This is a genomic window from Gottfriedia sp. NPDC057948 (genome assembly GCF_042887255.1).
Taxonomy (GTDB): Bacteria; Bacillota; Bacilli; order Bacillales; family Bacillaceae_G; genus Gottfriedia.
Genome location: NZ_JBHVPN010000027.1, coordinates 1 through 46381 on the forward strand (window position 1 = coordinate 1; position 46381 = coordinate 46381).

The 46381-nt window shown below is 33.1% G+C and carries 37 protein-coding genes and 1 pseudogene; 33 read left to right on the top strand and 5 right to left on the bottom strand.

Annotation, left to right across the window (positions count from 1 at the left end):
• The first annotated feature begins 276 nt into the window (after positions 1–276).
• Positions 277–1299 (top strand): NADH:flavin oxidoreductase/NADH oxidase, encoded by a 1023-nt coding sequence (locus ACFVRR_RS22930; protein ID WP_387332975.1) that lies wholly within the window; start codon positions 277–279, stop codon positions 1297–1299.
• Positions 1300–1384: 85 nt separating this feature from the next.
• Here the strand turns inward: ACFVRR_RS22930 and ACFVRR_RS22935 are convergent, their stop codons facing one another.
• Entirely contained in the window at positions 1385–2182 is a 798-nt protein-coding gene (locus tag ACFVRR_RS22935; protein WP_335479416.1) for a formate/nitrite transporter family protein, read from the bottom strand.
• A 192-nt stretch (positions 2183–2374) separates the two neighbouring features.
• Between ACFVRR_RS22935 and ACFVRR_RS22940 the strand changes: the two genes are divergently transcribed.
• From ACFVRR_RS22940 to ACFVRR_RS22970, 7 genes are all read left to right on the top strand, one after another.
• Positions 2375–2602 carry a hypothetical protein gene (locus ACFVRR_RS22940; RefSeq protein WP_097977117.1) on the top strand — a complete coding sequence of 76 codons (228 nt, stop codon included), beginning with the start codon at positions 2375–2377 and terminating at the stop codon, positions 2600–2602.
• 594 nt (positions 2603–3196) lie between these two features.
• On the top strand, positions 3197–3757 hold the full coding sequence (locus ACFVRR_RS22945) for a GNAT family N-acetyltransferase (RefSeq protein WP_387332978.1): 561 nt from the start codon (positions 3197–3199) through the stop codon (positions 3755–3757).
• A 317-nt stretch (positions 3758–4074) separates the two neighbouring features.
• Positions 4075–4365 (top strand): SAV0927 family protein, encoded by a 291-nt coding sequence (locus tag ACFVRR_RS22950; protein WP_097977120.1) that lies wholly within the window; start codon positions 4075–4077, stop codon positions 4363–4365.
• Positions 4366–4693: 328 nt separating this feature from the next.
• Entirely contained in the window at positions 4694–5116 is a 423-nt protein-coding gene (locus ACFVRR_RS22955; protein ID WP_387332980.1) for a hypothetical protein, read from the top strand.
• A 962-nt stretch (positions 5117–6078) separates the two neighbouring features.
• Complete coding sequence (locus ACFVRR_RS22960; RefSeq protein WP_387332982.1) at positions 6079–10023, top strand: S8 family serine peptidase; 3945 nt, start codon at positions 6079–6081, stop codon at positions 10021–10023.
• A gap of 303 nt (positions 10024–10326) precedes the next feature.
• Positions 10327–10554, top strand: a complete 228-nt coding sequence (locus ACFVRR_RS22965) for a hypothetical protein (RefSeq protein ID WP_387332984.1) — start codon at positions 10327–10329, stop codon at positions 10552–10554.
• Positions 10551–10718 (top strand): hypothetical protein, encoded by a 168-nt coding sequence (locus tag ACFVRR_RS22970; protein WP_387332986.1) that lies wholly within the window; start codon positions 10551–10553, stop codon positions 10716–10718. The genes ACFVRR_RS22965 and ACFVRR_RS22970 overlap by 4 nt, the downstream gene beginning before the upstream one ends.
• Before the next feature lie 390 nt (positions 10719–11108).
• On the opposite strand, the gene ACFVRR_RS22975 is transcribed toward ACFVRR_RS22970, so the two are convergent.
• The gene (locus ACFVRR_RS22975; protein WP_387332988.1) at positions 11109–11948 is read right to left on the bottom strand and encodes a helix-turn-helix transcriptional regulator; all 840 of its coding nucleotides are present in this window, start codon (positions 11946–11948) and stop codon (positions 11109–11111) included.
• Positions 11949–12055: 107 nt separating this feature from the next.
• Here ACFVRR_RS22975 and fabF point away from each other — a divergent pair, with 107 nt between their 5' ends.
• The gene (gene fabF, locus ACFVRR_RS22980) at positions 12056–13288 is read left to right on the top strand and encodes a beta-ketoacyl-ACP synthase II (protein WP_387332990.1); all 1233 of its coding nucleotides are present in this window, start codon (positions 12056–12058) and stop codon (positions 13286–13288) included.
• Between the two features lie 93 nt (positions 13289–13381).
• Here the strand turns inward: fabF and ACFVRR_RS22985 are convergent, their stop codons facing one another.
• Positions 13382–14218 carry a TMEM164 family acyltransferase gene (locus ACFVRR_RS22985; protein ID WP_483867352.1) on the bottom strand — a complete coding sequence of 279 codons (837 nt, stop codon included), beginning with the start codon at positions 14216–14218 and terminating at the stop codon, positions 13382–13384.
• Between the two features lie 414 nt (positions 14219–14632).
• Between ACFVRR_RS22985 and ACFVRR_RS22990 the strand changes: the two genes are divergently transcribed.
• The 4 genes from ACFVRR_RS22990 to ACFVRR_RS23005 all read left to right on the top strand — a co-directional run bounded on the left by ACFVRR_RS22990 (position 14633) and on the right by ACFVRR_RS23005 (position 20355).
• Entirely contained in the window at positions 14633–15031 is a 399-nt protein-coding gene (locus tag ACFVRR_RS22990) for a DoxX family protein (protein WP_387332994.1), read from the top strand.
• A 331-nt stretch (positions 15032–15362) separates the two neighbouring features.
• The gene (gene fumC / locus ACFVRR_RS22995) at positions 15363–16739 is read left to right on the top strand and encodes a class II fumarate hydratase (protein WP_387332996.1); all 1377 of its coding nucleotides are present in this window, start codon (positions 15363–15365) and stop codon (positions 16737–16739) included.
• 632 nt (positions 16740–17371) lie between these two features.
• A complete protein-coding gene (locus ACFVRR_RS23000; RefSeq protein WP_387332998.1) occupies positions 17372–18727 on the top strand; it encodes a L,D-transpeptidase family protein in 1356 nt (451 codons plus the stop codon).
• Positions 18728–19026: 299 nt separating this feature from the next.
• The gene (locus tag ACFVRR_RS23005; RefSeq protein ID WP_387333000.1) at positions 19027–20355 is read left to right on the top strand and encodes a glycosyl hydrolase family 18 protein; all 1329 of its coding nucleotides are present in this window, start codon (positions 19027–19029) and stop codon (positions 20353–20355) included.
• 217 nt (positions 20356–20572) lie between these two features.
• Here the strand turns inward: ACFVRR_RS23005 and ACFVRR_RS23010 are convergent, their stop codons facing one another.
• Entirely contained in the window at positions 20573–20788 is a 216-nt protein-coding gene (locus tag ACFVRR_RS23010; RefSeq protein ID WP_387333002.1) for an HAD family hydrolase, read from the bottom strand.
• 215 nt (positions 20789–21003) lie between these two features.
• On the opposite strand from ACFVRR_RS23010, the gene ACFVRR_RS23015 reads away from it, so the two are divergent.
• The 15 genes and pseudogenes from ACFVRR_RS23015 to ACFVRR_RS23085 all read left to right on the top strand — a co-directional run bounded on the left by ACFVRR_RS23015 (position 21004) and on the right by ACFVRR_RS23085 (position 38389).
• Positions 21004–22518, top strand: a complete 1515-nt coding sequence (locus ACFVRR_RS23015) for a spore germination protein (RefSeq protein ID WP_387333004.1) — start codon at positions 21004–21006, stop codon at positions 22516–22518.
• Entirely contained in the window at positions 22505–23173 is a 669-nt protein-coding gene (locus tag ACFVRR_RS23020; protein ID WP_387333006.1) for a Ger(x)C family spore germination protein, read from the top strand. The genes ACFVRR_RS23015 and ACFVRR_RS23020 overlap by 14 nt, the downstream gene beginning before the upstream one ends.
• A 9-nt stretch (positions 23174–23182) precedes the next feature.
• Positions 23183–23617, top strand: coding sequence for a Ger(x)C family spore germination C-terminal domain-containing protein (locus tag ACFVRR_RS23025; RefSeq protein ID WP_387333035.1), 435 nt, complete (start codon positions 23183–23185; stop codon positions 23615–23617).
• Positions 23618–23637: 20 nt separating this feature from the next.
• Positions 23638–24741, top strand: coding sequence for a GerAB/ArcD/ProY family transporter (locus ACFVRR_RS23030; protein ID WP_387333008.1), 1104 nt, complete (start codon positions 23638–23640; stop codon positions 24739–24741).
• An 856-nt stretch (positions 24742–25597) separates the two neighbouring features.
• Positions 25598–25849: a hypothetical protein gene (locus tag ACFVRR_RS23035; RefSeq protein WP_387333010.1), complete on the top strand. Its 252-nt coding sequence runs from the start codon at positions 25598–25600 to the stop codon at positions 25847–25849.
• Positions 25850–26202: 353 nt separating this feature from the next.
• A complete protein-coding gene (locus ACFVRR_RS23040) occupies positions 26203–26544 on the top strand; it encodes a Rossmann-fold NAD(P)-binding domain-containing protein (protein ID WP_387333011.1) in 342 nt (113 codons plus the stop codon).
• Positions 26545–26547: 3 nt separating this feature from the next.
• Positions 26548–26907 carry an SDR family NAD(P)-dependent oxidoreductase gene (locus tag ACFVRR_RS23045; RefSeq protein ID WP_387333037.1) on the top strand — a complete coding sequence of 120 codons (360 nt, stop codon included), beginning with the start codon at positions 26548–26550 and terminating at the stop codon, positions 26905–26907.
• A gap of 348 nt (positions 26908–27255) precedes the next feature.
• On the top strand, positions 27256–27558 hold the full coding sequence (locus tag ACFVRR_RS23050; RefSeq protein WP_387333013.1) for an ArsR/SmtB family transcription factor: 303 nt from the start codon (positions 27256–27258) through the stop codon (positions 27556–27558).
• A gap of 75 nt (positions 27559–27633) precedes the next feature.
• The gene (locus ACFVRR_RS23055) at positions 27634–28734 is read left to right on the top strand and encodes an alkene reductase (protein ID WP_387333015.1); all 1101 of its coding nucleotides are present in this window, start codon (positions 27634–27636) and stop codon (positions 28732–28734) included.
• A 176-nt stretch (positions 28735–28910) separates the two neighbouring features.
• Positions 28911–29708 carry an enoyl-CoA hydratase/isomerase family protein gene (locus ACFVRR_RS23060; protein WP_387333017.1) on the top strand — a complete coding sequence of 266 codons (798 nt, stop codon included), beginning with the start codon at positions 28911–28913 and terminating at the stop codon, positions 29706–29708.
• 1111 nt (positions 29709–30819) lie between these two features.
• Positions 30820–31653: an MBL fold metallo-hydrolase gene (locus ACFVRR_RS23065; protein ID WP_335489748.1), complete on the top strand. Its 834-nt coding sequence runs from the start codon at positions 30820–30822 to the stop codon at positions 31651–31653.
• A gap of 1561 nt (positions 31654–33214) precedes the next feature.
• Positions 33215–34057 (top strand): annotated as a pseudogene (locus ACFVRR_RS23070) (reverse transcriptase domain-containing protein); the annotation flags it as partial.
• Between the two features lie 548 nt (positions 34058–34605).
• Entirely contained in the window at positions 34606–35850 is a 1245-nt protein-coding gene (gene ltrA, locus ACFVRR_RS23075) for a group II intron reverse transcriptase/maturase (protein WP_387333019.1), read from the top strand.
• 115 nt (positions 35851–35965) lie between these two features.
• Positions 35966–36886: a hypothetical protein gene (locus ACFVRR_RS23080; RefSeq protein WP_387333021.1), complete on the top strand. Its 921-nt coding sequence runs from the start codon at positions 35966–35968 to the stop codon at positions 36884–36886.
• A 390-nt stretch (positions 36887–37276) separates the two neighbouring features.
• Entirely contained in the window at positions 37277–38389 is a 1113-nt protein-coding gene (locus ACFVRR_RS23085; protein WP_387333023.1) for an NADH:flavin oxidoreductase, read from the top strand.
• Positions 38390–38806: 417 nt separating this feature from the next.
• On the opposite strand, the gene ACFVRR_RS23090 is transcribed toward ACFVRR_RS23085, so the two are convergent.
• A complete protein-coding gene (locus ACFVRR_RS23090) occupies positions 38807–39247 on the bottom strand; it encodes a PaaI family thioesterase (protein WP_335489741.1) in 441 nt (146 codons plus the stop codon).
• A gap of 182 nt (positions 39248–39429) precedes the next feature.
• Here ACFVRR_RS23090 and ACFVRR_RS23095 point away from each other — a divergent pair, with 182 nt between their 5' ends.
• The 5 genes from ACFVRR_RS23095 (at position 39430) to ACFVRR_RS23115 (ending at position 46037) form a co-directional block, all read left to right on the top strand.
• Positions 39430–40029 (top strand): TetR/AcrR family transcriptional regulator, encoded by a 600-nt coding sequence (locus ACFVRR_RS23095; RefSeq protein ID WP_387333025.1) that lies wholly within the window; start codon positions 39430–39432, stop codon positions 40027–40029.
• A 234-nt stretch (positions 40030–40263) separates the two neighbouring features.
• Entirely contained in the window at positions 40264–41349 is a 1086-nt protein-coding gene (locus tag ACFVRR_RS23100) for a GerAB/ArcD/ProY family transporter (RefSeq protein WP_387333027.1), read from the top strand.
• The gene (locus tag ACFVRR_RS23105) at positions 41346–42770 is read left to right on the top strand and encodes a spore germination protein (RefSeq protein ID WP_387333029.1); all 1425 of its coding nucleotides are present in this window, start codon (positions 41346–41348) and stop codon (positions 42768–42770) included. Before ACFVRR_RS23100 ends, ACFVRR_RS23105 begins: the two co-directional genes overlap by 4 nt.
• Complete coding sequence (locus ACFVRR_RS23110; RefSeq protein WP_387333031.1) at positions 42767–43906, top strand: Ger(x)C family spore germination protein; 1140 nt, start codon at positions 42767–42769, stop codon at positions 43904–43906. Before ACFVRR_RS23105 ends, ACFVRR_RS23110 begins: the two co-directional genes overlap by 4 nt.
• A gap of 913 nt (positions 43907–44819) precedes the next feature.
• The gene (locus tag ACFVRR_RS23115) at positions 44820–46037 is read left to right on the top strand and encodes an MFS transporter (RefSeq protein ID WP_387333033.1); all 1218 of its coding nucleotides are present in this window, start codon (positions 44820–44822) and stop codon (positions 46035–46037) included.
• Positions 46038–46381 lie beyond the last annotated feature (344 nt).

Sequence of the window (46381 nt, forward strand, 5' to 3'; positions counted from 1 at the left end):
CGACAGGGATATTAACGCAGGACAAAATCTTAAAGATGAAGCGATAAGACTTCTAACCATAGGGACTATGGGGATAGCCTAATCAATTAGAAGCCAATAGGCTTCTGTACTTAGGAATCTCCCACTTCAAACAACCCGTAAGGGTGTTAAGTGGTGAGTAGTTCAATACTTGGGTAAGATAAATAAGTGAGTTGAGCAATTAAATAGAACTTTTTAATTGATTGGGATAATATGGGATTGTAGCTTAAATAAAAAGTTTGTGAGAGGACGTTGACTATGTCTAATTTATTCAAACCATTCAAATACAAAGGATTAGAATTAAAAAATCGTGTTGTAATGCCACCTATGTGTCAATATTCAGTCCATTTAAAAGATGGAATTCCAACAGATTGGCATTTCGTTCACTATACTAGTCGTGCAATCGGAGGTACGGGTTTAATCATTATTGAAATGACAAATGTTGAAGATCGAGGCCGCATTTCAGATTATTGCCTAGGAATTTGGAGTGATGAACATATACCGGCATTTAAGCGTATTATCGATGAATGTCATAAATATGGTGCAAAAGTTGCGATTCAAATTGCTCATGCAGGACGTAAAGCTGAAGATGCTCCAATTCCAGTGTCGTCTTCACCAAACGCATTTAACGAGAAATCAAAAACTCCACATGAGTTAACAACTTTAGAAGTTAAAGAAATGGTTGAAAAGTTCAAAAATGGTGTAGAGCGTGCAGTTCTTGCAGGAGTTGATACGATTGAGCTTCATGGAGCACATGGCTATCTCATTCACCAATTTGCATCTGCTTATACGAATCAAAGAACAGACGAATATGGACAGGATAAATTTTTATTTGGAAAAGAAGTCATTAAAGCAGCTAAAAGTGTAATGCCAGCTGATATGCCACTTATTATGCGAATTTCTGCGTTAGAATACGTGGATGGAGGCTATGGACTAGATTATTCTGTCGAAATGGCTAAAGCATTCCGTGATGCAGGTGTCGATATCTTCCACATTTCATCTGGTGGAGAAGGTCCAATCGGTTCAGGAGGTAGACCTGGATCTCATCCTGGGTATCAAGTCAAATTGGCTGAACAAATAAAGAAAGAAGTAGAAATCCCTGTTATTGCAGTTGGGAAATTAGATGATGCAAATCTTGCAGAATCTGTACTTGGCAATCAAGAAGCGGATTTAATCGCTGTTGGTCGTGGGATGCTAAGCAATCCTTATTGGGCGAATGAAGCTTCTATCCTTCTTGATGGGAAACCTTTGACTCCAAAACCGTATGAGAGAGCATATTAGGAATAAATTAGTAGAAAAGTACGCTGTGTGAACAGCGTACTTTTTTATTGAGACTATAAAAAATTGGATAGTTTCTAACTAGACATTATTTGGAATTTACTTCATCAAAAAATGGTTTGTTCGCAAAATAGTACATAACTGCCATCATAAATTCTCCACCAATAAGATTTCCTATTGTTACAGGAATTAGATTTCGAATTATACCGGATATAGAAATAGTGGCAGGATGATCAATGACAAGTGCAATTGCAAAGGAGCACATATTGGCAATACTATGCTCGTAACCTGACATAAAGAAACAAAATACAAATAACATCATCGCAGTAATTTTTGTTAGATTTTCAGTTTCACCAAAGGACATTGGTATGAAAAAGGCAAGGCACACAAGCCAATTACACAAGATACCCCTTGCGAATAAATGAAAAATAGAATTATCTATTTTATGTTCGACAACTGATAATAGAAATGCACTTGAGTCAGGAGCTTCAAAAAGTCCAGTAGTATATATGATAAACGCAAAAAGACATGCCCCTAATACATTTCCAACATAACTATATACCAAAAGCTCAAAAACTTTAGGCCATTTCATCTTATCTCTCAATGCAGCATAAGTGTAATAAAATGTATTCCCAGTAAAGAGATCTCCACCACCATACCAAATCAACACAATTGCTGCACCAAATGTTAATGCGGCAATTGGATATGCAACAGGAGAATTAACTAAGAAAAATCCGTTCCCAGTCTTGAAAGCTACCATTACACCGAATCCAATAAACATACTAGCAAGCATACTTCTTAATATGTAGCGGAAATGGCTTTGTTCAAATATTTTTTGTTTCTTTAAAGCCAATTTTTCAACTTCTAAAAGCGGCTTAGTTTCCATGGTATCACCCCTTTTTAATTTGCCCACAAATAAGTATGAAATATACAAAATTGAATTTGCTAAAAAGGGAAGTGAACTCTTATTCGTTTGAATAAATTCTTTTAATTAAAGAATAAATTTACTCATTTTTACAAACGCTTTACTATGTGTAGAATTTAAATAAGTCGAGCATTTAAAAAGGTGGAGAGATTTATGATACATTGTGAATGGATCGATTTTGAGTACGAAAATGGTGATAACCTATCTGAAGAAGAATTTGAAGAAATGATGGGAGAGACCTTTCAGGCGATGATGGTTGATGAACATAATTTTCCTCAATTTATCTGGACGGCTAATCATGTTGTTATTGTTACAAAAAGAACGAGGCATCTAAATGACGTTGAGTTCAAAAAAATTCCTAGAAATCCAGCTTGTGAATAAGAAGAAGCAGATGGAAAAACCATCTGCTTTTTCATTTTGTTTAGAATCCTCGATAAGCATTTAAATAAACTTCCTCAAGTTCTCTAACAAGTGGTAACTTTGGATTTGCAGTCGTACATTGATTCTCGAAAGCTTTATCTGCTAATTAAGAAACCTTCTATAAGAACTCATTTTCATCGACACCTTGATCTTTGATACTCATCTTAATTCCAAGATCTTTACCCAATTCTACAATTGCATTTATTTAAACTATCAACACCTTCTACGGTTGTTGTTCGAATAATTTGGAGTGATATGATCCCCGCTATGTAGACATTTGAAATAACTTCATGGTCATATGGAGATATGAGTTTAATTGAGTCACCTTCTGAAGATGAGGTAAAACATGCATATAAAACCTGTCTGCTCAAATAAATAAATTTAATTAGATTCATAAAAAAGTACGCTAAATTGCGTGCTTTTTTATTTTTAAAGTATAATTTGATTATTAAGAATTTTTTGCTAGAAAGGTTCATTCCGATCTTTTAAAAAAAGGAGTATTATCTATTAGGAAAGTATTTAATAAAGAGAAAAGATTGTATTGGAGGGGTTATTTTGAAAGAAATTATAGTACGACCATATACACTTGAGGATGCAGAGGCTAAGTTGCAATTACATGTAGAAAATAAAGAACATTTTGAAAAATGGTCTCCTACGTTAAGGAAAGAGGAATTTTACACTGTTGAAGGACAAATGAATAGTATTAAAGAATTTATGGAAAAAAGCGCAGAAGATAGTAGATATGATTTTGCGATCTTTGTTAAAGAAGACAATGATCTAACTTTAATAGGAGAAGTACAATTCATTTTTGTTACACGAGGACCAAAACAAAGTTGTATGGTTGGTTACCACATTGGGGAAAAATTTAATGGCAAAGGATATATGACGAAAGCTTTGAAACTTGTTCTGAAAATTGCATTTGAAGATTTGAAGTTCCACCGAGTTACTTCAGAAGTTAATCCAGAAAATTTAGGGTCTTTACGCGTCCTTGAAAAAGTTGGATTCGTGAAGGAAGGATATTATCGAAAAAACCTAAAAATTAGAGATCAGTGGTATGATCATGTTTGTTTAGCAATCTTAGAAGAAGAATTTGCAGAGAAGGTTGCACAATTCTAATTTCGTAAAATATATATTTTGTTTAATTTTAAGATAGACAGTTTTCTGTTTATCTTTTTTAATGGAAAATAATACCAATAGCTAAGGAAAAAGTCCAATTTTACATTAAATGAAAATTATATCCTATGCATTACGACATAATTTTTAATTTGTCATAAAATTTTAGCAATAAAATAAAGGAAAATTGGCATATTTTAGCTAATTAGTAAGAAAGGGAGTTCTTACTCTCTTTACTATTTAATAATCGATGCAACAATTCGATTATAGTGTAAGATGCTCAAAGTAAAAACTATGGTGAAAAAAAAGGAGTGGTAGGGATGAATTTCTACATTATATCGGAAGAGAAAGAAAACCAAAACATTCATTATTACTGTATCGCTGCAGGTAGCCATCGCTACGACTTTGCTGTTATCTTTTCGGAAAAATTTCTAGGCAAAGCAATGGTGGTCTCTATTCAAAGTGGTAGAATGGTATTACTTTGCAGAGAAGACATTGACCATCCAGAACACTGGGACCAAAAACTTGGAATTGCAGCTGAAGACATCAAAGAAATTGAATCTTTTTTTCATTCCATCTTGGACCAACGAATTTTTAGTGATCAATATTAAAAAGCGAGAGTCTCCATATTTTAGGAGACTCTTTTTAATTTGTATTTTTAATTACATGTTTGATTACCTATTTAAGTAAAGAGAGTAGCTATTATGCTACTGGCTTCTCTTTTATCATTTAAATATCAAATTTAAGCCAGTTTCTAATTCGTTTTGCAGCTTCCCCATCTGCAACTATTAGAATTAGTACTAGTCTATTCTAATATATTGTCAACTTTCACTGAAAATAAAACAAATGCAGTAACGAAGAGGTTTTTAAGTTTTAAGAAACAAAATGCATATAGAAGAATCATATTTTAATAGTAAAAAATTAAGGAGGATAGAAATAATGAAAAAGCATTTCAAGATAATTACTCTGATAATAATTTGGGCTTTGTATTTTATTTCGTTAAGGTTTACTGCTTTAACTACAGCAAGTGGGGATAAATTTGGAGGACTTATTATATTGTTAACAGGTTGGTTAGGTGTATTTGCGGGTATGATGTCTGCTGTTTGTTGGTATGCAAACCTGTTTTTTCTTTATATTTCAATTCAAACGTTAAGGGGAAAGAAAACTAGTATTAGTCATATATTTATGTTATTGCTGGCAATCAGAGCATTTTTTCCAATGGATTTGATGCTTGATGAGGGGGGAAATACATCCAAAGTTGCAGAACATAACCTTGGTTTTTATTTATGGTTCTCGGCAATAGTGTTATTATCTATTTTGGCATTTATTAATTGGAGAATGATTAGAAATAGTGATAATTGAATGCAAACATAAAGAAAACACAACTGTTTAAATAACAAGTTGTGTTTTTTGTTGTATCTATGTTTATGTAATTGTATTTAAGTTAATTAACTTCTTTGAGTAAAAGAATGTCTCTAAGCCTTTTTGTGGATTCTCTCTCGTATTCATTAGAAAAAGCTAAGAGAAAAAGATATAGTTTTGTAATTTGAAGAAAGCAAGAAGAAAAATACAATTTTCAAGGCATAGGAGAGAGGTTAATTGCCGTATTTAATCTTCAGAAAATAACGGGATAGGATAAAAATATATAGCCATAAATTTAATTTTCTCAAGTTATTTGGTGGACAGATCATATTTGGTTACATCGGAAATGCTACTTCTAAAATTGTGCCAGGCGGCCTTTCCATGACAAACATTGTGATGATAATGTACATACAACGATTAGCAAAGTGCTAACGCTATAAATGGCAATAGCAGTACTACTGAAATGAACCCTAACTCAGGAAATTCATATTTTACTAGCCACAATTATGGCAAAAATATGAATAAAGAAGATTCTCTATTAATCTAAAAAAATAATTAATTATATATTAATTTTGTTTTAAATAACTTACAATTAATAAGAGTTTGTTACAATTATTTCTCCTATTCTATTTATAGTGAGTAAAAACGCTTGTTTCGTTAATTACCTTACAGGTAAATAGACCTTGAAAATCCTCGGAAATTCATATTATCAAATCCAAAAGTTCTATTTTTGAGTAATTTAAAAGGTATTATTGAGTGTTTACTAGAAAATAATTCCAATAGAAAGGAGGGATTTGACAGTTTTGATTTGGAATAATGTAACTACTTATAAAAATTAATCCATTTGTTTTCATTCATTAATAAATTCAAATCTTTCAATCAAATGAATGGATTAATGTTTAAATGTTACATATGTGTGTCTAATTAATTTTCTTTGAATCTATAAAAAAAGGGGCTCTACAATGAAGAAAAAAAATTATTTAGCTTTACCTGTATCTACAATCCTTTTATTTTCAAGTATTTATTCTGGGACAGTTCAAGCTGCTTCAGTAACAGGCGCTAATAGTACAGTTGCTAATCAAGTAAACTCTGGTAAAAACCTTAGAAAAAGTCAAATAAAGGAAGTACCAAAAGCAAGTGGTAAAGTACTCCCTAAAAAGGCAGAATCTAAAATTGAAACAAAATTAAGAGATAAATTAAAAAATAAACAATCGGTAACGAAACATAATGAAGAAACAGGTGAATTAATCGTTAAATATAAGAAGAAAGTGACTACTGGTGAAATCACTACACTTCAGAAAAAGTATTCTTTAAAATCTTCAAAGAAATTAAAGAGTTTAAACGCTGAACTAGTAAAAATTCCAACAGGTGAAAGTACTACAGAATACATAACTAAACTAAAAAAGGATCCAAACGTTGAATCAGTACAACCGAACTACAAATATTATGCTTCTGACTTCGACAATACGCCTGACTATTTTGATCAAGGTAAAGGTAAATTATGGGGACTTAATAATACAGGACAAACGATCAATGATAGTATAGGAAAAGCGGATATTGATGTAAATGCACCTGAAAGCTGGAATCAATATGGTTCTAAACTATCGGAAGTATTAGTAGGTGTAATTGATACTGGTGTGGATATTAGTCACCCAGACCTAAAAGGAAAAATTTGGACAAACCCTGGTGAGACAGGGGATGGTAAAGAAAATGATGGGATCGATAATGATCACGATGGGTATGTTGACGATGTCCATGGCTGGGATTTTTATAACCATGATAACAGTGTTTATGATCCACTTGATGGGGATGAGCATGGTACTCATGTTTCAGGAACAATTGCTGCAGAGTTAACAAAAGATAAAAAAGGTATCGTTGGTGTCGCTCCAAACGTAAAAATAGTACCGTTAAAGTTCCTTGGTCCTTTTGGCGGAACAACTGCAGATGCTATTGAAGCAATCGAATATGCCAAGAATAAGGGAATTAAAATCACGAATAACAGCTGGAGTGGCGGAGAATACGATCCATTACTTGAAGAATCAATTCAAAATTCAAATAGCTTATTTGTAGCTGCTGCTGGTAATGATGGAATGGATAATGATGAAGAAGGGGCTTATCCTGCTAGTTACGAAAGTTCTAATATCTTATCAGTTGCCGCTGTTGATAACAAAGGTAACTTAGCGTCTTTCTCAAACTATGGCGCCGAATCTGTTGATGTTGCTGCTCCTGGAGTTGACATATTAAGTTCAGTTCCTAAATACCCAATCGATGAAATTTTAGCAAAATTGAATATTAAAGGTGGAGCTGGAGCATCGGCACAAATTTCTGGAGATAATTACAAGGCAATCTTTGATGGAATAGGCTACGAAAAAATTAAGGATTCAGAAAGACAAGATGCTTTTAACAAAGCTTTAAGCTATTTAGATATAAAGGATAGTAAGAAAATTTTACTTGTTCAAGATGATGAACATGATCTTGCTCAATTATTCAATGACGAAGAAATTTCAAAGATATTTAAAGACTATTCACCAATATATAATCAACTGTTGCCTAACGCGGATAAGGTAACAATAAGTTCTCAATCTTCTCTTTCAGATTACAAGAGCAGTACCGAATTATCCTCCTACGATGCTGTAGTTTGGTATACTGGTAATGGACTTGGAATTATTTCTGATGATGGTACAACTTTAACTAAAAATGATACCGACATGTTAAAAAATTACCTTTCCAGTGGTGGTAAATTATTATTATCAGGTGTAAACGCCTTATCTGGACAAGAGAAATCAACATTTGTTAAGGATACTTTAGGTTTAAATGTATACCCGGATATGGGACCAAGTTTGAATGTAAAAGGATTATCTGGAATCTATGAAAATACTAATTTAAATGTAAATAGATATGATTTTCCATACTATTTCGCTGATTTTCTTCAATCTAATAATGCAAAGACTGTCATAAATTCAGAATATGTTTCTGATTATTCACAAGCATATGATTATTATAGTGGAACATCTATGGCAACTCCACATACTACAGGTACTGCTGCTATTTTATTAGGCTTACAACCGAACATGTCACCAGAAATGCTTAAACTATATACAAGTGCAAAAGGAAAGAAATTAGATTCACTAAAAGGTTTTGTAGGCACTGGAAATATAGTTAGAGCATCAGATATTGATAAATTTGATGACAATGATACACCAGGTATTCCATTAGATAAAAGTGTCATAAATGGAAGTCTAGATTCTGTAAAAGACAAAAACGATGTTTATGCAATATCATTAAAAGAAGGCCAAGGCATCACATTCTCATTAAACGGACAAGCAGGAAGTGATTTTGACCTATATGTATATAATGAATCTGCGGCTAGTGTAAATAATAAAAATGGTATGGTTGCATATTCAGAGAACATAAATTCATCTAAAGAAAAGATAAAATTTATCGCTCCAAGAACTGGAATCTATTTTGTAAATGTCTACGATTACAGTGGTTCAGGAAACTATAAACTTTATTCTGGTAATTTCGGTGGAACGTATGAAGATGATTCTGACTCAGTGACTTTAGCTGGTGATTGGATGCCAGCATTTAATCCAGAATTCTCTGAAGGAATGGCAGGAGTCCTAAATTCTAGAGGTGAAGTTAATTTCTCATTTGTTGGTTCTAGCATTGAATGGCAAGGTTTTAAAGATCCAACACAAGGAATTGCCGATGTTTATATAGACGGCAATAAGATTGCATCTCAATCTCTTTATAATAGTACGTTGAAATCAAAACAAAGTTTATTAAAATACGATTTTACAACTTATGGCAATCACTCAATCAGAATTGTTTGGACTGGAAAAAGTGATCCAGTGGCAAGAAAATCTGCTACGGGGATCAACTTGGATAAATTTATTGTAAAAGATAATCCTATTTCATTAAAAACTTCATTTGATACAGCAAAGAAATATCCAGTTATTTCATGGAATGCTCCAAAATGGGCAGAATCATATAATATTTATCGCAAAGAGTCGTCACAAACTGATTATGTACAAACAAATAAAACACCTATTACTACAACAACTTTTACAGATACAACTGCAATGTCGCCTGGAAAAACGTACAACTATGTTGTGGTAATTAATACACTTGATAAAACTGAGACACCTTATTCAGCATCAGTTAATTACGTAAACGATGATGATATTAAAGGAAAAGTATATATAACTGGTACTGCTAAAGGGAGTCTTAATACTGACGCAAAAGACTTTAAAGATGTATGGGCTAAAAACTTAGAAGCAGGCAAAACATATGAAATTACGTTAACTGGCCCTACTAATGCAAATTTTGATCTTTCATTATATAACATTGGTACATCATCTATTTATGGTACGAAAGAATTGAAAAAGTCTGCTAGTACCACATCTACTGAAAAAATTGTCTTTAAACCAACAAAAACTGGAATGTACTATATCGTTCCTTCTGTTGTAAAAGGATCTGGCCAATATAGTATAAATATTGCAGTGCAAACAACGAAATCAGTAGAGAACAATGATTCCAATGTTAAATACACTGGAACTTGGAGTAAGTTAAATTATTCGAACGCTTCTGGCGGCACGATTAATCAAACAAAAGGATCTACTGGATCACTTCAATACAATTTTACTGGTACGGGTATAACTGTATATGCTTTAAAAGATAAGAATATGGGTAAAGCTGATGTTTATATTGATGGTAAAAAAATAAAGCAAATTGACCTTTACTCTTCAAGCCGCAAATATAAAGTGAATGTTTTTAATTTGCAAAATCTACAAAACAAAGCACACACTATTAAAATTGTTGCTACTGGTACAAAATCTAGTGCTGCAACAAATAAGTTAATAAATGTTGATTCATTTAAATTAACTCAGTTTTCTGTAGTTAAATAATATCCTTTAGCATTTGCAAAACAAAAAATCCTGATTGCTCTTTTGAGTAGATCGGGATTTTTTTTCGAATTTAGATTAGTTTAATTACCTCTACAAAGGGAAATAAAAAGGAGACAAATATTGTGAAATATTTTGAAATATAGACGTTTTTAGCTTTACATTTGGTAAAATTTAACAAAAATACATTGGTCATTCCATTGACCAGCCTAATTATTTTGGCATTATTAGTGAAGGAAATGTGGAGGATCTAGGATTTATGGAGAGGAAACCATTATATATTTGATATACGAGATGATAAGGATATTGGTTCAAGAAGTGGCTGGTACTTGTATTAAAATAAAGAGTAAGATTAGAGAAAAGGGCTTCAAAATAATATTGATGATTGAAAATAGTATGGTACTAACTGTCACTTTTTCAAGTGAAGAGTATGAAGCAATCGATTTAACTGAAGATGAAAAAGACTTCCTTATAGGAAGAAATAAAAGATTAATGAAAACAATAAACGAACTTTTTGAAGGTGTTTCTGTATGACTAGGTATATCAACTTAAGAGATACTAAAAAGGAATTCAAGAAAGATTTCTATCCAAAAGTTGAAAAAGGTATTGGCCAAAAGGGACTTGCTGATTTTAATGGTAAAACTGAGGAATTGTTGTTCTTCGTCGCAAAGCAGAATACGGAACTCCAGATCATATGAAAGCATATTAACCAAAAGGGTGACAAAATTAGTTACCCTTTTTTTGTTATGCGAAAATAAGAAAATTGTACTTCATAAGAGCTTCATGAGGAAGTAAAAAAGCAAAAATAATCAAATTAGTACCTCATAAGAGCTTCATGAGGAAGTAAAAAGACGAAAATAAACAATATAGTACCTCATAGGAGCTTCATGAGGAAGTAAAAAGGCGAAAATAAGCAATATAGTACCTAATAGGAGCTTCATGAGGAAGTAAAAAGGCGAAAATAAGCAATATAGTACCTCATAAGAGCTTCATTTAAGTATATCAATAATCATGCAAGACTCTTATTAACATCCCCATTTTTACAACAGTCTAAAATCATGGTTGCCACGCTTTTACACATTACAATTCTACTCATTATCCATCAGTTTTCTTAACTTTGATTCTGTATTTGTATTTTCAACAGGAGTGTATACACTACATCTTAAATCAATGTTTCCTTGAACTTGTAAGGAAGTTAAGTTAAAGAGCATTTTTCCTGCTTTTGCGTGTCGAAACTCAATTAATACATCTGGGGCTGAACTTACTTCGCTCTCATTCCAGAGTTCATGAAATTCTGGGAAATTTTGTTCCATTTCATTAATAAAGGAAGTGTACCATTGATCGCCCACATATTGTCCGTAATAAGTTCGAAAAATTGCTAAAAAGCCTTTCACAAAATGCTCCCAATTCACTGCTAAACTTTTAAATTCTTTTCTAGAGAAGAGCAATTTAATAAGATTTCGTTCTTTTTTTGGAATTTGTTCGAAATCTAAAAATACGTGAGCTGCTGCTGGATTCCATCCAACGATATGGCATCTTCGATCTGAAATAATGATCGGACAGTTCCGAAGTTCATTTAATATTTTAGTCAAGGCTGGACTAATGACTGTTTCTTCTTCATTTGAAAATGAGCGTTTTTCAGCTTCCGGTAAAGCAAGTGCATATAAATAATTTCGCTCATCCTTATTTAACTGTAATGCATCTGAAATGGCATCTAATACGGAATTAGAAACTGTTATATCTCTTCCTTGTTCTAACCACGTATACCATGTTGTACTTACTCCTGCTAACCCGGCAACCTCTTCTCTACGAAGGCCCGGAGTTCTTCTACGGGTTCCAACTGGTAATCCAACCATTTGCGGATTTATTTTAGACCGTTGCGTTTTTAGAAATTCTGACAGTGCTTGTAGTCGGGTTTCTCGATTCATCTTATAACTCCCTTCTAAGCGTAGTATAAATTATACTAGGATAAACTACAACTTGTAATAGGATAAATTCGCGTTAAAATAAAGAAAAAACGATTGGAGAACTTATGATGAGAAGAATAGTGATTACAGGTATGGGTGTTATCTCGCCTCTAGGAAATGATGTAGATACGGTTTGGAATAACTTAATTAACGGAAAATCAGGTATCACAGCTATTGATACAATTGATGTATCAAATATAAAAACGAAAGTAGCAGGAATTGTTCGTGACTTTAATGCCGAAGAAAGATGGGGAAGAAAGGAAGCAAGAAAATTAGATCGTTTTTGTCAATTTGCTTTAGCAGCTGCTGAACAAGCTTTAGAAAGTTCACTATTACAATTAGAAAAAATCGATCTTGAACGTTTAGGAGTTTATGTAGGATCTGGAATTGGTGGGATTAATACCTTTATCGAAAATGTAAATCTATTAAACGAGAGAGGACCTGGGAGAGTTAGTCCAAGTTTAGTACCGATGATGATTTCAAATGCGGCAGCAGCTCAAATAAGTATAAGATTAGGTGCACTTGGACCTTCTTTATCACCAGTAACCGCATGCTCTATAGGAAATTCAGCTATTGGAGAGGCATTCAATACAATTCGTAACGGAGAAGCGGATGTTATTTTTGCGGGTGGTACAGAGGCTGCTATAACTCAATTATCTTTAGCAAGTTTTGGTAACGCTAAGGCATTGTCCATCAATAATGAACCTACCTCATCAAGTCGACCTTTTGATGCAAAAAGAGATGGATTTGTAATGAGTGAAGGTGCGGGGATTTTAGTGTTAGAATCTTTAGAACACGCAGTAAAAAGAAATGCGCCGATCTTATGTGAGATAATTGGTTATGGAGCAAGTTCGGATGCATATCATATGGTTGCAACTCACCCAGAAGGACGAGGAGCGTTTTTAGCTATGAGAAATGCTTTAAATAGAGCTGAAATTGCAATACAAGATGTGGATGTCATTAGTGCACATGCAACAAGTACCCCATTAGGTGATCAATCTGAAACGATGGCAATAAAAAAACTGTTTGGCGAACACGCTTATAAAATTCCAGTTACAGCAAATAAATCAATGCTTGGTCATATGCTTGGTGCAGCAGGAGGAGTAGAAGCGATCGCATTAGTAAAAAGTCTTCAAGAAGGAATTATTCCGCCAACAATTAACTTAACTCAACCAGATCCTGATTGTGATTTAGACTATGTATCGGAAGGGGCAAGGAAAAAAGAGTTAAACATCGGTATTTCAAACTCTTTTGGCTTCGGTGGACATAATTCTGCCATAGTATTGAAAAAGTACGTTTAAATTATATAGAAGTAGATATTTATCAATTGTCTAAAGCCTCTTTTTAGTAAGAGGCTTTATTTTTAAAAGTCCTTGATTCTAAAACTAATTCATTTAACTCTGCTCATTAAGATTCTTCACTTCACTATTTTTAAAGAAATTCAAAAATAGGTAGATTAAATAAAAAAGGAATACTACAAAAAGTCCAACAAAAAGTAGGATTAGTAAATAAATTGGATTATAATGAAGTCCTAAAGTTGTTGTTTCTTTACCCATTTTGTAAAAATAGTCTAATGGTGTTCCTTTTTCGGGAGCCATTGTGTAAAAGTAATTAGATGTAAAGGGTTCCATCCATTTCATAAACAAATTATTTACAAAGATTGATAAAATGTACAATAAAATAATGAGTGACATTGTTTTTCGCAAAATTTTCAAATTAATTACAACCATATTATTGAAATATGCCCACAATACGATTCCTACGATTAGCATATGCCCCCAAAGATACGCCATTCCTTGCCATGTTAGGAGAGAATAATAGTTTGAAAGTCCATTAGCAAATATTATACTTACTAAAGCAGAAGGAAGGTTAAAACAAAACGCAATTGAAAATAGCAATTCACTTTCAAATAAAAAAGCAAAAAACAAAATAAAATTAGCAAAATGACAAATTTGTAAAGGGATTTCTTCAGGTGAAATTTGATTCATTTTGTGATAAATTTCAATATTACGACCAATTAAAAGAGCAATCCCAATTAGCGAGAAACCCATACCAATCAATCGTAGGGTCTGATTGTTAAAGCGCCTAAATAGAAAATAAAACAAAGTGACAAATAGAAAAGGGCTCGCCATAAATAAAAAATGGAATGGACTCCACATTTGAAAGGTCATTGAACTATACTTTCCTTCATGTAGTAAAATACACTTGTTTTCAACGCGATTTACCCCCATTACTTTTTAGTGTAATTTGTTTTGAGCAAAAAACGTATCATTAAGCGATCAAACTAAAGACATCAAGTAATCAATACCTATTATTGATTTATTCAAAAAATTTTTAGAAAGAACCCGTAATGTATACTCTAAACTTGTACAAAAAATTTTATTTAGGGTATATTGACAACTTAGTCTATTCATAATATTATTATCTCGAGTTAAAGATATTTTAATTAGAAATAATGAGGTGAAAATATGGATAATGAATGCAAAACCCTTCGTTTTACTATTAAAGCACTAATATAAAGAAGTTTAAGATGAATATAAGCACTAAAATGGTTTTGGAATACTGTGTAAAAATAATTCAGTTCAAAATTTTTTTTGTGAAATTATCTCTAAATAAAGATAAAAAACAACTAGGAGGATTTATAGATGTTAAATATTGGTTTATTAATTATTCGTTTAGTAATCGGTTTACTTTTTGTAGGTCATGGGGCTCAAAAATTATTTGGCTCGTTCGGTGGTTATGGATTGAAGGGAACAGGAGGATGGTTTGATTCAATTGGCATGAAACCAGGTGTAACTATCGCACTTTTCGCAGGGTTAGCCGAACTGATTGGTGGAATTTTGTTTACACTAGGACTATTAACACCACTTGCAGGAATTATGATTGCTGGAACAATGGTGATGGCAATTATTAAAGTTCATGCGCCAAATGGATTATGGGCAACAGCTAATGGATATGAATACAACTTAACATTGCTTTCAGTTGCCATTGGTATAGCTTTAATTGGACCTGGTAAATATGCGTTAGATGCATTCTTATTCTAAATGATTACTTTAAAAAATGATTTTACAAGTAAATTCTAATTAGTTTAAATATGCTATTAAATAATGAATCTGATCATAAAAAAAAGAAATAATAGAAAATGTAAGTCAAATAAAAGTAAGCTAATCGAGTCTTGTTCGATTAGTTTACTTTTATTTTAAATATTGATGTCTATATAAAATATAAATGGACTACTCTTTTAGAAAAGATTTTGGTCAAAGTTCGAATGATACATAAACAAACTTAACTTTACTGATTCTAATGTCAAAATGATTACTTTGATTCCATCTATTTACATATGATTTAGTAATTAAAATCTAGGAGGCAAAAAAATTGGATTATCGAATTGAAAAAGATTCAATTGGTGAGATAAAAGTACCCGTAAATAAACTATGGGGAGCTCAAACGCAGCGAAGTTTTGAGAACTTTAAAATCGGTACTGAAAAAATGCCTATTCAATTAATTTATGCTTTGGCATTAATTAAAAAGAGTGCAGCAATTACAAATAAAAAATTAGGAAAATTAGATAGTGAAAAAGCAGATGCAATCATTGGTGCTGTGGATGAAATATTAAATGGTAAACTTGACAATCACTTTCCACTTGTTGTTTGGCAAACAGGAAGTGGTACACAAACAAATATGAATGTTAATGAAGTAATCGCTCATCGTGGGAATGAGTTCTTAGCAGAAAAAGGAAACAATAAAAGAATTCATCCAAATGATGATGTCAATATGTCTCAAAGTTCGAATGATACATTTCCAACAGCAATGCATATTTCAAGTGCTCTTGCAGTAAATGAGCAATTGCTCCCTGCGTTAATAAATTTAAAAATGACATTAAACGAAAAAATGGATAAATTTAAACAAATTATAAAAATTGGCCGAACACATTTGCAAGATGCAACACCAATAACGCTTGGTCAAGAGATAAGTGGTTGGCATCGAATGCTAGAAAAAAATGAAGAAATGCTAGTAGATAGTATGAAATTTATTGCTGAATTAGCTATCGGTGGGACTGCTGTTGGTACTGGAATCAATGCGGATCCGAGTTTTGGAACGATGATGGCTGAAGAAATTAGTTCGTTAACTGGACTACATTTTATTTCTGCTGAAAATAAATTCCAAGCATTAACAAGTCATGATGAGATTGTTTATGCTCATGGTGCTTTAAAAGCATTAGCGGCAGATTTAATGAAAATAGCGAATGATGTTCGATGGATGGCAAGCGGTCCTAGAAGTGGTATAGGTGAAATAACCATTCCATCAAACGAACCAGGAAGTTCAATCATGCCAGGGAAAGTAAATCCAACCCAATCCGAAGCCCTGACAATGGTTGTAACACAAATTATGGGAAATGATACTACAATAGGTTTTGCTGCTAGTCAAGGAAACTTCGAATTGAATGTGTTTAAACCAGTCATTATTTATAATTTTCTGCAATCAGTTAGATTACTTTCAGACGCAATCAGTTCATTTGACGATCACTGTGCAAAAGGCATAGAAGCAAATATAGAAGTGATTGAACAAAATCTAAATCGATCACTTATGCTCGTAACCGCATTAAATCCTCATATTGGTTATGAAAAAGCTGCAACAATAGCGAAGTTAGCATTTAACGAAAATTTGACACTTAAAGAAGCTGCATTAAAAACGGGTTATTTATCGGAAGAAGAATTCGATCGAATTGTTAGACCTGAAAACATGATTTAGTCAGATTTTGATTATATAATAGAATCAAAAAAATCCTGATGGCCACTATAGAGGCATCAGGATTTTTTTATGAACGATATTAAAAAATTTATCGTAAAATTCACATTAAGTTCACATCAATAGATTATAATCACTTTATCCTTAATTATTACTTAAACAGAAAGAAGGCGGATTAATTGAAGCCAATCAAAACAATTTCAGCAGAAGAGATGCAAAAATTTGAAGATAAACTAAAAAAACACAATTGGATTTTAATGTTAATAACAGTAATCACTATACCATTTATCGTAAGTAACTTGTAAAAAGAAAAAAGTACTAATAATGTTTTCTTTTTTACATAAGCCCCCCAAAAGAATAGGTCAATAAAAAAGCCAAGAATTTTTTCTTGGCTTTTTTATTTTTAATTTCTTTATCTTGTTTTAAGTGAACAAACGAAATGTTTACAACTTTGAAACAACCTATGACAAAAAATGAAACATTTAAAAACTATGATACATATATAAGTTTTCAGGCGTGTGATACATGAAAGATAAAAATTGCTAAATGAAACGTTATGAATACTTAACTTTAATAAATTTTGGCATTTTCAAGGCATTTAGTTAAGCAATTAAATATAAATAAGGAGAGAGCCTATGTCTAATAAGATTTTTTGGATACTTCTGGGAATGTTATTAATCCTTATCCTCATACCAAAAGCCAATGCAACTACATTTAAGTTTAATTTTAACAATAATGAGTTCTCTAATTATATAGATCATTTGAACTTAAACACAACAAAAGCTACCTATGGTCAAACGATTGAGATCACTATAAAAACGAAAAAAAGCGGTGAAGAAGTTTCATTAACATTTTCAAATGGTACGAATCGAAAAGATATTTCTTTAATAAAAACATCTAAGAACTCTTTTTCTGGAAAAATGAAGATTACAAGTTCATTTGCACAAGGAGAATATAAACTTGATTCCATTAAATTTAATCATCAAAATCTAGTAATCTCTGATAAAAAAATAAATTTCACAATTATAGATTTACCGATTCCAACAATTGAACAAGTAACAAATCAATCAACAACGCTTATAGGGGAATTTCTTCCAAATAGTGAAGTAGAAATTTATAAAGATTCTCTTTTCTTTAATAACGTGAAAACAAATGATAAAGGTGAATTTAATAATGCTATAAAACCATTGAAAGAATTTACTAAAATAAGCATCATTGGGGTTAGTGAAGGAATAAAAAGTAAACCTATTTCTTTAATTGTAAAAGATTCGATTGCACCATCCATTACTTCGCTGTCTACTATAACTGATCAATCACAGAATGTAACCGGAATATCTGAGCCTTTTGCAACTGTAAAAGTATTTATGAATGACAATCTTATCGGTAATAATACAGTTAGCCCAACAGGAAAGTTCACTGTAAAAATTGGTAAACAAAAAGCGAATTCAATTCTCAAGGTAATCGTTTTGGATCAAAGTAATAATCAAAGTAAACCATTTACATTGCGCGTATCACATTATATTTCACCAGTAGTAAGTACAGTTAAAAATAACTCAACGTTATCAGCTGGCCAATTATTGATTATCAATACAAAGACGAATAAACTAACTTTTTATCGATATGGTAACCTTGTTAAAACTTTTACTGTTGCAACAGGTAAGTCGTCAACACCTACACCTACTGGAAAATTTGTCATTTTAAACAAAGTTAAGAACCGACCATGGTATAAGGGGAATATACCTGGAGGCGATCCTAGGAATCCACTTGGTAACCGCTGGCTAGGATTAAGTGTTGGTGCTGCATATGGAATCCATGGAAATAATAAAGAAAGCTCCATTGGACAATCAGTAAGTTCAGGTTGTGTTCGAATGCATAACAGTGAAATCCAATGGCTTTTTGAGCAAGTTAATGTAGGAACAACTGTCATTATTGCTAATTCTTCCAATTCGAATGGTAAAATAGCCAGTTCTTATGGTATTTCGATCGCGTAAGTAAAAAAAGGATGTCTCATAGTCAATTTTTTTGACTAATAGACATCCTTTTATTTTATGTTTTCCATTCAAAGAGAACCCATTTTACTTCAGATTTTACCATTTACTCATACAAACTGTCGGAGAAATTCAATCATCTGTTTTAATGAAATTTGAACAATTGGGAGATGGAAATCCTTATCACTAGGCCTTTATTTTAAAATAGATCCAATGCATTAAGTAAAATTTTCAAATTAAGCAAATGATAAAAATGTAAATTTATCTTTATCCTATACTCTAAAGACCTTAAGGTGGTATACATGCATAGAAGATTTGTAATCCTATTTTTTACTTTTTTATTTTTATTCTTACTTCCATCCATTACATCATTTGCAACAGTTATATTTGAAGTTAAACCCGGTGATAGTTTAAATAAAATTTCCGCACAGTACAAACTAAATGTAAAAACAGTTGCTAATTTAAATGGACTTGAAAAAAGTGATAAATTAGTTATCGGCCAAGCAATGATCATCCCAGGTTCAACGTATTATGTGAGAGGAAATGAAACATTATGGGATATTGCTTATAGACATTCGATTAGTGTTAACCTGTTAAAATCCAAAAATAAGTTAAGAAATGACAATATAATTCCTGGGCAAAAATTATTTATTCCGTCAATTTCAAAAAAGAAAGTATGGGCAGGGACTTATTTTATACCTAAAAGTAAAAAAACGAATAATTGGATGCTGGAACATTATAAAAAAACGTTAACAAGTATTTTTATTTTTGAATATCATTCAACTAAACAAGGGAATTTGATAAAAGCAAATGAAAATGGTGCGATTAAACAAGCTTGGAAAAAAGGGATAACACCTTACGCGACCCTTACTAATATTAGCGATAAAGGTTTTGATCCAAATTTATTACATAATCTTATAAGTAATAAAATCTTACGTAAAAAACTAATTTCAAATATTTATACATTGTTAGATCGAAATGATCTTAAAGGAATCAATCTAGATTTAGAAATGGTTAAACCAGATGACCGAATAGATCTTAATCAATTTATAAAAGAATTATCTGTTAAGTTGCATCGTTCTAAAATGGAACTATTAATAGCTATGCCCCCAAAAGATGCGGATAATAGTCCAAGTTACTATAATGCTTACGATTATAAAACAATTGGAAAATATGTAGATAAGATGTTTATAATGGCGTATAACTGGCATTGGTCGGGCAGTACATCCGGTCCAATAGCTCCAATACAAAATGTGAGAAATTCTTTAAAATATGCTATAAATGTTGTTCCAAGGTCAAAATTACTACTTGGAATTCCTCAATATGCATATGATTGGCCAATAACGGGTGATATCCGAACCGGGAGCGCTATTTCTACACAAAACGCGATAAATATATATAAGAAAAATGAAAGCCAAGTTTACTATGATCGAGACGCATCAGCACCAGCGTTTCGATATATAGATAAAAAAGGAACACAGCATGAGGTATGGTTTGAAGACCCTCGAAGTTTACTTGCAAAATTTCATTTAGTTAAAGAATTTAAATTAGCTGGATTGGGGTGCTGGCATATTGGGATTACAATGCCTCAAACAGAAGAAATATTATTAAATGAATTTTGGATTCAATAAGATTTTTATTAAATTAATGATAAATATTTTAGATAAGAATTTTTCGTTCAAAAATGGTAAAAAGCTTTTAGATAGTAATGGGGAGTTATGGTGAACATTCAATGGCAAATTGAAGTTTAGAAAATATAAAAGGCACAGATTTTTTTCTGAGCCTTTTTGCTGATTTAGGATTTACGACTATTCACCGAACTTTTTAGAATTACATTTTCAAAAAACATTAAATCGCAAATGTTTCTTTTGATTTAAGGAGATAACGTTCTATAAATTCAGCTAATCCATCATTTCCATGATGTCCAGTTACAAAGTCAGATGCTTCTTTAACTTCTTCGCTAGCGTTCCCCATAACCACACCTGTACCAACTTGACGAAGCATTTCAATATCATTTAGTCCGTTTCCTAAATACAACTTAATTTGGATTAATTCGATATGCACGAAGTAGTTCTTTTATAGCAGACCATTTTGAAACATTTGGAGCAACCATTTCAAAACCATCAGTCCAATAGAATTAAGTTAAATCTAAATTGAATACTTTCATTGTATATAAATTGGAAAGAACGAAAAAATAAAATAGAAAATAAGATGGAAATTCTAGGAAGATTAGATTTAATACTTAGAAATAAGTAAACAAACTCGATTGGGTGGTCAAAATGCGTTTCAAATCTAATGAACGAATTTTAAATAGTCAAGAGTCCGAGAAAGAAACAAAGTCAATAACATCCATATTTCAACAGGCTGCTAAATCGAGCGATTTTCACCAATTTTCATTATCTGAAGAGCAGGATCTAACTATTAGTTACTTTAAAAGTATGGTAGATGGAGAAAAAATAAATAACCTTTTACTACCGGCATTGCAAGAGAATATTAAGAAAATTAGTACGATAAATGATGTGAAGAAGTCGATTCCTTTTGAGGATGTCCAATTTACAAATGACCCACTAGATATCGAAGAAAGATTAATAAAAGGATACGTTATTATTGAATTAAAGTATTTCAAACGTTTTTTGACGATAAGCGTAGAAAATACAAATCTTGGTTATCGCGAGAATAATGATACAGAAAATGAATTTAGTGTTATTGGTCCAAAAGTTGGATTTGTTGAAAATCTAAGTACTAATCTTCATCTACTTCGAAAACACTTAGCTGTACCCGAGTTAGTTTTTGAGGAAATCAAAATAGGTTCAATGTCTAAAACAGAAGTAGTTATTGCATATTTGGATGGAATTACGAATCCAGAATACGTACAAACAGTTCGTCAACGTTTGGAAAACATCGACTTTGACGTTATTTTTGATAATTCCCTTATTGACCAGATTATTTCAGATAACTCAAATACGCCTTTTCCTATTTTTTTATCTACTGAACGGACTGATCGGGTTGTATATGCAATGGTTAATGGGCAAGTTGCTATCCTATCGAATGGATCGCCTTACATTATTACAGGACCAACCACTATATTGGATTTTTTCATATCACCTGAAGATTATTATCTAAATTGGGTACTAGGATCATTTTTTCGAATCATTCGTATAATGAGTGTTATTTTCTCATTGTTTGCTACACCAATATATGTAGCAATTTTAACGTACCATTATGAAGTTTTACCTGATGATTTATTGCAACCTCTCATTAGTTCAAGAGCTCATGTTCCATTTCCCCCGATATGGGAAGCCATTTTTTTGGAAACTACAATTGAACTGTTGAGAGAGGCAGGAGCTCGCTTACCTACAAAAATTGGACAGACACTTGGTATTGTAGGTGGGATTGTAATCGGACAGGCATCTGTCCAAGCTGCATTAACAAGTAATATTTTACTTATCATTGTATCACTGTCTGCACTAGCTTCTTTCACAACACCTATATTTAAAATGTCAAATGCCATTCGTCTTTTGCGGTTTCCACTCATTTTACTTGCAGCATTTATGGGCGGTTTTGGAATTATAATAGGATTTGTTCTTCTGCTAGGGCATTTATTAAAGCTTAAATCCTTAGGAAATCCGTATATGGTTCCTTTATATCCTTTTAGAATAAAAAGCTTTGGCGATAGTTTTATTCGGTCATCCTATCAGTTTACAACGACTCGCAGTAGATTTTTAAGACCGCTTTCACTAAAAAGATATAATCCTAATCAAGTTAAGGATGATCGTAATAATGAAGATGAATAGTATAAATCTAAAAAATGTATGCTCCTTTTGTGCGGTTTTTCTACTATCCTTGTTGATATCTGGCTGCTCTTTTCCTCGGCAAAAAATTATTGATGAAGTACAAATTCTATCAGTATACGGTTTTGATAAGGTTGATGATCATTTTGTTGGAACGGCACTTTATTCTGATTTTACCGATGTATCAAACAAAGGGAGCTCGATCCTACAGGGGAGTGGTAAGAAATCACTATTAATTAAACAAGCTTTAAATGAACAATCCCCAAAACCGATAGAAATTGGGAAGTTGAACCTTCTAATTTTCGGAAAAGATCTAGCAGAAAATGGGGTGTCGTATTTTATTAAGGCTGTTTGTAGGGATCCATTGATTGGGAGCAATGCACTATTGGCTGTTTCAGAAGAACCAGCAGGAGATTTATTAATGAAAAACAAAGAGAAAGATAGCAACTATATCTATAAATTAATTGAACAAAATTTTAAGAACCAATTTGTACCGCTTCCAACTTTTCATAGTTTTTTATTTGATTACTATGGAGAAGGTAGAGATGCTTCAATACCATATATTAAGATAAATCAAAACAAGAATATTGAAGTAAACGGGCTAGCTGTATTTAAGAAGGACAAACTTGCTCTTATCTTAAATCCAAAAGAAAGCTAACTGTATAAAATATTAAGAGGAAGAGTAATTAGAGGGCAAACAGAATTTAGTATTCAGAAGGGGAAGAAAAATGATTCTGCAATATTAACGATTTTAAATGGGGATGAAAAAAGATTAATTAAAACTAATAAGACAAAAACAAAAGTGAAATTTGATATTACTCTAAATGGGATGGTAAAAGATTATCCAATTTGGCTAGATTTAATGAAAAGAAAAAATAATCTATTTTTAAATAATCAATTAGAAAAACAGATGAAAGAAGATTTTGAAAAACTATTTTTAACCTTTCAAAAACATCAAGTCGATCCTTTAGGTATAGGTGATTTAGCACGAGCACATTCGAAAAAATGGAACGAAAAGGAATTTTATGAAAAGGTGTATCCAACTATTGATTTTGATGTGAATGTAAAAGTTGTATTATTTCAATCCGGGATTGGCGAGTAAAAAGTGAAGGAGATCCGTCTATGAGTAAACAATTAAAAGAAAGTCTGACAGTATCTCCCTTTTTTTTATTATTTCTTATTCATAGTACCCAAACAGGTGTTGGCTTGCTGAATTTTCAAAATGAAATAGTAAAAGGAGCCGGACAAGATGCATGGGTTTCGGTTTTAATAGTGGGTATATCTTTTCATATCATTATTTGGTTAATGTTTTACTTGTTAAAGAAATCGAATAATGGAGATATTATGTCTTTACACCAACAATTATTTGGGAAATGGATAGGAAATATATTAAATACTTTTTTTTATGTTTACATGCTTTTAGTCATTACAACGATCATTAGGTCCTATATAGCAGTTCTTATTACTTGGGTTTTTCCATATTTTCCAATTTGGTTATTATCACTTATTATGCTATTTGTTATCACATATTTGGTCATTGGGGGATTTAGAGTCATTACAGGAATCTGTTTTTGGGGAGTAATCATTCCTTCTCTCTTATTGTTAACATTTTACTTTCCATTAAAATATGCATATTGGACGAATTTATTACCAGTTTTTAATCATAGTATAAGTGACTATTATGTTTCAGCAAAAAATTGTATTCTGATGTACTCTGGACCTGAGTTTTTGCTAATTTACTTTCCATTTATTAAAAATAATCAAAAATCTCAAAAATGGGCACATATTTCACAAGCGTATACAATCATTTTATACTTATTTATTACATTCGTTTCATTTGCTTACTTTAGTCATGGACAACTTAAACATATAACTTGGCCAACCCTCATGATGTCAAAAATTATTCGCTATCCATTTATAGAAAGATTTGAATATGTATATATTTTCTTATGGCTCTTAGTAATTCTTCCTCCTTGTTGTATGGCATTGTGGGGAGCGTTCCGAATTTTAAAAGAATCGTTTAAATTTAAAACTAGAAAGTCTTTATGGTTCACAATAATAATTGTTTATTTCATGGTGATCAGTGTCAAAAGTAAATTGGATGTGGAGAAAATAGGGACTTTCATGACATATGTCACTTCTAGTTTTCTTTATTTTTATATACCAATTTTGTTTATTATTTACATGGTCTTTCAAGCTTTTAAAAAAGCCGATAGGAGCGGGTGAAATAGTTTAAATTTGATTTTGCATAACTTTATATATCGAGCTGATAAAGCTCTTTTTTTAATTCTACCAAATTTTAATAATGAATCATCACGAACTAACACCGTTCTTTATAGTATCCATGCGGTATTGCCGGTCTTAAATCAAAAATGTGTCGTGGTGGAATATGCCCAACTTTTGTCCAATAATCAATTATTTTAAAATGTTAGTGTTTTGTTACCAATGTGATATTGAGTAAGTATGCATGAAGTATTACCTTTACATGAGTACATAATAATTTTTTATAGACGATTTTGATTTAATTTGATTAATGTGAAAAAGGGTGAATTGTAATGTTTTATTTATTATTAGTTGTTGGAGCTATATTAGGCTACACTCTGTTAATTCTACCTGTATATATATGCGCAATAATTCTTGTATTGGGTTCATTGTGTTCTTTTATTGCAATTTATATTGAATTAACTATTTTAGAGAAAAAAGTAAGAGCTGATCTATTATAAACTACATAAATAATCAAAAATAAGAATATGTTTTTAGTTAATTATTATTATAACTAAAAAGGAAATACAATTATTTGCAAAAAAGAGTGTAGCATTCTAAAAAATTCTACACTCTTTTTCATTAGTTTTTATTTCTTTAATCTATTAAATATCCTCAAACATATAACCATATCGAGGGACAGAAACAATCTTTTGACCGTATTTACCTAATTTCTTACGTAATCTGTATAAAATGTCACTGTGTCAGTCTGGACGGGATATGAAAAAAATAAAAAAGATCAATATCTAAGTAAATCATCTACAAATATTGCGAAGTATATCGCAAGAGATATGCTAGAAGCTACTGGAGAGCAAAAAAAATGGATGATCTTCCAAAAGACAAAATTATGGAACCAGTTAAAAGTGTGAGCGCACATTTTGATTCTGTTATTAGCAATATTTCATTGAATTGGAAATGTCCTAAAGAATTAATACCTTCAACTTTTTTTGAAGTTAGTTATAGTGTGAATGGTGGTAAAGTACGAACTCAAAAGATACAGGGAACATCCACAAGAATAAGTGGGATTATTCCTGGAAATGTCATAAAGATTAACATTATCGCAACAAGCTGATCTGGAAAGAGTAAGGCAGTAACATGTACTTTCAATTTAACATCTACTGAAGAACAACCTACTCCTCATTTAGATGAAAATGGTAATAGAAAAATAGATGGTAATGAAAATAGTGAAAAAAAAAATTGTAAGAATAGCATAATTTAAAAAGACTTAACTAAAACAGTTAACTTTATTTAGTTTATAAAAATGAGAACGAATGGTAAAAAATAATTCTTTACTGTTCGTTCTCGTAATGATAATATGAAGTTCGAAGGAAGAAGGAAATCACGAAGTACATTCAATAGTTTAGAAAGAATGTTGCGGATACTTCTTTTACAAGTAATTAGGGAATTATATCGATTTAAGAATGTTTGTTCTCAAAAAAACGAGGATCAATTAAATATTTAATAATTTCAAATCAACTTAAAAGTAACGATAGATTTGACTTTCTTTCTCGAGCAGCAAAGGTTTATGCAGGAGCTAGAAATCCGGTAATGATTGACCTTCCAAGTGTCATTCCATTACAAATAGATGTTACAGACGAAAAGTCAATTGCTAAAGCGGCGGAAATTGCTAGTGATGTATCTTTATTAATTAATAACGCTGGATCACTAACAGGGGCTTCATTGCTTGACGGTGAGATGGATAAAATCAGATTAGCGATGGATACTCATTATTTCGGAACTCTCGGCGTGATTCGTGCCTTTGCTTAAATTATCGAAAATAATGGTGGAGGAACAATTCTTAATATCCTTTCTGTTTTATCGTGGGTGAGCAGCTTGAACGAAGGTAGTGCATATCCAGCAGCCAAATCTGCAGAATGGAGTTTAACAAATTCATTACGTCTAGAACTAGCTTCTAAAAATATTCGTGTTGCTGGTCTACATGTAGGTTATATGGACACAGACATGACAACAGGAGTTACAGGACCAAAGTCTAAACCTGCTGACATTGCAAAGATTGCAATCGACGATATCGAAGCCGATAGCTATGAAATTATAGCAGACGATATGAGCCGAATCGTACAACAACGCTTATCTGGTGGTGTAAAAGCGATTTACCCAAAATTGATTTAAATTTATAAACATGAGTATTTAAAAAACAAAATATCCCAAAAATACATGGTTATTTGATTATTTATTAAATTTTCATAATTGAACTAACGCATGAATTAGTTTAAGAGTATGATTAATATAACTATTTAAAATGTAGATGAACAAATTAATAAATGAGGAAAGGGGATTATCATTATTTTTAAAAATAAATGTAATTATAATGAATTATATAAGTTAAAAGCAGATTTAGCGGATCCTATTTCGTGGGCTCGGAGTAATTGGAATTTTGATATTGATGACTTCCAAATCTCTGAAGAGTTATACAGAGAATTAATATCATGGGTACTTGATTATCAAAATTCAGTAGATTTGTTTAAAGCACCTTCACTACTAGAGGATAAGAAAGTTAAACATGATGATAATGCAGTAAAAATCTATAAGGCACTAGGTGAATCAACTCGGTTACAAATCGTAAAATTACTTGCTAGGCAATCAAAGTTATCTTGCCAGGAAATGTCAAATCAATTAAAAGGTCCTGCCAATTCGACATTAACGCACCATTTAAAACCATTACTAGATTGTGGATTATTAACAGTTTACAAAGAAGGAACCTTTAGATATTACAGTTTACAACGAGAAGTACTTGCACAATACGCACCCGCTTTACTTTAATGTTAAAGCGATAAAATTATATTTTAAATTTCAGTATTTCTAGAAATATAGAAATAAAAAATGGAGGAAGAAAAAATGAGTCAAATTAGCAATGAAACAAATTCTTGGGGAAATTTAAAAAATGGTTTAGAAAGTAAATTGTTTGAACCAATAAAAATCGGAGCTTGGAATTTACGCTCTCGAATCGCAATGGCACCGTTAACAAGATCCTTTGCAGATGATCAAACAGGAGTAGTAGGAGAGGATATTGTTGAATATTACAGAAAACGTGCTGCCGATGGAGTTGGTTTAATCATTTCAGAAGGAACGGTCATAAGTTCACGTGGAAAAGGCATTCCTGGAATTCCGGGCATTTATTCGGACGAACAAATTAAGGGATGGAAAGAAGTAACTGATGCTGTGCATAAAGAGGGAGGAACAATGATCGCTCAAATATGGCATGTTGGTCGTTTATCTCATCACGAGCTTGCTGGAAATCTGCCTCCTCAAGCACCATCAGCGATTCCAGCTGAAGGCCTTGTCTCTCGTTTCCGTAAGCCATATGATGTTCCTGAAGAAATGACAATTGAAGATATTAATGAAGTAATCAATCAATATGCGCAAGCTGCGAAAAATGCAATAGCAGCAGGTTTTGACGGTGTGGAAATTCACGGTGCCCACGGATACTTAATTGATCAATTTAATTCAGATATAACAAATCATCGTACAGACAAATATGGTGGTGACCTTGCTCAAAGATTAACGTTTATGAAGGAAGTAATTAAAGCAGTTATCGACGCAATCGGTACAGAACGAACAATGATCCGATTCTCTGCTTTTAAAGCAGATATACCAAATTACATGTGGGAAGATCCAGAAATGGCCATTCGTACATTTGTTGAGGCATTTAAGGAAGCGGGTGCAACAATGATTCACCCATCGATTATGCAATTTGATCGAGTGCTTTCAGATGGAAAAACGATGCATCAATTAGTCCGAAAATATTGGGATGGTGTCATTATTGGGGTTGGTACATTAAACCCAGAAATGGCCAATCAGGCGATTGAAGAGGGAATAATTGATGTCGCTGCTTTCGGACGTCCATTCATTTCTAATCCTGATTTTATTCATCGTTTAAAAAATGGTGAAGAATTGGAAGAATACGATGCTAAGAAGCATCTTAATACACTAATTTAAAGCACTAGAATAGAAATGGATTTAGTAAAAGATATAAGCATCTACATCGACAATAATGTGGAAAAGAATTCCCCCTCTTGATATATATTTCAGAAGGGGAATAGGGATACTATGTAAAATCTTAAGAAAACGAAACCGTGCACACGGAAATAAAAACCGCCTAAGGAGCTAATAACATGAACAAATTCAATCAATTTACCGTAAATCGCAAAACGCCTAGTTATTGGCGTATTACATTTCATAACCCGCCCATTAATCTAATTAATCCAGATACGATGTTTGAGCTAATGACGCTCATGGATCAAATCGAGACAGACCCTCATCTTAAGGTCGTTGTTTTCGACAGCGCAGATCCTGAGTATTTCATAGCCCACGTTGATATAACGCGTGCTGGAGAAAAGTATCCACCAGTTATTGATTTCAGCGCACGTCTTTCTAGGGCCTCGGTTGTCAGCATAGCTGAAATTCGGGGAAGGGCCCGAGGAGCCGGCAGCGAGTTTGCGCTTGCCTGCGATATGCGGTTCGCCAGCAAAGAGAAGGCCATCTTCGGACAACCTGAAGTCGCGGTCGGCACCATACCAGGAGGCGGTGGCATGGAGATATTAACCCGCTTGGCGGGACGTTCGCGAGCTCTTGAGATTGTCCTTAGCGCTGACGACTACGATGCCCAAACCGCAGAACGCTATGGATGGATTAACAGAGCGATTCCCGAAGCAGAATTAGACTGTTATGTGGAAAACTTGGCTCAAAGAATTTCGGCATTCGATAAACAGATCCTAAGTGACGTCAAGCAGCTCCTTAATCGTACCGGAATCCCTGAAGTCTCAGAATTGCAGGAATCCCGATCCGTCTTTATCACGAGAACCATGTCACAAAATACGCAAGAAAAAATTTCAAAGGCGATGGCACTGGGCTTTGGTCAACGAGGTGATTTCGAGCTTCATTTAGGTCAACATTTAGGGGATTTAAAATAATTGAAGTTGGGGAAACCCGCCAACGAGAGCCATGGTCAAGATTCAGATGTGTTGAAACAAATTTCTCCCGTTGCATGCCAGCATTTGAACCTTTACGTGCGATATGAGTTTAACAAACAACAGGTACTATAAGGATGTAGAAGAGCCGGCTGCTCTCGGCTGGGTCCAGGGAGATGAGAGCCTCTTGCGTCCAAATGATCCGGTTACCCGTCAGGAAGCCATTCTTATGATTGTTAGAGCGGCGGGGGTTGTGCTTGAAGGAGGAAATGACGACCTCTTAGCGATATTCAAGGATGGCGAAGATGTTGCTGTATGTGCTACAGGAGGGTTGGAAGCAGGGAATGGGAGACGGCAAGCTCGCTCCACGTGATTTCATTACTCGAGGCCAAGTAGCGGCAATACTTGTAAGATTCGGCTTTAAGATGAAGTTATAACATATTTAGATAACACAAACAAAAGCCCAGTAGTTCCCGAATTACTGGGCTTTTTGAAACTAGGCTTACTTACAGAGCAAGCAAATTGATTAGTGGTAATTCTCATTATTAATTGGTTCCTAAAAAAGGACAAAACCTAATGCAACTAATCCATGCATTAATTGAACAACGCGCGACTAATTCGGTAGTACCATTTTTAATGCACTCCCTGATTTTATTCAGTTTAGAAAATTGGAAATCAAAATCTTCCTTTCGTAGTTAATGAAAATGAGGCTAGCGCGACAACCTTAAAATGGATTAATCTCCCATGAGTGCTACCCATATAGGACGCGACAGTCGGTGGTAAACAGAGGTCGTCGGAATCAGACTAAATGATGGGCTCTAAGGCACCATAGTGCAAAGACCTTCCTCGCCAGCCATTAAACATTACACGATGAACAATTTTCATTCTCTGTGGTGCAGCGCTTACGCTGCATGAGTGGCTAAATGACAGTTTAGTTCAAAAAGGAAAATGAGTGGTTATTCATTCATTTGTATGATAAAGTTAAAATCAGAATATTTAAAAATATTAAAATGGAGGTAACTGTAGTCTGGATTTTATACGTATTATATATATCGTTACTACAGATGACTAATTGAATGTAAATTTTAGTTTAATACTAAGGAGATGAAAGGTGATGTTTTTAAAGAAAAAATCATACTTAGGAGAGAAAAATGGCGTCTCCTACTTGAATGGAGAAGTTGAATTTCAAAGTGTTTCATTAAATGTTTACAGTTATTTAGTGGATGGTGTATTAATTGATACTGGATCGCAGTCCTTACATAGATATTTCGAATCTTTTATTGACCAAGCAGATTTTGATCAAGTAATGATAACTCATTCTCATGAAGATCATTCAGGTTGTGCCGCTTATATTGAAAAAACTAAGAAACTACCAATTTATTTAAATGAAAAAACAATTGATTATTGTGCACAACGTGCAGATTATCCTTTATATAGGCAACTCTTTTGGGGGAGACGAAAGCCGTTTCATGCTAAGGCTATGCCTGAAACGTTTACATCCAGAAATGCGACATGGAAAGTAATCGATACACCTGGTCATGCTTTTGATCATAAAGCGCTATTAAATCAAGAAACAGGTCAATTATTTACAGGAGATTTATTTGTCAGTGAACGGACAAAAGTCGTATTAGCAGAAGAAAGTATCCCTTCAATTATTCACTCATTAGAGAGAGTATTAACTTATGATTTTCAAGATGTATTTTGCAACCATGTAGGGTTTGTAGAAGATGGTCGCGCAGCGCTTGAACGAAAACGTGACTATTTATTATCTATTAAGCATAAAGTATTAACCTTACAAAAAGAAGGGGATTCAGTTGAAGTTATCCGTAATAAGCTATTTCCAAAAAAATATCCAATTATAAAATTTTCAAGCGGAGAATGGGATTCACTACACATTGTCACATCGATAATAAATGAAAATAATGTACGAAAACCCGATTTATTTTAAAAGATATTGAGGGCTTATTGGACAGATCCTTTTAATTTATGTTGAATAAAGTATTAGTAATTTTTAATAATGAATATGGCTAAAATAACCCCAACAAATGTGATTAATCCAGCAAATATACCAGCATAAAACGATTATCCCAATGAATAAATGACTTAAAGTAGGCTGTCGAGTATTTCTCGACAGCCTGAGGATGTCCCTTAGGTACATCTTATTTACCTTTATGAAGCAGGTTCAACTTTTGTTGCAATATAGCCTGAGCCATCCGCCATCCCATTATAGATACACACGATATTTTTGCGAGCCTTTTGCTTTTGCTGATACAGTCCCGACTGATCCGCCCTGGTTGCTTTTGTCGCTCCCTAAAAACCATACAGTTAATTTATAAGTTATATAAGTCCATATTGAACTACGCATGTGTTAGTTAAAGATTATAAGTTGCCAATGGCAACTTTTTTAATGCACTCCCATGAAAATTAAATTCTCCATAAAACCAAAAAAGGGCATACAAAAATAAACTCATAAATAACTTTTTTAAAAAAAGGCTGAGCCTTTTAGGTAATCGTATTCAGTTTAGAAAATCGGAAAACAAAAACCTTCCTTTCATAGTTAATAAAAATGAGGCTAGCGCGACAGTCGGTGGTACACAGTGGTCGTCGGAGTCAGACTAAATGATGGGCTCTAAGGCACCATAGTGCAAAGACCTTCCTCGCCAGCCATTAAACATTGTGTAGACATGGTGAACAATATTCATTCTCTGTGTTGCAGCGCTTGCGCTGCATGAGTGGCTAAATGGCAGATTAGTTGTGCGAAATGTTTCTAGCTTAAATGGAGAATGCTCACATTACTCTGGTAAAGGCTAGACAGTTCCTTTCGGAATTGAAGGATTATATCGAAGAATCAAATGATTGGGTAACGCCTTGAAGGGTTCTCTCTTAGTCGGATAGCACTGGATTAAGTAAGAATGATCGTGTTATAAGCTCGGCGAAAAGGCGTGAGAAATTACCGTACCAGTTCGGCTGGCGAAAGCCTACTCGATGGAGTGGTGTAGTTCATGATGCTTGAGTTGAAAGAATATGGTGAGAATGCGAATAAGCCAACAACAAAGGCTAAGCTGACGAACTTCCGAATGTACGGGTCTATACCTGCGATACATAGAAATGTGTATATCACCAAATTGTGAGGTTAGATGTGGATGAGTAAGACTAACTAATATGAAAATCCATGATACGTTACAGGCGTATGAATGCTAACAGGCTTACAGGAAGCACCTAAGTTCATTCGATAATAGATATAATTCAACATTGTAAGCTGATAACGTGGAGGGCTTACTTCTATTGAAGCGTTGGCAAGGAAAACATTAATGATACTAGTTACTGTATAACTTGTCTTTATATCAGTGAAAGTGGTGGCACAGTACCTATGAAATGTTTAATTCACATGGAGGGATAGCCACTAGACTAATAAAGATTTATTCAACCATGTAAGGCAGTTCTTTATCGATTAATAAGGTTCTTGTGAGACTAAAAGAGGTTTAACTTCGAAAGGAGCAACCGACTTATTGAAACGGGAGAAACTGAGACACAGTGAATATTACAGTATGCAAACTTGTTTTGACATACTTTATGCCCAAAGTGTCAGTGGTCATCACTTCTATGATTTAACAGAGTTAATGTGCTCTGAAGATAATATTCGACTTGCCTACCGAAACATTAAAAGAAATACAGGTAGCAAAACTGCGGGAACAGATAAATTAACGATTGATGATATTATACATCTGTCAGTTACAGAGGTAATAGAAAAGGTTCAAGCAATGTTCAGACGTTACGAGCCCCAAACAGTAAGGCGTGTTTTTATTCCGAAAGGAAAAGGAAAAACCAGACCTTTGGGGATTCCAACAATTTGGGACCGAATCTTTCAACAATGTATACTTCAAATTTTAGAGCCAATATGTGAAGCGAAATTCCATAAACATAGTTATGGATTCAGACCAAATCGAAGCACACACCATGCGAAAGCTAGATTCGAGTTTCTTATAAATAGAGTTGGGGTCTACCATTGTATAGATGTAGATATAAAGAGCTTTTTTGATAACGTCAATCATAGTAAATTACTAAAGCAAATGTGGTCACTAGGCATAAGGGATAAACCACTTCTTTCTATTATATCTAAACTGTTAAAAGCAGAGATTGAAGGTGTAGGTATTCCTACAAGAGGTACCCCACAAGGAGGAATATTATCTCCTCTACTTTCCAACATTGTATTAAATGAGTTGGATTGGTGGATAAGTAAACAATGGGAAACGTTTGAAAGTAACCATATTTACTTAAGCAATGGCAGCAAGTATAAGTCCTTAAAGAAAACAACTTTGAAAGAGTGCTTCATCGTTCGCTACGCGGACGATTGTGCGCCACGAAAGCGCGTCCAAGTTGTGTAAGCAACTTGAAGACAGCTACGCTGTACAAATGATGGCGGTAGGTCCGCCGAAATCGCCATGCAGGTGGAGGTTTCAAACTACCTTAAGGTGCTTTAGTCAAAAGCTATGGTATTGAGCGTTAAGGAAAAGGCAATCAAGAATTGTCAAGTGAGTGTTATGGAGATGAACGAGCAAGTGAACCACTTACGGAAATGTCGAAAGCGTAGAGATTCCATCAAAACCAGGGGGTAGTCGTTAATCTGGGATAAGCTTAGAGGAAACCTGTTTACTGTCTAAGCGGTGGGCGGCATAAAGGTGGCATGAACATAACATAGGCGTTTGTACGGAACGTGGGAACCCACGGACTGATGACAAGGGAGTAATTCAAGCGGAAGAACCGTAAGAAGAGAGTACCAATGCAGTCATGGGGGCAGATTGGGTTGTAGTAGTGATGAAATTTCTGTAATGGAAATGGAGCGAAGAACCCGAATTATCCAGTTTCAAGGATAAGTCAACTTTGAGAGGAGGAGGAGCTTATGCAAGAAACAAAGCCATTCAATATCTCTAAAAACGCAGTAGTAACAGCATTTGAAAGAGTGAAAGCAAATAGTGGAACATACGGAGTAGATGAACAATCCATAGAAGAATTTGAGATAAATAAGAAAGATAATCTCTATAAAATATGGAACCGTATGTCATCAGGAAGTTATATCCCTAAACCAGTAAGAGCAGTTGCGATTCCAAAGAAAAACGGAGGAACTAGAATACTAGGTATTCCTACGGTGGAAGATAGAATTGCACAAATGGTCGCAAAACTATACTTTGAGCCAACAGTAGAACCTATCTTCTACGAAGATTCTTACGGATATCGTCCAAATAAATCAGCCATACAAGCGTTAGAAATAACGAGAACTAGATGTTGGAGAAAAGACTGGGTACTCGAGTTCGACATCAAAGGACTGTTTGATCATATCAGACATGATTATTTGATAGAAATGGTAAAACGTCATACCAAGGAGAAATGGATTATCTTATACATCGAAAGATGGTTAAAGGCACCGTTTCAAATGGAAGATGGCACATTAGAACCGAGAACTGCGGGCACACCACAAGGTGGAGTTATTAGTCCAGTACTAGCGAATCTGTTTCTACATTATGCATTTGATGATTTTATGGAAAAAGAATTCAAATCAGTACCTTGGGCAAGATATGCCGATGATGGAATTGCACACTGTGTTTCACTAAAACAAGCAAAATATCTACAAAAGAGACTTCAAGAAAGATTTGAGCTATTTGGATTAGAACTAAATCTTGAGAAAACCAAAATAGTTTACTGTAAAGACGATGACCGAAAGGGGAATCACCCCAATATTTCGTTTGATTTTCTGGGATATACATTCAGACCAAGACACTCAAAGAACAAATTCGGAAAGTTCTTTACGAACTTTCTTCCAGCAATAGCTGAGAAAGCGAAGAAAGCAATCCGAAAAGAAGTCAGAAGTTGGAGGCTCCAACTAAAAGTAGATAAAGACTTATGGGATATCGCAAATATGTTTAACAAGAAGATACAAGGATGGATTAACTATTACACGCATTTCTATAAATCAGAAATGTATGGTGTACTTCGTCACATCAACCTTTGCATAGTTAAATGGGTTCGTAGGAAATACAAGAAACGAAAACACAGACGCAGAGCAGAGTATTGGCTTGGAAGCATTGCGAAAAGAGACAGAAAATTATTTGCACACTGGAAATTAGGGATATTACCAACGGCTGGATGATGGGAGCCGTATGAGCCGAGAGGTTCACGTACGGTTCTGAGAGAGACTAAGGGGGAGGTACCCTTGGTCTACTTACTTTAAGATAATGTGTAGGACAAGGTCACAGGCAATAAAAATGAATTATGCATTGAAAGACTTCCTAAAAAACAGACTACATCTAGAAACCAGTGAAGAGAAATCTAAAATTATCAACTTAAAGAAGAACTCTTCCGAGTTTCTGGGCTTTTCAGTAAAAGCCATGCGAAAAGGAAAAACGTATGTAGCAAGGTCTGAAATGTCGAAGAAGGCAAAAACCAACGCCTTCGAAAAGATAAAGGAAGCTATAAAACTGGTTAAGAAAAAACCTGGCACTCAGACTGTCTGGAATTTTAATACCGTGGTAATGGGAATCCAAAACTATTATTCTGTTGCCTCTCAAATTACTATTAATCTAAATAAGTTAAACTATCATCTACGCAAAACGTTATACAATCAATTAAAGAATATTAGAACAGAGGCAAGTTTTCATGATATGACTAAGACCTTACAGAAAAGGTACAAAGGTTATGAAAGTAAATTATTTAAGATACAGCAAATGGTATTTGTCCCTATCCATGCCCAACGGTGGAAATTACCACACTGTTTTACACAAACGATATGTAACTTCACTGCCGAAGGTAGAGCGAAAATACATAACAACTTAAAAGCTATCGATAGAAATATACTTACTTACATCATGAGAAACTACATTCCAAATCGATCAATTGAATACAATGACAATCGAATCAGTAAATTTATTGCCCAATATGGCAAATGTGCCATATTAGGAATGGATTTAGGGATAAGTGAATGGCATTGTCATCACATTAATCCTTATCATCTTTCAAAGGATGATAGCTATTCAAATCTTATTATTTTAGATAAAGCTATACATAAACTGCTTCATCTAAAAGATAAAGATAAAATAGAAACCCTTTTGAAATCCTTAAAGCTTACTCGTATTCAGAAGGAAAAAGTAAATACTTTACGAATTAGATGTCAAAATCAAATAATTTAAATTGGAAGAAAAGCACTCGTCTGCTTAATACATAGAAAAGAATAAATTGGATTAGTTGGAACGCCGTATGCGGTGAAAGTCGCTTGTACGGTGTGAACAGGGGGAAAAGGGAGCGATAACTTCAAACCCTTACCTATCTGTATGAATTAGGAATGTCTACAATAAATATTGGAGGCTAATTTTTATTTGAAATTTTGGAGGAAAGTGAATTGATAGAAAAAGGAATTTTTTTATCTGTTATAACTATTTATATATTGTTTAAAGGGACTTCAATATTTTACAAAATGAATTTAAACTAAATCCAATAAAAATTGTAGTTAGAATAAGTGTCCTACTCCTTGCAGAGACTACTTTTGATTATTTTTATTAGTTTAAAAAGGAGAGAATTTTATGAAATCAACAAAATCTGTTGAACCATTATTTACCTCATTTGAAATTGGAGAATTGAAGCTTGAAAATCGATTTGTTATGGCACCAATGACCCGCAAGTTTTCACCGAATGGGATTCCAGGTTCCAATGTAGCTGAATATTATCGACGACGAGCTGAGAACGGAGTTGGTTTAATTATCACTGAAGGTACTCTAATTGAGCATCCTGCAGCTGGAGCAGAACCTGATGTTCCACATTTTTATGGTGAAGAAGCTCTTAACGGATGGGCGCAAGTTGTTAAGGAAGTACATGAGGCTGGAGGAAAAATTGCTCCACAAATTTGGCACACTGGTATGGCGCGCGAAAAGAAAAATTTTCCTGATTCAGATGTCAATCCAATCGGTCCATCAGGTATCAATTTAACTGGTGAAAAGGTATCTGAACCGTTAAGCGTCGAAGAGATTCAAGAACTCATTCAAGCTTACGCAAATGCTGCCTCTAATGCTAAGAAACTTGGGTTTGATGCAGTGGAAATACATGGCGCTCATGGATACCTTATAGACCAGTTCTTCTGGGACGTAACCAATAAGCGTACAGATGAATATGGTGGTGATCTAGTAAGTCGCACACGTTTTGCTGTAGACGTAATCAAAGCCGTGCGTCAAGCTGTCGGTCCTAACTTCACTATTATTTTCCGATTTTCTCAATGGAAAGTTACCGACTATAATTTCAAACTAGCAAAGACTCCCGATGAATTGAAAATTTTCCTTCAACCGCTGTCTGAGGCTGGTGTAGATATTTTCCATGCTTCTACACGACGATTCTGGAAGCCAGAGTTCGAGGAATCAGACCTTAACCTGGCTGGCTGGGCTCGTAAAATTACTGGTAAACCAGCAATTACAGTCGGATCAGTTGGTTTGGATTCAGAGATCATGAACTTATTCACGGAAGGTAAGGGTGGACAACCGGCAGATATCGATAATCTGATCGACCGTCTTGAGCGAGAAGAGTTTGATCTTGTGGCCGTTGGACGAGCACTACTAGCAGATCCGGCTTGGGTAGCAAAAATTCGTGAAGGTAATACCGAAGAACTGCGTTCATTTACGAAGGAAGCTTTAAATATTTTGAAATAAATACAAGGAGTTACTATTCTCTTTGATAAAAAACAGGCATGTTGCTAAAATTGATAAGCCGCCTTTTTTTGAAAATTTTCTATACTCTTATGAGCAAAGAATTCTTATAAATTATTTAAAGCATCTGCTATTGGAGTTTTACCATCGCACATTGAGAACTGCATATTTTTTTGTTTAGAGCAAGAGTCACAATTAAAGAAACCAAACAACTACAATTGTGATTTGGTTGTTCATTTGCAATCAAAATCGTGTTCAGTTGTCATCTATTGTGATGAAAAAGTTTTATTAATATCGAATTAATATGTAAAAAAGAGGGAATGAAATTCCCTCTTTTTATTAAGGTAAGAATCTAAATCACTATATATCATATAACTTATACATCTTAACACCATTAATTTCTATGCTAAAATTATACTCCTATCTACCTGTTGATTTTTCTCCTCGAAGAATCATACAAGTGCTTAAAGCATGGGCGACTAAGGAACCTCCTTCATCAAAAACATCACACTTAATTAAGCCTATAGTATTTCCTCTTTTCATTACCTCGCCTTTTGCTATAATTTTTTCGTTCCAGACGGGTTTTAAATAGTTAATTTTAAGTTCTACGGTTGTAAAGGATTCATTAGTTTCTAATGTACTCGCAAAGGCTACACCCATCGCCATATCTGCAATATCGCATAAAATCCCACCGTGGATTGTTCCCATAGGATTTGCATGTTTTTCTGTATCACATTGTAATTCAAAAACCGCTTTTCCTTCTTCTACATTTACAAGTTCCGCACCAATTAACCTTGCAATAGGCGGCGGTGGAACCTCGCCATTCATAATTTTTTGCATGTCTAAACCTTTTTTACTCATATTAACACCCTCTCATTAAAAATATACAAAACGGTCTGTTTTTATTATACATTTGAATAGATGTGATTTGTCAATATAATTATAATATTCAGATAAAATCATGTGATTTTGAAGACTTAAAGAGTTATACTAAATATAACAGACCATTTAGTTTGAAAAATAATTCAGAAAAGAGGACAAATATGCGAAAAGGCGAACGAACTAAGTTGATGATTATTGAAAAAGCCTCTGGACTATTAAATACACAAGGTTATATGAGTACTCCTATTACTACTATCATGGTAAAAACCGGGATGGAAAAGGGAGGAATATATAATCACTTTAAAAGTAAAGCAGAACTTTCATTGGATGCATTTTCTTACTCAATTAAAACCATGTCCATGACATTTCAAATAGCAATTGAAAACCAAAAATCTACTATCGATAAGCTGAATGCTATACTTGATGTTTTTTTGTTTTTAGCAGATGGGAAGCCCATTCCTGGAGGTTGTCCGATCTTAAATGCAGCGATCGAGTCAGATGATGCACATCCCGATTTAAGGGAGGCGACAGTAATGGCAATGAATGATTTATATTCAATGATCCTTCGAATAGTTCGAAATGGGATAAAAAACGGAGAAATTATCCCTACGATAGATTCTGAAACTTTTACAACTATATTTATCTCCACAATTGAAGGATCTCTAATGATGACAAAGTTATATTATGATACCATTTATATAAACCGCTCTATTGGCTTTTTAAGAGATTATCTTATTAAACTTGAAACGACGAATAATTAAAAGATCTGGAGAAAGAAAAAGCGATAGCCAACAAGAAGCTATCCCTTTGAAACAATCAAATTAATAAAGTAGTTTATTTAAATTCTGATAACTATAAAATAAACTGCAGCTTTTACCAATCTTCTTGGATGGTACGGCTGCAGTTTTTTGATGAATAGTTTGTTGTATCAATGGAAAATATATACATGTTTATGAATTAAATTACAAGTAGAAAAAGGGGAGATTGCTTGAAAAATGAATAATGATAAAATTTCAATTAGTGCAGCATTAATTCTCGTCTTCCTTTCCAGTGTATTCTTCCACCATTTTATGTTGATGACAGCAATACTTGACATCGCAGGTCGAGATGCTTGGATATCGGTAGTTATCGCTTTGCCAGCTCTATTAGTCTGGCTTTGTATTTTATATTACATCATGATAAAAACAGAACAAAAATCCATCACCTATCTTATAAAACAGCGATATGGAAATTTAGCATATTATATAATCGTAATTCCCATATTAGCTTTTTTATTGATTAATTCATATACTACTTTAAAAAGTACCTCTGATTGGATCACAATAATGTACTTACCGAAAACACCAATAATTGTTATTGAATTATGTCTATTATTAATTTGCACTTATTGTGCTTATGCTGGTATAACATCCATTGCTTTCATTTCAGTATTTCTTTTACCTTTTATAATTTTTTTCGAGTTTTTTCTAGATGGTGCAAATATCCAATTTATGCACATTAATTGGGTGAAACCGATGTTACAGAATGGTTGGAATCCAATTTTTAAAGGTAGCTTTTCTATTGCAGGAGGATATATAGAGATCTTGTATTTGCTTTTAATTCAACAACATATCAAAAAGAGAGTTAAATTCAAGCATTTAACTATTTTAGGGATATGGATCTTACTATCCTCACTTTTTCCATTATTTTATTCAATCACTTTATTTGGTCCTCAATTATCAGAAAAAATGCGTTATCCTGTTTTTGATCAATGGAGACTTCTCGGCATTGGTCAGTTTATTCAACATGTAGACTTTATCTCTATTTATCAATTTATGTCATCTTCTTTTATTAGAATTTCATTATGTATGTACTTATGTGTAGATATTTTAAATATTAGATCAAAACAAACGCTAAAAAAATTGTTATGGTCTTTAAGTTTTGTATTATTAGTAGTCGTCTGTATACCAGTTACGGATTTAAGTTATATTACTATTGTAAAAAATAATTATAGCCTTATTTTTGTACCAGTTATCTTTTGCATTACAATTTTACTCGTACTCTTTGTTTTAAAATTTAAGGTGAAACTAAAAGGGGGATGAGTCTCATATTTATAATAAGTGAAAAAAAAATAAGAAAACTATTTAACAACTGTGCCGATGTGCAAATAAAAGTTCATATCATAAATAATGGTACGAAAAGTGAACGAGTGCTTTTTGTCTATTCTAGTGGAATGATTGATACCATCCATATGAACCAATTTGTTTTACCTAATCTCCAAAATAATACTTTACAATTTACACAAATCAATTGTAGTGAAAAAAATCCTGAGCAACAAATTACAATGAAAGTTTTTTCTGGTGAATTAATTTTATTTTTCGAAAAAACTGGTGAGCTTTGTACTTTGAATATATCAAAAATTCCACAACGTCAACCTGAGGAATCCACTTATGAGGTTTCAATTAAAGGTGCTCGTGATGGATTTACAGAATCTCTAGAAACAAATGTGGCATTAATTCGAAAACGGGTACCTAGTACTACTTTATGTAATGAATTATTCAAGATTGGTAAACGAAGTAATACTAGTGTTTCGTTACTCTATCTTTCAGATGTAATAAATGAGGATATTATTGCGGAAGCAAGAAAAAGACTTAATTCAATAGAAGTAGATATTCTAAATGGTGTTTCTCCTCTTGAGGAACTTCTATCAGAATCTCCATATTCGATTATCCCATCTTTAAATTATAATACTAGGCCAGATATGGTAGTCGAGTCACTGCAAAGAGGACGCTTTTGTATATTAATAGATGGTGCTCCAGCGGCATTAATAGCACCTATAAATTTACAATTATTACTTAAATCTGCTGAAGATATGTACATGCCATATTATTTTGTGACATTTGAAAGAGTATTAAGATATCTAGGTTTACTCATATCAGTCTTACTTCCCGGTTTTTACATCGCAATGGCAACTTATCATCAAGACCAAATTCCATTTCCAGCACTTGCAACAATTTCACTTAATTGTAAAGGTATCCCATTTTCTGCAGGGATGGAGTTAATAATATTAATTATTCTATTTGAAATACTGCGCGAGGCAGGTATGCGATTACCAAAATCAACAGGTCAAACTGTTACGGTGGTAGGAGGGTTAATAGTAGGAGATACTATGATTCGTTCGGGACTTTCTTCTCCGAATGGAGTTGTTATTGTTGCAATCACATTAATGTCTCAGTTCTTAATTGTAAACCAGTCTTTTGGAAGTGCAGTTATATTAATGAGAGCAATCTGTATTTTAATGGCTTGTGTCTTAGGTTTGCCTGGTTTAGTTCTTGCTCTTTATCTTATTTTAATCTATGTCTCAACGTTGAAATCTTTTGGAGTGCCATACATGTCTTCATTTGATAATCCATTTGATAGTGACTACATAAAAGGTTTTATTCAAGTTCCAAAACCATTTATGAGAAAAACTCCCAAATTTTTAAATACAAAACTTGGACAACAGGGAGATGAGTCAAATTGAAACGGAGGTTAATACTACTAGTTGTTCCAATTTTACTTTTAACAGGATGTTGGGATCAAAAACAATTAAGTCAACTAACATATGTTTCAGCTCTAGGCGTAGATTATGTAAATAATGAATTTGTTTTATATTTTCAAGTATTGGATTTTGCAACTATTGGTAAATCTGAGCAAGGAAGTAGTGGAACAGAAGGTCCTAATATTTGGATTGGTAAAGGAAAGGGTTCTACATTTGCATTGGCTTGGGACGCAATATACAATAGCACCCAACAAAAGACGTTATTTGGTCAAATTAGTTCCGTTGTGTTTAGTGAAGCAGCTTTAGGGAAAAAACAAGTAGCAGAATCGATGGATACAATGGAGCGTTTTATAGATGCTAGAATTACACCTTGGATTTATACTACAAAAGAACCAATTGATAAAATTTTTGCTGTAGAACCTATGCTTCCTAATTCACCTATTTTGACGTTATTACATTTACCGAATGGAAACTATGAACAACATTCACTAATTTCACCGATGAAAACCGTTGAATTCGCTGCACTTATTAATGAACCTAGTGCATCAATTGTCGTACCAACAATTGGAATACATGATGAACTTTGGAAAAAAGATGATAAAAATATGCCAATGATGAATGTGAATGGAGCTTTTTTGTTTTATAAAGGGAAAAAACCACAATGGATATCAAAAGACGATTTAATAGGATTGCGGTGGGTTGATCAGAATACTGAGAGTACACCACTTTCTCTTAACGAAAAAAACGGAAAATTAAAAGCATTGCTTCCAATTGAAAAACCAAATATTAAAATTCAAACTAAGATTAACAAATCAGGTGCTCCAAAATTTAATTTGAAAATAAAAGTAAATGCAACTGCGAATCAGTTAAATTCCCAATTCAGCAATAAAGTATTAAAAAATGAAGTGAAAAAAAAGATAGAACAGGAAATCCGTAATACTTTTTTGATAGGAATAAATAAAAAGCTAGATGTACTTCATTTAGAAGAAGAATTGTATAGAAATAATTATAAATCCTGGAAATCAATTACTAAAAAAGATAAATATCCATTAACCTCCCATTCTCTTGGTACTATTAAAGTAAAGGTTATACTCAAAGATAGGGGAGAATTAGAATAAAGTTTAGATTAAAGTGGTGAACTGAATAAAATATCCCTTTGTAGTAACTATAGCGGTCTATTTTTTATTAATAATACAAAGCCAATAAAAATAATGATTCTGTTTAATACAAATGAGTTCACTTTTCGTTCAAAATTGTAAAAATATGTACTCACACATTTACAGCGGGAGAAGAGGTAATCGCTTTCAAGAGATATCTCAGATGCTGAAAAAGTAAAGATCAAGAAACTGCTTCAATTCCTCCAATTTTTCCTAAGCTTATTCTTGGATAAAAAGTTCATTAAAAATGCTTATACGACTTATTATTTTGCTTTGACACAAATGTGTTTACTGTTAATATTCTAAAATCGTTTTATCGCAGGTAGGTAACACAATTCAAACAAATTTTGGTCACAAAAAATGCACCTCCAATTGTTATTTGTGTCTAAAAATTGGGGGGCATTTCACGTAATAGCTACTGATCCATTATTACGGCTAAATGACGCTAAAAAGAAAGTATTAGATAGCTACTGCTGTTTCAACATATTATTCAATTAGTCAGATTGAGCACAACGCTCTAACCATATGTTGACCTCTTCAAGCCGTTTGGTATAAGCTTCGCGTATCGTATATGCAGCTTGAGAACCAACCGGTAAGCAAAGCGGTGAATTGCAGCTTGTTATTGACAACTAAGTCGATAAGCATTAAAATTATCTCGAATTAAAGATAAATTTAATTTTATAAATGAGTAAATAAAAACGTTGGAATTATCTTTTTAATAATTTCGACTTAAATATTACCATCTAGATAGTAAAGCAAAAATTTAATTTAATATCTCGAATTAAAGATTTTTTTATAGTAAGGACAATCTTGTTTTCAGCACTTTTTCAAAAAGTGATTCTCATTATAATTAATTTAGATTGGGGGTTTTTATATGAAAACTCAACATGTTGGTATGACAATAGGGTTATATATTAATTACTTTCTTTTAGGTATGATTAATATCATTTTTTCATCTAATATGAGTTTTCTAACAACACAATTAAATACGGATAGTTCGGGAATAGGTTTCTTAGTTTCAGGGATAGGGATTGGAAAATTAATCACTTTAAGTGTATCTGGTAGACTTTCAGATAAATTTGGCAGGAAACCACTTGTGGTAACAGCCTCATTTTTATATCTAATTTTTTTGATTGGTATTCCACTAGCACCTTCTTATAAATTAGCGTTTTTGCTTGCCATTATTGCTGGGGTAAGTAATTCAATATTAGACTCTGGCGCTTATCCTGCACTTATTGAAGCATTTCCAAAAAATACAGGATTATCAACTGTATTAATAAAAGCATTTATATCAATAGGAGCAATGATCCTTCCAATCTTAATTTCATATTTTATGAATCACAAAATTTTTTACGGATTTTCATTTTTTATACTTGCATTTATCTTTTTGATTAATGGAAGTTTCTTATCTTCGGTTAGTTTTCCTAAGAAATCTAATAAGAATGATGAAGATAACATCAATGAAGAAGATCGATTTAGAACAAAACCAAATATTTGGTTGGAAGGCCTAGCTACCATTTTTATGGGATTTACAACCACAACATTATTTATGATCGTACAAGTTTGGCTCCCAACTTATGGTATTAATAAACTTGATATGAGTAGAACTGAATCTATTCAGTTATTGAGTTATTTCAACATTGGATCACTAATTTCCGTTTTAATACTTGCAATAGTTATCAATCGGTTTGTAAGTCCAATATTAATATTAATTTTGTATCCATTTTTAACTTCATTATCTTTATTGGTATTATTATTTAGCCAACAACCAATTTTGTTAATAATAAGTTCTTTTCTTATAGGTTTTTCAACTGCAGGTTTATTTCAATTGTGTATTACAGTAATAGTCGAGTTCTTCCCTAAAAATAAAGCGACAATATCGGCTTATGTAAGCACTGCATCAAGTTCTGCGTTCATTGTAATCCCTTATATTACAGGGTTATTAGTAAAAAATATCGGAGTTACTGTTGTGTTTTGGTTAGATTTTATAATTGCAATAATCAGTATTATACTAGCAACTTATGTATATTATCGTCATAAAAAAATTTTCAAAAAATTAGTGATTTCAACAGGTATAAGAAGAGCTTCATAATTATGTCTAAAGTTTATACTTAAATTAAATTGATTTTGTTAAAACTTTATAGTCTTATTATCTTTTTCTTCATTAAATAGCGAACTATTCATTGGAGGTACTTAATTATTGCTGGGTTTGATGGAACAACAGCAAGTAATAATCAATTAGGATCATTATTCAATTTATAATCTAGAAAATGCTAAAAACAATATGAGTAATTAAAATGCTGAGCTATCCTAGAAAAATAACAATCAAAAACCTGTTCTCAAATTAGTCTGAACCCTGTTTTTGGGACTTCAGAAAAAACACCTATGCCGCAACCTGCTCCCGATATTTTATCGGGGGCAGGTTATTTAGTTTTA

What these genes read in the sequence shown, in the direction of transcription:
- ACFVRR_RS22960 (WP_387332982.1), top strand. Translation starts at nt 6,079, where the DNA reads ATGAAGAAAAAAAATTATTTAGCTTTACCTGTATCTACAATCCTTTTA.
- ACFVRR_RS23035 (WP_387333010.1), top strand. Translation starts at nt 25,598, where the DNA reads ATGGATGATCTTCCAAAAGACAAAATTATGGAACCAGTTAAAAGTGTG.
- ACFVRR_RS22985 (WP_483867352.1), bottom strand. Translation starts at nt 14,218, where the DNA reads ATGGGGGTAAATCGCGTTGAAAACAAGTGTATTTTACTACATGAAGGA.
- ACFVRR_RS23000 (WP_387332998.1), top strand. Translation starts at nt 17,372, where the DNA reads ATGTCTAATAAGATTTTTTGGATACTTCTGGGAATGTTATTAATCCTT.
- ACFVRR_RS23085 (WP_387333023.1), top strand. Translation starts at nt 37,277, where the DNA reads ATGAAATCAACAAAATCTGTTGAACCATTATTTACCTCATTTGAAATT.
- ACFVRR_RS23030 (WP_387333008.1), top strand. Translation starts at nt 23,638, where the DNA reads ATGAGTAAACAATTAAAAGAAAGTCTGACAGTATCTCCCTTTTTTTTA.
- ACFVRR_RS23095 (WP_387333025.1), top strand. Translation starts at nt 39,430, where the DNA reads ATGCGAAAAGGCGAACGAACTAAGTTGATGATTATTGAAAAAGCCTCT.
- fabF (WP_387332990.1), top strand. Translation starts at nt 12,056, where the DNA reads ATGAGAAGAATAGTGATTACAGGTATGGGTGTTATCTCGCCTCTAGGA.
- ACFVRR_RS23080 (WP_387333021.1), top strand. Translation starts at nt 35,966, where the DNA reads ATGAATTATGCATTGAAAGACTTCCTAAAAAACAGACTACATCTAGAA.
- ACFVRR_RS22950 (WP_097977120.1), top strand. Translation starts at nt 4,075, where the DNA reads ATGAATTTCTACATTATATCGGAAGAGAAAGAAAACCAAAACATTCAT.
- ACFVRR_RS23090 (WP_335489741.1), bottom strand. Translation starts at nt 39,247, where the DNA reads ATGAGTAAAAAAGGTTTAGACATGCAAAAAATTATGAATGGCGAGGTT.
- ACFVRR_RS23060 (WP_387333017.1), top strand. Translation starts at nt 28,911, where the DNA reads ATGAACAAATTCAATCAATTTACCGTAAATCGCAAAACGCCTAGTTAT.
- ACFVRR_RS23065 (WP_335489748.1), top strand. Translation starts at nt 30,820, where the DNA reads ATGTTTTTAAAGAAAAAATCATACTTAGGAGAGAAAAATGGCGTCTCC.
- ACFVRR_RS22935 (WP_335479416.1), bottom strand. Translation starts at nt 2,182, where the DNA reads ATGGAAACTAAGCCGCTTTTAGAAGTTGAAAAATTGGCTTTAAAGAAA.
- ACFVRR_RS22955 (WP_387332980.1), top strand. Translation starts at nt 4,694, where the DNA reads ATGAAAAAGCATTTCAAGATAATTACTCTGATAATAATTTGGGCTTTG.
- ACFVRR_RS22970 (WP_387332986.1), top strand. Translation starts at nt 10,551, where the DNA reads ATGACTAGGTATATCAACTTAAGAGATACTAAAAAGGAATTCAAGAAA.
- ACFVRR_RS23105 (WP_387333029.1), top strand. Translation starts at nt 41,346, where the DNA reads ATGAGTCTCATATTTATAATAAGTGAAAAAAAAATAAGAAAACTATTT.
- ACFVRR_RS23100 (WP_387333027.1), top strand. Translation starts at nt 40,264, where the DNA reads ATGAATAATGATAAAATTTCAATTAGTGCAGCATTAATTCTCGTCTTC.
- ltrA (WP_387333019.1), top strand. Translation starts at nt 34,606, where the DNA reads ATGCAAGAAACAAAGCCATTCAATATCTCTAAAAACGCAGTAGTAACA.
- ACFVRR_RS23005 (WP_387333000.1), top strand. Translation starts at nt 19,027, where the DNA reads ATGCATAGAAGATTTGTAATCCTATTTTTTACTTTTTTATTTTTATTC.
- ACFVRR_RS22940 (WP_097977117.1), top strand. Translation starts at nt 2,375, where the DNA reads ATGATACATTGTGAATGGATCGATTTTGAGTACGAAAATGGTGATAAC.
- ACFVRR_RS23055 (WP_387333015.1), top strand. Translation starts at nt 27,634, where the DNA reads ATGAGTCAAATTAGCAATGAAACAAATTCTTGGGGAAATTTAAAAAAT.
- ACFVRR_RS22930 (WP_387332975.1), top strand. Translation starts at nt 277, where the DNA reads ATGTCTAATTTATTCAAACCATTCAAATACAAAGGATTAGAATTAAAA.
- ACFVRR_RS23115 (WP_387333033.1), top strand. Translation starts at nt 44,820, where the DNA reads ATGAAAACTCAACATGTTGGTATGACAATAGGGTTATATATTAATTAC.
- ACFVRR_RS23020 (WP_387333006.1), top strand. Translation starts at nt 22,505, where the DNA reads ATGAAGATGAATAGTATAAATCTAAAAAATGTATGCTCCTTTTGTGCG.
- ACFVRR_RS22975 (WP_387332988.1), bottom strand. Translation starts at nt 11,948, where the DNA reads ATGAATCGAGAAACCCGACTACAAGCACTGTCAGAATTTCTAAAAACG.
- ACFVRR_RS22990 (WP_387332994.1), top strand. Translation starts at nt 14,633, where the DNA reads ATGTTAAATATTGGTTTATTAATTATTCGTTTAGTAATCGGTTTACTT.
- ACFVRR_RS23015 (WP_387333004.1), top strand. Translation starts at nt 21,004, where the DNA reads ATGCGTTTCAAATCTAATGAACGAATTTTAAATAGTCAAGAGTCCGAG.